Raw genomic sequence first — 55,656 nt, 5'->3', positions numbered from 1 at the left:
GCAGATCTGCGGGCATTCCCCCAGGTCACCACGCGCGTGACGCTGGAATGCGCGGGCAACGGCCGGGCTCTGCTCACACCCCGCCCGGTCAGCCAGCCCTGGCTCGTCGAGGCGGTCGGCACCGCCGAGTGGACGGGCGTACCACTGCGGCTGCTGCTCGCCGAGGCCGGAGTCGGGGCCGACGCCGTCGACGTGGTGTTCACCGGCGCCGACCACGGAGTGGAGCGCGGGGTCGAGCAGGACTACCAACGGTCCCTGCCGCTGGACGTGGCCACGGGCACCGAGCCCGAGGTGCTGTTGGCGTACGCGATGAACGGGGGCCCGCTGCCGCCGCAGCACGGCCGTCCGCTGCGCCTGGTGGTGCCCGGCTGGTACGGCATGGCACAGGTGAAGTGGCTGCGCGAAGTCACCGTCACGGACGCGCCGTTCACGGGATTCCAGCAGACCGTGGCCTACCGGCTTCGGCAGGAGTCCGGTGAGGAGGGCGAGCCGGTCACCCGGATCGTGCCACGCGCCCTGCTGGTCCCGCCCGGATTCCCGGACTTCATGTCGCGGGCCCGCGTGGTGCGGCCGGGACCGGTGCCCGTCGAGGGGCGCGCCTGGTCGGGGCAGGCGCCACTGGCGCGGGTCGAGTTGAGCACCGACGCCGGGCGCAGCTGGCACGAGGCCGAACTGGAGCCCGACGGAGGGCGGCGGTGGGCTTGGCGGCGCTGGCACTTCGGCTGGACGGCGACTCCCGGCGACCATGTGCTGAGCGCGCGGGCGACCGACGCCGAGGGGCACTGCCAGCCGCTGGAGCAGCCCTGGAACCGCGGTGGCTTCGCCGTCAACCTCGTCCAGCGGGTGCCGGTGCTGTGCCTGGAGCCCGACGCGGAATGAACCGGAACCGGGTCTCCAGGCGGTCGTGAGGCGGCGGTTACGGCAGCAGTTTCTCGAGGGCGACGGGGCCCTCCGTCTCCAGCTTGCGCCTGGCCCATTCGAGATTGCGCGGGGTGATGTCCCTGCCCGTGGCAAGGACGAGATCCTCCGGCGACACATCGGTGCCGGTACTGGTGTGGAGCAGGTCGTCCGGGGTCACGCGGTCCCCGGACGACCCGGACGCGTCGGGCTGTGACGTCATGAGTGCTCCTTGGGTCCGAACGCTTCTGCTATCACCATTCAACGCCGGGGCCCGGCGTGCATCCGGAAGAGGCGGAGACAATCCATTCCCGAGATGCCGCAGCGACCGGGCGGGCGTGTAATGAGAGACAACGACCGTCCCGACCGGCAGAGAAGGCCGAGGTCATGTCACCGACCCGCACCGACGCGGGGGGATCGGGCACCGTTGCCAAAGGGGTGCTGCGACGGCTTGGGGAATGGTGTGCCCGCCACTTCGTGATCGTCATCGTCGCCTGGCTCGTCGCCCTGGTGGCGCTGCAGTTCCTCAACCGGTCCTTCGGGGGCGACTACTCCGACAACTTCTCCCTGCCGGGTGTCCAGTCCCAGCAAGGCCTGGACGTGCTGAAGAAGCACGACCCGGCGGCGGGCGGATACGGCAGCCAGATCGTCCTCCACGACGCGCAGAAGTCCGTGACGTCGCTCGGTTCGCAGATGTCCACCACGGTGGGCGACCTGCAGAAGCTGCCGCACGTCCTGTCAGCCCAGAACCCGCTGTCGACCCCCGCCTCGAAGGTCGGGCCGGTGTCGTCCGACGGGAAGACGGCCTACATCACCGTCCGCTTCGACGTCCAGCCCTCGACCCTGGGTGACAGCTACCTGAACGGAGTCGACAAGGCGGTCCAGCCGCTGCGCTCGGCCGGAGCGCAGGTCGAGTACGGCGGACCGCTGGGCGAACTGGCCCGGCCCGCCGGCAACGACCGCCTGAGCGAACTCATCGGCTTCGCCGTCGCCATCGTCGTCCTGATCATCGGCTTCGGAAGCGTGATCGCCGCCGGGCTGCCCCTGCTGACCGCGCTGCTCAGCGCGATCACCGGGCTCGCCTGCCTCGGGCTGCTCGCCGCCGCCTTCACCTTCGCCACCGTCTCGCCGACGCTGGCGACGATGATCGGCCTCGGCGTCGGCATCGACTACGCCCTGTTCCTGATCACCCGGCACCGGCAGAACCTCATGGACGGCGCCGATGCGGTGCACTCGGCCGGGCACGCCACCGCCACCAGCGGGCGGGCGGTCCTGGTCTCCGGCTGCACCGTGATCGTCGCCCTCGCCGGGCTGTACGCCTCCGGTGTGAGCTTCATCGGCAAACTCGGCCTGGCCGCCGCCGTGACGGTCGTCTCGGCGGTCGCGGGCGCGCTGACCATGGTCCCGGCCCTGCTCGGGCTCATCGGCAAACGCATCGACCGCTACCACCTGCGCCGCCCTGTCGCCGAGACCGACGCGGAGCCCGGAGCCGCGCCCCAGGGGGCCTGGCACCGCTACGCCCAGCGCGTGGAGCGCAGGCCCTGGCAGTTCCTGGCGGCAGGCGTAGGCATCGTGGTCGTCCTGGCGATCCCGCTGTTCTCCATCCAGCTGGGCCACATCGGTGACGGAGCCGACCCCACCTCCTTCACCGACCGTCGCGCCTATGACCTGATGACCGACGCGTTCGGCCCCGGCTCCAACGGCCCGCTCACCGTCGTCATCGACCAGACCTCCGTCTCCTCGTCCCAGCGCTCCACCCTCTCCTCCCAGGCGCAGAAGACCCTCAACTCCGTCGCCGGCGCCTCCACGGTCACTCCGCTGACGCCCACCCAGGACGGCGACGTCCTCATCGGCACCGTCTACTCGAAGCAGTCCCCGCAGGACGCCGACACCACCGCGCTGACCAACCGCCTGGTCCACGACACCCTCCCGGACGCGGTCTCCGGCACGCCTGCCAAGGGCTATGTCACCGGCACCACGGCGGCCCAGGTCGACTTCCGCGACATCGTGGCCAGCCGACTGGCCCTGATCATCGGCGTGGTGGTCGCCCTGGCCTTCCTGATCATCCTCGCGGTCTTCCGCGGCCTGCTCGTCGCCGTCAAGGCGGCCGTCCTGAACGTGCTGTCCATCGGGGCCTCGTACGGCGTCGTCGTGGCCGTCTTCCAGTGGGGCTGGGGCGGGCCCGCGCTGGGTGTCCACGGCAAGGTGCCCATCGAGAGCTATGTGCCGATGATGATGTTCGCGATCATCTTCGGCCTGAGCATGGACTACGAGATCTTCCTGCTCTCCCGCGTGCACGAGTCCTGGCTGCGTACCGGAGACGCCAAGGCCTCGGTGGCCCATGCCCTGGAGATCACCGCCCGGGTGATCACCTGCGCGGCACTGATCATGATGAGCGTGTTCGCCGCCTTCATCGTCAGCGACAACATCGTGGTCAAGATGCTCGGACTGGGGCTCGCCGTGAGCGTGCTGATCGACGCGAGCGTGGTGCGGCTGCTCATGGTGCCCGCCGTGATGACCCTGCTGGGCAAGCACGCCTGGTGGACTCCGCGCTGGCTCGACCGGGTCCTGCCGCACATCGACGCGGAGGGCGACCAGGAGCTCGGCGCCGAGCAGGACGTCAGCGAACGTCCCGTGACGCGGGCGTGAGGACGAGCATCGTCACATCGTCGACGACGGCGGGGCAGTGGCGTACGAGATCCGCCCAGACCCGGTCGGCGAGCACGGCCGGGTCGGTGTCGGCAAGCGCGGACAGGCGGTCGGTCAGCGGGTAGAAGGTGCCCGAGGCGTCCCTGGCCTCACTCACGCCGTCCGAGGCCAGAAAGAGGCTCTCGCCGGGCTCCAGCCGGAGCGTGAGCGCGGAGTCCGGGCCGCCGTCGGACAGGCCGAGACCGAGCGGCGTCCAGGCGACGAGGTCGACCTCGGTGACCTTCCCGCCGCTCAGCAGCAGCGGCGCAGGATGCCCGCAGGAGACCATCCGGACCGCCTGGGCGTCGCGGGAGAACTCCAGGAGTACCGCGGTCGCGAACAGCTCGGCGTACCGCGAGGCCGCCGAGTCCACGACCAGCCTGCGGTCGAGACGGGCGGCGACCGACTCCAGGTCGGGCAGATCCAGCACCGCCTCCCGGAAGGCCCCCAGCAACGAGGCGACCGTGGCGACCGCGGACAACCCGTGCCCCTGGACGTCGCCCATCACGGCCCGCACGCCGTTCGGCCCCTCCCGCACGTCGAAGAAGTCGCCCCCCACCAGCGTGCCGCGCTCCGCCGCTCGGTACAGGCCCACACAGCGGACCGGGCCGACCCGCTCGGGCAGCGGGGGCACGACGGCACGCTGCGCGGCCTCGGCGACCGTGCGCTCCAGGTCCAGCTGGGCGTCGCGACGACTGCGCACGTACGACACGAACACACTCAGCACGGAGACGAAGGTGATGGTCAACAGGTCGGTGTCGCCGGGGCGGTTGAGATCGAAGGCCGGGATGTTGAGCACGGCGACCACGAGTGCGCCGAGGACCGCGGTCGCCCAGGGACCGTACGACAGGACGGCCAGCGGGGGGATGGCTCCCAGCAGGAATCCGATGTCGAGGGGATCGGGGCTCAGCAGCGTGGCCGCGCACACGCCGGCGATCAGGACGACCGGAAGGACCTTCACCCAGCGCGGCGGCGGCGCGCCCCGCAGCCAGCCCCGCCGGGCGTGGTCCCGGCGCGGTGACAGGACGGGCACCTTTCCCACACCACCACGCTCCTACGCCGGGGCGCGTCCCGCATGCCGGAGGGGTCCCCGTCGCGTCAGCCCGCAGCGCCGTCCAACAGCCCCTCGGCCTCCGCGAGGATCTCCGTGACCCGCAGGCCGAAGGCCGCGTCGCACGGGTGCGGCAGGCCGGTGCCGGCGGCGGTGACCAGGGCGTCGGCGGCCCGGACGAGGGCGGCGACCGGCCCGTCGCCGCCGTCCGGAAGCACCGCCACCCCTGCCCTGCCGCGCAGCTCGACCGTGGTTCCGGCCGCCGCGGCCGGCGCCGAGAGACTGAGGGTGACGGTGCTCGACGCGCCGCCGACGTGGTCGAGGACCAGATGGACGGTGTCGCCGGGGCCCGGCGCCGCGGCGGTCACACGGCGGGCATCGCCGAGGACCGGCAGCAGCACGGAGAGGGCGTGCGGCCCCACGTCCCACAGTGCGCCCTTCTCCTGCCGCCACGGCGAGTCCGCGAACGGGCTGTCGCTCTCGCCGCCGAACAGTGCCCCCAGCCACTGCGCGCGCCCGGTGAACCAGCCCCCCGCGTCGGCCTGTTCGGTGATCCAGGCCTCGGTGTCCGGCACGAAACGGCTGGTGAAGAAGACGACCGAGGCGACCCCGGCCTCCCGCACGGCGTCGGCCACGGCCCGCCCCTGCTCCACCGTCGTCGCCAGCGGCTTGTCCAGCAGCAGATGACGCCCGGCCCGCGCCGCGCGCACCGCGAGATCCGCCTGCACGGCCGGCGGCAGGGCCACGGCGACCGCGTCCACGTCGGCGAGCAGCGCGTCGACGTCGTCGTAGGCGCGCGTGCCGTGCCGGTCGGCGAGTTCCTTCGCCGCCTCGGAACGGCGGCCCCACACTCCGACGAAGTCCAGTCCGGTGTGCTCGCTCAGGGCGGGGGCATGAGCCATTCCCGCCCAGGGGCCGGTACCGAGCAGACCGATGCGCATGCCGTCGCCTCTCCACCGCGCCGCCCGTCGTGGCGGCTGCTCGGCAGTGAGCCTCGCACACCCAGCGGCAGGCCGTGCAAGCCGGATACCCCGCACCGCGATTCAGTTGCCCGGCTGCTTAATGCGTTCTCTTTCCTCTATTGGACCTCCGGCCCGCAGGAGGGTCAGGCTGGAACCAGGTCCGGCGCCGCCGTACGCCATGTGCGGCGGGTCGAACGCCATTCGGTCCGCGCCATCTTCCGAAGAGGTCACGAGCACATGCACATCCGCCGCATCGGTGACATCGACATCAGCGCGATCGGTCTGGGCGGGATGCCCATGTCGATCGAGGGACGGCCGGACGAGGCACGCTCCCTCGCCACGATCCACGCCGCCCTCGACGCCGGCGTGACGCTGATCGACACCGCGGACGCCTATCACCGCGACGCCCACGAGGTCGGCCACAACGAGACCCTCATCGCCAAGGCGCTCGCCTCCCACGACCGTGGCGGGGACGTCCTGGTCGCCACCAAGGGCGGCCATCTGCGCCCCGGCGACGGCAGCTGGACCCTCGACGGGAGCCCCCGCCACCTCAAGGAGGCCTGCGAGGCGTCCCTGCGCCGGCTCGGCGTGGAGGCCATCGGGCTCTACCAGTTCCACCGCCCCGACCCGAAGGTGCCGTACGCCGAGTCCGTCGGTGCGGTGCGGGACCTGCTGGACGAGGGCAAGATCCGCATGGCGGGCATCTCCAACGCCGACCCCGAGCAGATCATGGAGGCCAACGAGATCCTCGGCGGGCGCCTGGTCTCCGTGCAGAACCAGTTCTCCCCGGCCTTCCGCTCCAGCGAGCCGGAGCTGGACCTGTGCGACGAGCTCGGCATCGCGTTCCTGCCCTGGAGCCCGCTGGGCGGTATCTCCCGGGCCGGCGAACTGGGCTCCACCTACGCGCCGTTCGCCCGGATCGCCGAGGTCCACGGGGTGAGCCCGCAGCGCGTGTGCCTGGCGTGGATGCTCGCCAAGTCGCCGGTGGTGGTGCCCATTCCGGGTTCCAGCCGCCCGGAGACCATCCTGGACTCCCTCGGCGCGACCGACCTCGAACTCAGCCCCGAGGAGATCGCGCAGCTCGACGCCGTCTGACACGACGCACACGGGCACAACGGAGGCCCCCCGCCGATGGCGTCGTCGTCGGAACGACCCCTCGACCACCGCCACCGCGACGAACACCCGATCCGCACCCTCGGGTACCTGTTCCGCGCCGACCGCCGCCACCTGATCGCGGCGGTCGGCGTGTTCACCGTCAAACACAGCCCCATCTGGCCGCTGCCGCTGACCAGCGCGTCCACCATCGACACGGTCGTCCAGCACCCAAGGCCCTGCGCCGCATGGACGGCACGCTGAGCGGCTGCTGACCTCCGGCATGCGCCTCGACCTCCGTCCGGCGCTGATCCGGGACCCCGAGGTGCTGATCCTGGACGAAGCGACCTCGGCCCTGGACACCCGCTCGGAGGCGGTCGTCCAGCAGGCGCCGGCCCGGCTGCTGAACGGACGGACCACGTTCGTGGTGATGGGTAAGGGACGCATCCTGGAGGCCGGCACGCACGAGGAACTGCCGCGTGGCGGCGGGGCGTACCGCAGCTGCGCTGCGGGCAGGTCGCCTGAGGGTCCGGGAGCCTCAGGCGGCGCTGCTGCGTCGCATCCCGTGCGGGCAGCGCACGTCGTGGTCGCGGCCGAGGCTCGTCCACCAGCGTTCGCAGCAGGCGGCGTCCAGCTCTCCGCGGACGATCTCGTCGGCGGCCGTCGGCGCGGGACGGCGCGGCCCGGCGGCGGACTTGCACAGGTCGCGGATCAGGGTCTCGCGCACCACGGCGATGACCGGAACCAGACTGGCCGCGGCGAACAGGAACGCGGCCCACCGTGGGCCGTGGAGGAATTCGAGGACCGTGGTCCAGGCGAGTCCGCCGCAGGTGGCGAGGTAGAGGGCGCAGAGGAGGCGGCCGGAGCGGTTCATTGGCTTCACCGTTCGTGCTCGGAGGGCTACTCTCTGTTCAACGCCTCGGAGCGCGCCGGGAATCGGGTCGAGCGGCGGTATTGCGTCAATTGAGGCCCGGGCGCGGAAGATGTGAATGGTCCGGCCCTGCCCGGGAATACGAGGCGAAAACCAAGAGAGGGGCGCTTCGTGCTCGTTCCGGACCCGAAGGTCGTCAGAACGTTGCTCACCAGATACGCGTCGCTGCGCATCGCGCAGGCGGAGCGGGAGAAGCCACAGGCGGCACGGGAGTTGGCGGACGTCAGCCGCGCGCTGTGCACGACGATGGGAGCCACGAGCGTCGAGGACGCCATCGCGAAGGCGGACGCCCTGCTGATCGCCTCGCGGGGGACGGCAGACGGGGAGGAAGGTCTGTCGCTGGCCGTCTGATGCGGTGACGGCTTCCGTCGCCGGCACGCAGAAGTGCCTTGCATCGGTGCTCAGGAGCGCCCGGCCTGGATGCGCGCCCTTCCATGGAACGCCGAGCGGTACGCCTGCGGAGTGGTCCCGACCACCCTGCGGAAGCGCTCACGGAACGCCGTCGGAGACCCGAACCCCGCCTGCTGCGCGATCCGCGCCGGCGCCGACGAGGGGGGAGCGGACACGGCGGCCGCGGGCACGGTCCGGCTGCTGCACCGCACTCTGCCGTGTCTACTCGGGCGTCGGCATCGCGTCCCCGCGCTGGGCTTCGCCACCTTGGCGCGATGGGCGTCCTGGGCAGTGCGTGGCTCATCGCGTCCATCACCCTCACCGCCGTGGCCGCGGGCATCCTGGTCGCCTTCGTGCTGCCTCGCCAGGGCGAGCTGCTCGAACAGCTGGACGCGCGCCGGCCCGTCGAGCGGGCGAGCACCGCGCAACTGGCCATGCTCACCGGCCTGTTCAACCTGCTCTGGGCGACCGTGACGATCCTGATGATCGTGCGGCCCGGCTCGACGACCGGCGCCTGACGGCCCGGACCGCCCGCCCAGGTCACCCAGACCGCGGTGCCGACGTCAAGTGCTCCTGGGGAATTCACGCCACGGTCTGCCGGGGCGCATACACTCGACAGCCGTGCCCATGCGCATGGGCCACCACACGAAAGGCGCGTTGGTGTTCCAGGATTCCCCGATCTACGACCGACTCGTCGCCGAGCGCGGCGACGTCCCCACTCAGGCTCGCAGGGAGGCCGAGCGCGTGACGCGGGAACTGGAGTACGTCATGCGGCCGCTGCAGTCCTTCGGCGTACCGTCCCCCGAGCGCCAGGCCTCCCCGGGCGCCGGCTGGCAGCGCAGCGCGCTGATGCCCGGCTCGCTTCCCCACTGACCTCCCCTTCCATTGACCTCCTCCCGCCGACCCCGCCGTCAACACACCGTCGTGTTGGAGCCGTTGGCGTGTCTCTGCGGCTCAGGGCCGGGACGGGCGAGCCACTCCGCGACGGTCCGGGCGATCGGCAGCCCCGTCTCCACCTCGACGAAGCCGAACTGCCCCGACTGGTTGCACTCCAGGAACCACCAGGTCCCGTCGGCGTCCTCGGCGAAGTCGAAGGCGCCGTAGGACAGTTCGGCCTCCTCCAGATACGAGCGGACACCGGCGGCGATGCACGGCGGAACCTCGGTGGCCTCCCACGGAATGTCCGGCGAGGCGAAGCGCACGTCCACGGCGCCCGGGTCGTCCGGATCCGTGTCCTCGGCGGCCGTCTTGCGGGCCGCCAGCAGCCGTTCGCCCACCACGGTCAGCCGGATGTCGGCCCGCTTTCCCACCCGCCGCTGCAGCAGTGTGGGCCCGAACGCCACGGCGGAGAAGTCCGTGTCCGGCGCGACCCGGCTCGTCGGCACCGCCCTGGGCGGATCCTGCGGGTGCGCCCCGGAGACCGGCTTGACCACCAGATCCGGATAGCGGTCGGCGAACTCACGGGCCGCCTGCGGGTACGTCGTGATCAGGGTGGCCGGGACGGGCAGCCCACAGCGCTGGGCGAGCCGCAGCTGCCAGGGCTTGTGGCGAGCGCGTCGGGCCGCGTCGGGATGGTTCATCCAGCGGGCCTCCGAGCCACGGAGCATGCCGTAGAGCGCCTGCGAGGACTCCTCGGTCAGCCACGCGGAGGGCTCGGCCGCCCGCGACGCGGCGTCCCCCGGCCTGCGCACCCACACCGACCGCAGCCCGGAGACGCTCACCAGGCGGCCCGCGGACTGGAGGTGGCCGCGGAAGGAGCCGTGCACGAACTCACCGGACAGGGCGACCCCGCCGGGGAGGTCTGCGGGGTCGAGGCGGACCACCGGGACTCCGGACGAGTTGAGGTGCACGACCACCATGTCGGCCGTCACGTCCTCTTCAGAGGTCAGGATCAGCACGGTCATCGTCGACGGTTCCGCGTTCAGTCGTCGAAGTGTGTCTTGGAGCCCGCGGTGGAAGTCGTGGTTCCGAGCTCCCTGAGCAGAGCCGCGTCGCCGGCGGCGACCCGGCCGTCCATGAGCACGTTCAACTGCAGCCCGGAGTCGTAGACGTACGGAGTCGTGGCTTCCAACTCCACCGCCGGACGTGCGTAGTTGAGCGCGAACGGTTGCATCGTCTCTCCCTCGTCAGTGCAGCACCGACCCAGTCGTCCCCGCCCCGCGGCGCCGCCCGGTCCGCCGACTGCATTGCCCTTCCAGTCACTTATACGAATCGAACGGGTGATTGGTTTCCTTACTCTGCGTAGTCACAGGGAGGATTCGTGACGATTCGGCACGTCGAGAGAGCCGCGCATGGTGCGCAGAGCGAGGAGAAGGACGCCGATGTCGTCCAGATAGATCGGGTCGGGGAGCAGGTCGGTCGGCAGTACGAAGTAGAGAACGGCACCCCAGAAAACCCAGCGCGGCCCGGTCGGCAGCCCGGCGCGCCTCAGGTCGCGCCGCGCCCTCACCAGTCGCACCAGCAGGATGACGGCCACGGTGAGGATGAGCGCCGCGAGGGCAATGGTGACGACGATCACCGTTGTGGTCGGTTTCACGGATTCTCCTCCGTCCGGCGTGCCGTCCGGCGCGCCCCTCTTCCCGGATTCCCGCATCCGGCCGTCGTACGTGTCCTTATCGGCCGTCAGAAAGGCGGCAGGGGTTCATACCCGTGGCCCACCCGAGTGGCACGGGGTGGGAGCAGCACCTAGTACTGGCACTGCACAGCAACGTCGTGAAAGGCGTCGGGAGACGCGTGAGCCGGCGAACCGTTCCATCTCTTCCATGGAGGAGATTCATGAGCATCCGCTCTTCGTCACCCCAATCCCACGACCCCTCCATAGCCGCCCTGCACGACGACCCGGTCAGCGACCTGGTGCACGCCGCGGTCGCTGACCGACCCCTGGAGGAGGTCGCCGACCTGATCACCCTGCTGGAGGAGTCCCCGCAGTACGCGCGGGCCACCGTCGACGCGCTGCGCGCGGTCGGCACGGACCGCTCCGTGGAGGACATCACCCGGCTGGTCACCCTGCTCACACGCCCACCGCGCGACGCGGCGAGCGCGGACGAGGCCATCCGCGCGGCGGCCGAGAACCGTCCGGTGGAGGAGGTGACGCGCCTGATGGCGCTGCTGCACCGGACGCAGACGGAACGCCACTTCGGTCAAGAGGCGGCGCGGGCGGCCGCCCAGGCACGGCCCGTCGAGGACCTCGTGGAACTCATCGGCCGGCTCAGTGAAGAACGTGAGGCCCTCGCCGCCCTGCCCGAGACGGAACCGCCGGGACAGCCGCAGGGCGAGACGGAGTGGGGCCCTGGTGGCGTCTTCCCGCCGCCCGTTCCCCTGGCCCCACCCCTCTTCGGTGCCGACCGGCCGACGCAACGCCTCGCCCGTACGCCGGACCGCCCCGGTGAGCGGCTGTCCTGGCCGGGCCTGCTCGTGGCAGGCGCGCTCTTCCTGTGCGCGATGCTCTGGTTCCCGCTGTACGAGGACGGCGAGCCCCTCGCCCTGTACGCCTCGTCCGTCGCGGTGTCGGCGCTCTGCGCGATGCTCGCCGTGCTGGTGACCCTGCGGCCCGTCCCGCCCGCTCTCGCGGTCGCGGTCGTGGTGCCGGCGGTGCTCGCCGCGGCCCAGCTGTACCCGGGCCGGTTCCACTCGGCGTGGCTGTCCCGGGCGCTCGACCTCACGCTCGCGCCGAGCTGGGTCGCGGGACTGGCAGCCGTCACTGCGGCACTCGCGGCTCTGATGGCCCTGGTCGTGCGCATCGCCTCGAATCAGCTGCCGGTGCGCGCCGACGCCCCGCACCTGGCCACGGCGAACCGATCCGACTGACCGCAGGCTGCGCACGGTCCGCGGCCCGTCACGGTCTCGCGCCCGCGGTCCTGAGGACCGCGGGCGCCCTTGCGGGCCTCAGCGACCGGAGCCGTCCGGCCGCTCTCCCGCACCGTCGGCCTCCGCCCCGTCCCCGGAGGAGGTGGGCCGCAAAGCCCTGGCGGTGTCCTTGAGACGTTCCAGCCTTCGGGTCAGCTGCTGGAACGGGGAGCTCTGCGGCGTGGTGGGGGACTGTGGCCGCGCCGGGATCTCGGTGCCGTTCTCGCGGTACACCGCCAGCGCCTCGTGGGCGCGCTCGGCGGCCTCCCGGTACAGGTCCCGGGACTTCGTCATGGCATCGAGGGCCTCGGTGTACATGGCCACGAGCCCGCGCTCGCGCGCGAGTTGCTCCTCCAGGGTCATCAGTTGCCACTCGTCCCTGAGCGCGGTGACGGCCTCCTCGGCGCCGTCCGGCAGCGGCGCCGGCAGCGTGGCGAAACGGGTCAGGGCGTCGACGAGTTCCGTCGGCCGGGAGCCGTCCAGGAAGACCGTGCGTACGGAGAAGTCGTCCGCGTCGAAGCCGTCCGGGGCAGGCGCCGGCGGCAGCAGGACGGCACCGCCGCGCGGGACCTGCACTCCGAACTCGCGCAGGGCCCGGTTCACGATGCGCAGCTGGTCAGGTGCGACCCGATGCTCCACCACGCGGTGGCGCAGGCTCGGCGGCAGCATCCGGGCGAGGGGCAGTCGGCCGCGCTCGTCGGGCGTCATCGCCTCGTGCACCACGAGGTTGACGGTCCAGCCGCCGCGCACCGAGTTCCTGAGCAGGCGCCGGATGTCCTTGTCCTCCTCGGGCAGGTGGTTGACCTGCCGGAAGCGCAGCCCCGTCACGGGCTCGTGGTCCCAGGAGGCGTCCGGTTCGTCGGGCCAGAACACGGTGGCGGGGCAGGGCCACTCCAGGTCCCACGGGCGTTCCGCCTCCGCCGCCAGCAGCCACTCCCGGCCGTGCTCCCCCTCTCGTGCGAGGGTCAGCCGGGCCCGGACGGTCACCGACCCGGCGACCGTCCAGCGCGCCTCGAAGACGGACCCGCTCGACGCGGTCTCCGCATCTGGCACCTCGAGATGGTCGTCGATGGTCTCGTCGGCCTTGAGTCGTTGGAGGGTCCGGCGAACGACGTCGTCGGGGGCGGGCCCGGTGTGGCGGCCGCGGGCCAGCCACAGTGCGGGGGAGGGTGTCGGGCGGACGGAGGGGGAAGAGCGCATGAGTCCAACTGAAGGCGGGGGCATGTGCGTGACCCAGTATCGTCGCCGCGGGTCGGCCCGAATCACCCGGGGGGTGGGCGCACGGGAAGTGCGCGGCGCACTCGGGGTGCGCGCACTCCACCCCACACCGCTCGGGTTCACCCGTGTCCTTCGGTGCACCGGGCCCGCCACAATGGCGCCCGCGAACAGGGCCCGCCCACCATCCGCTTTGGGGCGGGCCCTGTTCGCGCCCGGCCCGCCCGGCCCGCGCCACGCCGAATGCCTCCCCGACGCGAGATATATCGGAATCCGAGATATCATGGCTGCATGGCATCGAGGAACATGACTCAAGCGGCGTTCTTCGTCCTCACCGCTCTGGCCGACCAGCCCCGGCACGGCTACGGGATTCTGCGGGAGGTCGAGGAACTGTCCGACGGCACCGTGCGGTTGCGCGTCGGCACCCTGTACGGCGTGCTGGACCGGCTCACAGCGGACGGGCTGATCGTCCTGGACCGCGAGGAGGTGCACGAGGGCCGGCTGCGGCGCTACTACCGCCTCACCGACGAGGGGATGCGGGCCCTCGGCGCGGAGGCGGAGCGCATGGCGGCCGGTGCCAGCGCCGCCAAGGAGCGGATCGCCGAGGGGCGCAAGGCGCCCGGAGCGGCCGCGAACCCGGTCACCAAGCCGTCCGTCAACCCGTCCGCCGGTCCCGGACTCGCAGGAGGCATGGCATGACGACGCTGCTCGAGACGCGCTACCGCACGGTGCTGCGACTGCTCCCCGCCTACTACCGACGGGACCGGGAGGAGGAGATGGTCGAGGTGTACCTGTGGGACGTCGACCAGGAGATGCAGGACCAGAGCAGGCCCACGCTGGGTGAGGTGGCGAGCGTCGCCGCCCTGGCCGTGCGCAGCAGGCTGGCCGCCACCGGAGCGCCACGTCCGTACGCTCTGCTCGGGTCGGCCGTTCGCCACTTCGCCGTGTTCGCGGTGCTCCTGCAGGCGGCCGCCGCCGTCGTCGACAGGGTCCTCGGCCTGACCTGGTCGTCGACCCACGGCGCCGGCGACTGGGAGATGTTCCTGTCGGGATTCACCGGCCGCGGGCCGCTGATCGGCGTCGCCGAGGCCGCCGAATGGACGCTTCCGCTGCTGTGGACGGTCGGCTTCTTCGCCCTTCTGCGTGACCGCCGGCGCCTCGCCCAGGCGTCCGTGCTGCTCGCCGCACTGCCCACGTTGTGGCCGTTCGTCGCACCGTTGGTGACTGAACTGGCGCCGCCGGAACCGTGGTTCGCCACCACCACCGCACTCTTCGCCTGGCTGCCCGCGCTGGCCCTCTGCGCCGCCTACCACCGCGACGCCCCCGCCGCGGTGCTGCCGGCCGGCTCCCCCGGCCTCGTCTTCGCGGCCTGCGGTGTGGTCATGGGGGCGTCCGTCGTGGTGGTGCCCGCCATGGGCGACACGGTCTGGGCGCCGGCCACCTGCTTCGTCGTGGGAGCGCTCGGCTGGCTGCTGTTGCGCAGGCGCCGCACGGACCGGAGTCCCGCCTGCGGTGCCGTGGCCCTGGCCGCACTCGGTCTGCTGCTCCTGTCGGTGCGGGTCGCCGCGCTGTATCCGTGGTTCGGTGTGGGGGTCCCCTTCGTGTTCATCGGCGGCGCCCTGGGTCAGGCGGGCGCGCTCACGCTGCTGAGCGTCGTGCTGGCGGTGGTGGCGAGGCGTGACCTCGCGGCACGCTGATGCTCGCGGGCGCGGGCGGGTCGTGCTCGCCCGCGCCATCGCCGTCACCCGTGGAACGAGATGTACCCGTTGCCGTCCCTGTCGTTGTTGCTCTTGGTGTACGCGTGTGAGTCCGCGCCGGCGCCGGACGGCTTGTACAGGTAGATCGTGTCCTTGTCGTTGTTCCAGATGAAGTTGCAGTTGTTGCGGTAGACGACGTTGTTGCTGTCGGAGTCGGTGCCGTGGCCGCCACGGAGCTTCACGTAGTCACCGGGCTCCAGGTAGTGGTTCTTGGTGAACGTGAACTTGTTGCCGGTCTTGTCCTTCACCACGTAGCCCTTGAGGTTCACGGTGGTGCCCGACGAGTAGTTCTTGATCGTCAGGTACTCGTTCTTCGTGTTCCCGGTGGTGCAGCTGTTGGAGTCTCTGCCCGGCGCGTCGTACTGGACGCCCTTGAGCTTCAGTGCCGACGAGTATTCGGTGGCATGGGCCGGCACGGCGGCCAGCACGGCGAGAGTGCCCGCGCCGGCGGCGGCGACAAGACGTATACGCATGGAGATAGTCCCCCCTGTGTGGACATTCGGTGAAGGATCTGGAGCGTATACAACAGGGCGGATTCGGGAGCCGATTTCACCGAAATGTGGCCGACCTCGCCGGGTCGTGCTCAGTGGGGATAGGCGCGCGGCGGTCGCTGGCGGGGCAGTTCTGCGCGGAACTCCTCGATGACGGTGCTGATCTGCCGCATCAGCACGGTGTTCTCCAGCCGGTCGAGGTAGAGGTTGCGGCGGGCCAGAGCGGGTGCGTCCACGCAGAAGTACAGGGCCATCAGCGGGTTGATGAACAGTTCGCTGTCCCTGGTGCGTTCCGTGAACCGGACGTCACCGAACTCGCCGCGCACGGCCGCCGCGACCGAGCCGTTGACGATGCTCGGGTACTCGGGCGTGTTCCGCCGGGCGTGCTCCACCGCGTCGAGGTAGAGGGCGCCCTCCCGGCTCGCGGGCGGGAGGGAGAAAGCGCCCAGGTAGGCGCCGGCCCGGTCCAGGGCGGCCAGGTTCTCCAGCACCAGGCAGTGGTTGACCCCGTGATGGGCGTCCACCCCGAACCCCAGGCAGGCCACGAGCCGTTCGGGTATCTCGTCCAGTCCGTGCACGGCGGCCAGGCTGGCCATGTCCTCCTCCGGAGTGCCGAGCCCGTGCTCGTCGCCCCGCATGAGGATGTCGGTGCCGCCGTCCACGAGTACCACCGCGTCCACCCCGCCGAGATGTCCGATGAGCGCGCGGTAGGCGGCGCGCAGCGGCTGGACTCCCGTGCACGGGAAGGCGTGGACCGTGGACGGCAGACCCTGCCCTTCGAGCCACCGGGCGAGCGTGCGCTCGGGGAAGTAGTCCCCACGCGCCACGGTGTCCGGGCGGATCGCCGCGACGTCCTCCTCCAGCCACACATCCAGGGAGAGCCCGTTCAGGTCGGCGAAGGAGAGGTTCGCCAGATGGACCTCCTTGCCCGCCGAACGCAGCGCGAGGGCCAGCGGGAGACCGGCGTACACGTCGAAGCCACCGCCGGCTCCGGCGACGAGCACCCGCCTCGCGTCACGCAGGCGGGTGAAGAAGGGAGGCTCGGTGAGGGAGAACATCGGGGGACGGTAACAGGGTGAGGGTGTGTCAGGCCTGTGCGACGTCCCGCAGGTCCGACTCCCACTCCAGGAGCCGTGCCAGTTCGTCGTCCCCGGGCCGGGACGCGGCCGGGCTCCGGGTGGCGGGCGGCGTCGAGGCGCCACCGCGGGAGATGTTGCCGCTGACGGCGATGTTGTGCTCCACGCGCGGACGGCGCAGGTTCTCGTAGAGGGAGAGCGCGGCATCGGTGTCCGGCGCGTCGCGCAGCGCCTTCCCGAGGACCACGGCATCCTCCAGCGCCATGGACGCGCCCTGCCCGGTCGCGGGGGAGGCGGCGTGGGCCGCGTCGCCGACGAGCAGGGCCCGTCCGGAGCGCCAGGGGGTGCCGGCGGGCAGCTCGGTGGCGTTGGTGACGAGAAGGTCGTCACCGGTGGCGGCGACGATGTCCGCGGCGGGCGTGGCGTCCTCGCGCAGCGACGGCACCAGCAGCTCGCGCCATCCGGCCGGTGATCCGTGCGTGAGTTCGTCGGCGGACAGCGGGTCGCCGGACACGCGCGCGAACCAGTACGTCTCCCCGTCGGGGGATACGGCGAAGCCGAAGGCGGCCGTGCTGCCGCGCACCATGGTGATGTGCGCGGCCGGTTCGGACAGGGGCGCGGCGCCGGTGTAGCCGTAGAAGACGCGCTGGCCGGCGTAGAGCGGCCGCGTGTAGGGGCTGATCAGCTGTCGGACCGTGGAGTTCAGGCCGTCGGCGCCGATCAGCAGGTCGCCGGTGGCGGTGCTGCCGTCGCTGAAGTGCGCGGTGACGCCGGCCGGTCCGTCCTGGACACAGGCGAGGCGGGCGCCGTGCCGGACGGCGATGCCGCGGCGTGCGGCCTCCTCCTGCAGAGCGGAGTTGAGGTCGCCGCGGCGCAGGCAGCGGAACTGGAGGAGGGTGTCGGCGGCCTCGCCCAGGGGCACCTGGGCCAGCTCGGCGCCCGCGTCGTCCAGGACCCGCATCGACGTCAGCGGGAAGCCGAGTGCCGTGACCGCGGCGGAGGCGTCGATCTGGGCGAGCGCCCGCATTCCGTTGCTCGCGAGGGTGAGAAACGCGCCCAGGTCCTCGGCGGAGTCGGGATGCGCCTCGTACACGGCGACGTCGAGGCCCGCCTTGCTCAGGGCCAGCGCCGTCGCGGTACCGGCGATTCCGCCGCCGATGACAAGTACTCGTGCCACGCCCCACCCCGCTCGAATCCGTCCCGTCACGCGGACGACTCACAAAGACGCACGCGCACTTGGAGGAACGCCTGAGACACGGCAGGGGTTCCGTGGAGAGGCGGCGATCTCCGCCGGCGTGATGAGGTGTCGGTGAGTGAGACCACCACCCCGCTCCCGCTGGAGACGTCATGACGGACAAGATCGCCCTGTCGACCTGGCCCACACCGCTGGAGCCCATGCCCCGCCTCGCCGCGCGCCTGGGCCTGCGCGAGCACGATCTGTGGATCAAGCGGGACGACCTGATCGGCCTGGGAGGAGGCGGCAACAAGGTCCGCAAACTGGAGTGGTTCGCCGGCGCCGCCCACGCGGCGGGCGCGGACACGCTGGTCACCACCGGCGCCGCGCAGAGCAACCACGCCCGGCTCACCGCGGCCGCCGGTGCCCGCCTCGGTCTGGACGTGGTCCTCGTCTTCGCCGGCACACCCGACGGCGCGGCGAACGGCTCCGGCAATCTCGTTCTGGACAGCCTCTTCGGGGCGCGGATCCGCTGGGCGGGCGACGGCGATCCGAGTGCCCTGGGAGCCGTCGCGGAGGACGTCTGCGAGCAGTTGCGCCGCGACGGAGCGCGCCCTTCCTGATCCCGTTCGGAGGGTCGAGTCCGCTCGGGGCGCGCGGATACGCCGAAGGCGGTGAGGAACTGCGGGCCCAACTGCCGGACGTGGCACACGTGGTGGTCGCTCTCGGGTCCGGCGGCACCATGGCGGGCCTGGTCGGTGCCCTCGGCGAGGAGCGGGTGCTGGGCATCCACGTCGGTGCGGTTCCGGAACCGGCCGCCACCGTGGCCGCTCTCGCAGGCGCGCTCACCCACCGCACCCTCGACCCGGGCTCACTGCGGGTGCGCACCGACCAGGTCGGCGCGGGATACGCGGTGCTGCACGAACCCGTCCTGGAAGCGATCAGGACGGCCGCGGCGAGCGAAGGGATCGTCCTGGACCCCGTCTACACCGGCCGGGCCATGGCGGGCCTCGTCGCGGCCGTCTGCGACGGGGACATCCGGCCCGGCGAGCCCACCGTGTTCCTGCACACCGGCGGGCTTCCGGGACTGTTCGGCCATACGGAGACGGTGCGCCGCTCCGTCACCGCACTGCGGTCCTGCAAGCCCGTATGAGGAAGCCGGTCGTGCCGCGCCGCCAGGGGGCGCGGCACGACCGGCGCCGGGCCGGCGTCAGGCTCCGCTCGCCCCGAGCATGTCCTCGCGCTCGACGATCTTCACGCGCTCACGGCCCTGCGGCTCGCCCAGCGCCTTCTCCGCCGCGTCCAGCCTGTACCAGCCCTCCCAGGTGGTGAAGCGGACGTCGCGCTCGGCGAGGAACGCGTCCACCGCCTCGGGCTCGGGCGAACCCGGCGTCTGCAGACGGCCGTTCGCATGGTCGGCGAGCAGGTTGGACACCGTCTCGTTGGCGTCGCCCTTGGTGTGGCCGATCAGACCCACCGGACCGCGCCGGATCCAGCCCGTGACGTATGTCGACTGCAGGTGCTCGCCGGACTCCTGGATCACCCGGCCGCCCTCGTCCGGGACCGTGCCCGAGTCGACGTCCCAGGGGAGCTTGGGGAGTTTGTCGGACAGGTAGCCGACCGCGCGGTAGATGGCGGTGACGTCCCAGTCCTTGAACTCGCCGGTGCCCTTGACGTTGCCGGTGCCGTCGAGGACGGTGCGCTCGGTGCGCAGACCGACGACGCTGCCGTCCTCGCCGAGGATCTCGGTGGGCGACTCGAAGAAGTGCAGGAACAGCTTGTGCGGGCGGTCGCCGACATCGCGGATCGCCCAGTTCTCCAGGGTCTTGGCGACCATGTCGGCCTGCTTGTTGCCGCGCCGGGTCTCGATGGAGCCCTCGTCGTAGTCGATGTCCTCGGGGTCGACGATGACCTCGATGTTGGGGGAGTGGTCCAGCTCCCGCAGCTCCATCGGCGAGAACTTCGCCTGCGCCGGGCCACGGCGGCCGAACACGTGGACCTCCAGCGCCTTGTTGGCCTTCAGGCCGTCGTGGACGTTCGCCGGGATCTCCGTCGGCAGCAGCTCGTCAGCGGTCTTGGCGAGGATGCGCGCCACGTCGAGGGCGACGTTGCCGACGCCGAGCACGGCGACCTTCTCGGCCTCCAGCGGCCAGGTGCGCGGCACGTCCGGGTGGCCGTCGTACCAGGAGACGAAGTCGGCGGCGCCGTAGGATCCGTCGAGGTCGATGCCGGGTATGCGCAGCTCGCGGTCGGCCGTCGCGCCCGTTGAGAAGATCACGGCGTCGTAGAACGCCCGCAGGTCGTCCAGGCTGATGTCGTTCGGGTAGTCGACGTTGCCGAAGAGACGGATCTGCGGCTTGTCGAGCACCTGGTGCAGGGCCGTGATGATGCCCTTGATGCGAGGGTGGTCGGGGGCGACGCCGTAACGGATCAGGCCGAACGGGGCGGGCATCCGCTCGAAGAGGTCGATGGACACGCCGGGTTCGGCGGCCACGTCGGACTTGAGCAGGGCGTCGGCGGCGTAGATCCCGGCGGGGCCGGCTCCGACGATGGCTACCCGCAGGGGGCGCGGCATGATCAGGTTCCCTTCGAGTGATGACAGGCGACTCGAACGGGAAGCCTAAGCTAAGGCAAGCCTAAGTCGGTACGCGGGTCCGGTCTATGGACTCATAAGTCAAATTTATGAGCCAGGGACGGAACTCGAACGCGGGTATCGGCCAACAGCAGTCGACCATGCCCGCGACCTCGAGGGAAACCCATGAACCTGAATGGCGATCAGTGACCGCCTTGCCGACCATCGGAACCCGGCCTCACCCCGCGGCGCGCGATCCGGGCGGAGAGCCGGCCGGGCCGGCTGTCCCGAAGGCTGGTGTTCAGGATCGCCGTGGCCGGAACAGCCGCAGCCGCGGTCGCGGGAGGTGCAGTGGTCGTGGCCGGGCGCGAGGAGGACGCGGACGCGGACGCCCCCCGGATGACCCTCCTGAGCGCGGCGCAGTTGCTGCGCAAGGCCGCGGGCCGCTCCCGGTCAGCCGCCGGCGGTCTGCCGATTCCGCGCAACGACCAGTACCTGTACACGAAGACCTACATCACACGGACGTATGTGAAGGGTGCGAGGACCAGGACCTGGACGGACGAGAGCTGGCTCTCCGTGGACGGCTCCAAGCCCTCCCGGCGCGAGGAGCACGGCAAGATCCACCATGACCCCCCGCTGGGCAGGCACGAGGTCAGGTGGCCGCCGACGGAATACGCCAAGCTGGCGAAGTGGCCCACGGATCCGGACACGCTGCTCAAGCGGCTCATGATGACGGGGGACGACTCCCCGGAGGCCAACGGCATGGCGTTCATGAACACGTGCATGCTGATGATGGGACCGCGTGTCATGCCGCCCGGCCTGGAGGCCGCCACCTTCGAAGCCGTCGCGAAGATCCCCGGCATCAGGCTCGACCACCACGACGTGGACGCTCTCGGCCGGCACGGGATCGGGGTCTCGTACCCGAGGGTCACCTTCTCGTTCGTCTTCGACCCCGGAACCTATGCCTATCTGGGCCTGCGGTTGAAGGGAAGCAGCGCGAAGAAGCTCAACGGCAAGTGGCAGCAGGTCGGCTGGTACTACGAGATGCGGGGCCTGGAGGAGGCGGGCGTCGTGGACCGTATCGGCCTGCGCCCGTAGACCTGGGGGCCGCCGTACCTCGCGGGGGCGGTACGGCGGCCCGGCCGGAGCTCAGCCGATGTGGTAACTGTCGCCGTACACCTTCCAGTTGAGCGGAGTGTTCAGGCACAGGTTCCCGTTGCGCAGGAACACCCGCTGCTCCGTGTCGACCCTGCCCGTGTCGCTGTGGGCCTCCTCCTGCTTCATGGCCCACACGCGCGCGTCGAGGAAGGCTCCCAGGTAGGTGACCTCGTTGCCGCCCTGGGCCGGCGGCTTCGCCGAACGCAGGGCGCGCTTGCGTATGTTGCGGAAGCTGGTCGAGTCGTCGCCGTCGCCGTGCATGACGATGGCGTCGTAGTAGGCGAACTGCCCCAGTGTTCCCAGGCCGTCCGTCCGGCCCTGCTGCAGGGCCGGGTTGAAGTACACGCGGTCGCGCTCGTCGTTCTGTGCCTGCTGGAAGGCGCTGTCCTGGGCCGCTGTGCGCCAGTCCCTGGGGAAGTTCGGGTCCAGGCCGTCGTGCGAGTCGGATCCGTTCACCCGGCGCAGCGCCGGGAGGTACCTGGCGAGCACATTGCCGGGCTTGCGGTCGGTGTAGAGCTGGACGAGGTCGAGCATGTCGCCCGTGCCCGAGCAGAAGCCGATGATCCCGGCGGTGTAGCCGCGGCCGTCACCGATGTCCTCGATGTACTTGTACTGCGCCTTCCAGTCGAGCGAGGAGTTCTCCGCGCTCGACACCAGCTTCATGGCGATCTCCTTCTTCGCCGGGTCGTCGAGCCCGGCGCAGCCCGCGGCCGCCGACGCGTGCGAGGGCTTCAGGAGGGGGGCCGCGGCCAGGGTTGCGCCGACCGCGGCGAGGACGGTCCGGCGCGAAAGCCGGACGGGACGTGCGGGCTCGCTGGAGGGGTGCCTCACGGGGGCTCCAAGTCGTGGTGGGGGGTGGGGAGTTGGCCGTGCGTCATACTGATAGGAAGGTTTACTATCAGAGCGCGCGGAGGGAGCGCACCCGTCGCGGGAGAAGTTCGTAGGGACGTACGAAAAAGGTACGGACCAAATCGGGGTGAGTCAGGGCAGAGACGTCAGGCGGAGATGTCAGGCACGGGCTGCTCGGCCCAGATGACCTTGCCCTCCGGTGTGTAGCGGGTCCCCCAGCGGTCGGAGAGCTGGGCCACGAGGAAGAGGCCGCGTCCGCCCTCGTCCGTCATCGCCGCGTACCGCAGATGCGGTGAGGTACTGCTGCTGTCGTAGACCTCGCAGATCAGGGTGCGGTCGAACAGCACGCGGACGCGGATGGGGTCGGCGCCGTAGCGGAGCGCGTTGGTGACCAGCTCGCTCAGGACGAGTTCGGTGGTGAAGGCCAGCTCGTCGAGCCCCCACACGGTGAGCCGGCGGCTGACCGAGGCGCGGACCTCCGAGACGGCCGCCGGGTCGTTCGGCACCTGCCACTCGGCGATCCTGTCGGCGGCGAGCGCCTGGGTGCGGGCGACGATCAGAGCGACGTCGTCGCTCGGCCGGGCCGGCAACTGCGATTCGAGCACCACCCGGCAGGTGTCCTCGGGCGACTCACCGGCGCGCTCCAGGGCGCCCCGCAGCAGTTCGAGCCCCTCGTCGATGTCCCGCTCGCGGTCCTCGACGAGCCCGTCCGTGTACAGGACGAGGCGGCTGCCCTCCTCCAGTTCGAGGTCGGCCGTCTCGTACGGCAGTCCACCGAGGCCCAGCGGGGGACCGGCGGGCACATCGGGGAACTCGACGGTGCCGTCGGGCCGGATGAGGGCCGGCGGCGGGTGGCCGGCCCGGGCGACGGTGCATCTGCGGGACACCGGGTCGTAGATCGCGTACAGGCAGGTGGCGCCGGTGATCGCGGCGCTGCCGCCCTCGGTGGCCTCGGTGGTCTCGTCCTGGTCGATGCGGCCCACCAACTCGTCGAGCAGCGCGAGGAGTTCGTCGGGCGGCAGGTCGAGGGCGGAGAAGTTGTGCACCGCGGTCCGCAGCCGCCCCATGGTGGCCGCCGCGTGCAGCCCGTGGCCGACGACATCGCCGACGACCAGCGCGACGCGAGCGCCCGACAGCGGCAGTACGTCGAACCAGTCGCCGCCGACTCCGGCCTGCGCGGGCAGGTAGCGGTACGCGATGTCCAGCGCGGACTGCTCGGGCAGCCGCCGGGGCAGCAGGCTGCGTTGCAGAGTCACCGCCATGCTGTGCTCGCGCGTGTAGCGGCGGGCGTTGTCGATGGAGACCGCGGCGCGGGTCACCAGCTCCTCGGCGAGGGCCAGTTCCTCCGTGTCGAAGGGCTCGGCCTTCTGTGAACGCCAGAAGCTGACCACGCCCAGGACCAGGGATCCGGCGCGCAGCGGCACGGTGATCAGCGAGTGGATGCCGTACTCCACGACCTGCGCCGTGCGTTCCAGGTCCTGGGCGCGCCAGCCGGGAGCCGAGGCGAGATGCGGTTCCAGCGTGGCCTGCCCGGAGCGCAGGCTTCGGCCCTGCGGCGAGGAGTCGACGAACCTGATCTGCCGGCCCACCTTGTACAGCGGGGCGTCCTCGCGGATGCCGCACGAGGCGGTGCGGCGCAAGGGCGTCGTCGCCTCCGGCTGGCCCCCGGCCAGCACGGTGTCGAACAGGTCGACCGTCGCGAAGTCCGTGAACCTGGGCACGGCGAGCTCCGCCAGCTCCTCCGCGGTGCGGGTGACGTCCAGGCTCGTGCCGATGCCCACCCCGGCGTCATACAGCATGTTGAGGCGTTCGCGTGCCGTCTCGGCGCGGCCGGACAGAGCGCGCAGCTCGGTCGAGTCGCGGAGCGTGGCGACGGTGCCCGGCGGGCCGCCCTGGACGTCGGTGGGCCGCTGGTTGACGGCGAGGAGACGGTCCTTGACCAGGTGCACCTCGTCGGTGGCGACGCGCCCCGAGGCCAGCAGGTCGGCGGTGTCGGCGGCGAGGCCGAGGTCGAGTGCGTGCCGGCCCTCGGCGTCCTCGGGCAGGTCGAGCAGACGGTGCGCCTCGTCGTTGGCGAGCAGCAGACGGCCCTCGCCGCTGACGATGAGCACGCCCTCGCGGACGGCGTGCAGCACCGCGTCGTGATGCTCGTACATGCGGGTCATCTCGTCCGGGCCCAGGCCGTGTGTCTGGCGCAGCAGCCGTCTGCTGACGAGCGCGGTGCCCGCCGTCGCCAGGGCGAGTCCCGCGGCCGCGGCGAGCAGGACGAGTGGCAGCTGCCGGTTGGCGGCTCCGCCCACGTTCGCGGTGGTGATGCCCGCCGACACCAGGCCCACGACCCTGCCGTCGGGCGCCTTCACCGGCACGACGGCCTGTACCAGCCGCCCGATCGTGCCGTTGACCTCCTCGACCACCGTCCGCCCGGCCAGCGCGGGCCCGATCGTCCCCACGAACTTCTTGCCGATGCGGTCCGGCTTGGGGTGGGTGTAGCGGATGCCGTCGGTGTTCATGACGACGATGAAGTCCACGCCCGTGGCCTTGCGGGCGGCCTCCGCGCGCGGCTGGAGCACAGCCGTGGGATCGGGGCTGCTCAGTGCCTCGCGGGTGCCCGGCGCGTTGGCGAACGCCTCGGCGACCGCGACCGACCGGTTGCGGGCCTCCTGCCTGCTGTCGTGCCGGACCTGCAGGTACAGCGCCACCACCGCGGCGACCACCAGCAGCAGCACGATCACCACCTGCAGAACGAACATCTGCCGGGCGATGCTGCGTCCGGTCAGCGCCGACCTCAGCGCCGTGAAACGCCCCGGATCCGGTTCGCCGGGGTGGGTTCCGTGGTGCGTCAGCGAACGGCCCGTCGTCCGCGCCGATCGATGCCCGTGCGCTCCGTGGGCGCGGTCGTGCGCGCGGCGGGCACGGGGACCGCCGGGGCGGCGGTGCGACCGGGCCCCGGAGCGGTCCGGAAGTCGGACCATGTGCCCATGTCTACACTGCCGGGCCGCATGAGGCGAGAGGCGTCTCAGAGAGTGACAGGGGTCGTGCCGGTTCGTGTGGCCGGCGGCGCGTGCAGGAGTCGCCGCGCCGCCGGCGTACGACAGGCCTCAGCGCTGGTTGCCGTGCTCCGCACGGCGCGTGGCGAGGAGCAGGGCGATGTCGTCGGGGCGGTCCGCCGAGTGCCGGGCGGTCGCGGTCAGGCGGTCGGCGACCCCGGACAACGCTCGGTGGCCCGGACGGGCGGCGGGGGCGCCCGCCTTCGACAGGGCGATCCGCAGGGCCGTGATGCCGTCGTCGATGTCGCTGCCGGGCCGCTCGACGAGGCCGTCCGTGTACAGCGCGAGGACGGCGCCGGGCTCGATCCGCAGCTCCGTCACGGGGTAGTGGGCCTGCGGATCCACCCCGAGCACGACGCCGCCGGGCAGATCCAGGACGTCGGTGTGTCCGTCCGGGTGACGCAGCAGTGGCGGCGGGTGCCCGGCGTGGGCCACCCGTGCCAGGCCGGACGCCGGATCCAGGCGGATGTAGCAGCAGCTCGCGAACTGGCCGGGATCGAGGTCGATGAGCAGATGGTTGGTACCGCTCATCACCTCGTCGGGTGGACGGTCACTGAGCGCGAACGCCCGTACGGCGCTTCGTAGTTGGCCCATGGTGGCGGCCGCCTGCACGCCGTGCCCCTGCACGTCGCCGATGACCAGGGCAAGGCCGTCCCCCGCCTCCACGACGTCGTACCAGTCGCCGCCCACCTCCATGCCCTGGGTGCCGGGCAGATAGCGCCCGGTGGTCTCCACCTGCGGGTGGGCCGACAGCCTGCGGGGGAGGAGGGCCTGTTGCAGTCCCCGGGCGAGCGCCGCCTCGCTTTCGTAGCGCTGCGCCTTCTCCATGGCGTTGGCGATCAGGCCGGCGAGCGCGGTGAGCACCGTGCGTTCCTCGGTGCTGAAACTGCGGGGGCGGTCGAAGCCCAGAATGCAGGAGCCGACCGGGCGCCCGGACGCGATCAGCGGCAGGAAGGCCCGCGCTCCCTCGTCCGCGTCCAGCGGGATGCCGGGATAGGCGGCCGCCAGCTGCTCCATCGAGTCGAAGAAGAGCGGCCTGCCTGCGGTGAGCGTCTCGACGCCGGGCAGCCGGGCGTCGAGGCCCACACCCTCGAACGGGGTGAGGAACCCTTTGGGGAAGCCGCTCTCCAGGGCCAGGTGGAGGTGGCGGTCCTGCAGCAGGTAGATGGCCAGGTGGCGGCCGCCGAACGCGGGCAGCACCTCCCGCATGACCACGGCCGCCACCTGGCGGGCAGTGACCGCCTCGGTCAGTGCGATGGCGAGGACGATGGGACGGTACAGCGGAGCCATCGACGGGGCCGTGGGCACGGAGGCCCTGACCGGTTCCGGCCCCTCCTCGGGCCCCGGCGTGAGGTCCGCGGCGGCCTCCGCCAGCCGGTTCGCCGGACGGAACGTACACGTCAGCACGTCCGGGCCCGGATAGACGCATACGTCGAGCCAGGCGCCGTCGTACGACGCGGCGTCGCTCTCCCCGCCCTCCGGGCCGGGCCGCCACAGATGGAAGCGCACCGGGTCCGGGGACAGCAGCGCGCTGCGCAGATGGTCCTCGAAGGCGGGCTGGTTCAGCCAGGGCACGCTCTCCCACAGAGGACGGCTCAGGAGCTGTGTCCGTGAGCGGCGCAGCAGCCGTCCTGCCCGCGGGTTGGCGTACAGGATCAGCCCCAGCCGGTCCAGGCAGAGCACGCCCTCGGGCAGCAGGTCGGCCGCGGCGTCGGCTGCCGCGCCGGGACCCGGGTCGACGACGAAGCCCCGTACCGGATGGGCGCCGGACGGTGTGCCGGGCGGGGCCGGGGCGGCGTACGGGCTCCACAACTCCACCAGCCGCAACGCGCCGTCCTCGGAACGGACATACAACGGCAGGGGCGGCGGCCGGCCCGCGGCCGTCTCGCGCAGCGCGCCCAGGACCCGCTGCCGCTCGGCCGGGGCGACGGCGTCCACGAGGGCCTCGACGGACGTAGCGAACTCGTCGGCGGGCACCCCCAGCAGCGCGGGCAGGCGTTCGTCCGCGGTCACGACATCCGTCACCGGGTCCCAGGCGAAACCTCCCGCGCGGCCCGCGGGCGGGCGGACGCCCGGCGGCCGCACACACATGGGCTCGCCGTCCCAGGCGACCGACGTCCTGCCGCCGTCGTCCAGGCGCCGCAGGGCCGCGCCCAGGTCCTCCGCCAGCCGCACCATGCGATCGAGGTGATGGAGCAGCTCGGTCGCGTCCGGCGCGGAGGGACACAACACGGTCAGCACACCGTAGGTCGTCGTCCCGCCCACGATCGGTACGTACAGCGAACCGAACTGGAACGGCAGCCCGGCCGCGAACTGGGGGTAGCGGCGCATCGTCTCCGTGGCGTTCGGCAGGACCACCTGAACGCCGAGCCGGTAGGAGTCGGCCACCGGGAAGGGGCGGTCCACATGCATCCGCCACCAGGGCCTGAACAGCGGGCCCGGCAGCCCTGCGAGCACCGCGAGCCGCAGCAGCCCGGGTGTGCCGGAGCGCAGGTAGACCCCTCCCGAGTGCCCGCCGGCCGCACCGATCGCCCTTGTCGAGGCGTCGATCAGCAGCGAGGCCAGCTGTCCGGGCGTCCGGTGTGCGTCCTCCACGCTCCCAGTCATCGGCCCTACCTTGTCCCTGCGCCGTCCAGCGGGCGACACAGTAAGAATGCGCCACCACGGGCCGGTGTCGCACCTGGGCGGACGCAGTTCGCACGGGAATCACCATTCCCGGGCGTCGCGGGGGTGTCCCGCCGGTCGTGGGTGAAGCGAGATCGGCGGCGCCGGGCGTCGCGAGAGCGGTGTGACCTGCGTCGCAGTGTGTGACGGCGGCCTCGGCCCCTTGGGCACGCACGGCGGGAGCTCACCGCGCCTACGCCTCCGACCGTGGTGCGAATCCGCGATCCATGCGGTGGCCACCTCTTCTCAACGACCAGCAACAGCCGTGCGAGGCCCCGGTGTTGACGGTCATTCCAGTGCGCGCTCGCCGAGACCCTCACCATCTGCGACACCTACTTCTGCTCGCTCTTCTGCCCCATCCGGCCCCACCGGCCGGCGACCTTGTGGGAGCGCTCCCAGAACGGCAGGATGCTGCGATGACCTCGACTCCCGCCGTCCGCCCGTACCGCTCCGAGGACAGCGAAGCCCTCGACGACATCTGCATTCGCACCGCCCACAACGGCCAGGACAGCCGGCCGGTCTACGCCGACCCCGGCATCTTCCCGGCGATCTTCGCGGCCCCCTACGTCCATCTGGAACCGGAGCTGGCCTTCGTCCTGGACGACGGGCAGGGCAGGGCGGTCGGCTACATCCTCGGCACCGCGGACACGCCTTGCTTCGTCGAGGCCTTCCGGACGACATGGCTGCCCCTGGTCGCGGACCGTCACCCGGAGCCCGCCGGCCCGCCGGGCACCCCCGACGAGGCGATGGTCCCGCTGCTGCACCACCCCGAGCGGATGATCGTCCCCGAGACCGCCTCCTATCCGGCCCATCTGCACATCGACCTGCTCCCCGCATGGCAGGGCCGCGGGTACGGCCGAGCGCTGATGCGGACCTTCCTGCGGGCGCTGCACGACCGGGGCGTCGCCGCCGTCCACCTGTCCATGGTCACGGCCAACACCCCGGCCAGGGCCTTCTACGACCGCCTGGGCTTCCACGAGATCGACGTGCCGGATCCCGGCCCGGTCACCTATCTGGGGCGCACCACAGGGGAGTTGGAGAAGCTGTGACGTCCGGTCACGCGATCTCCGGCCTCAGATCCAGGTGTCCAGCCACATCCGGGCGTGCCACTCGGAGTACGGGATCGTCTGGCCCGTGTAGAGAGGGAAGAAGTAGATGAAGTTCCATGCGATGAGCAGCACCAGCACACCCGCGCCCACCGTGCCGATCAGCCGGCGCCGCTCGTTCGCCCCCGGCGGCCCCAGCATGGCGCCCACCATCATGGCCACGGCCAGACACAGGTACGGCACGAACGCGACGGCGTAGAACGAGAAGATCGTGCGGCCCTGGTAGTTGAACCACGGCAGATAGCCTGCGCCCACCGCGCACAGCACGGCGCCCGCGCGCCAGTCGCGGCGCAGCGCCCATCGGAACAGGAGGTAGACGAGCGCGCCGCAGGCCGCCCACCACAGCAGCGGAGTGCCGAGCCCCAGAATCTCCTGCGAGCAGCCGGCCGCGGCGTGACAGCCGTCCTGCCCGGCCTTCGGCCCCCGGTAGTGGAACGCGACAGGCCGCCCCTGGACCAGCCAGCTCCACGGGTTCGACTTGTAGCGGTGCCAGGCGTGCAGGTTGATGTTGAACTCGTAGACGGCGTGCTCGTAGTGCCACAGGCCGCGCAGGGGCGCCGGGATCCACGACCAGGTGCCGCCGCGACCATCCGCCCAGTGCCGGTCGTAGCCCTTGTCGGACAGGAACCAGCCGCTCCACGTCGCCAGATACGTCACCACGGCCACCGGCACCAGCGACAGCACCGACCAGCCGAGGTCCTTGCGCAGGACGGACCGGTACGGATGGAAGGCCCCGGCGACCCGTCGCGCACCGACGTCCCAGAGGACGGTCAGGGCCACGAAGAAGACCAGGAAGTACAGGCCGTTCCACTTGCTGGCGGCCGCGAGGCCCAGGAAGACACCGGCTGCCAGGCGCCATGGACGCAGGCCCGTGCCCGTACCCTCGGCGGCGTCGGCATCGGGACGCGCGAAGCCGTCCCCGGTCGTGGGCAGGGCGGCCGCGAGACGGGCCCGGGCCCTGTCGCGGTCGACGAGCAGACAGCCGAACGCCGCCAGGGCGAAGAACATGACGATGAGGTCGAGCAGGGCGGCGCGGCTCATCACGAAATGCAGGCCGTCGACCGCCAGGAGCGCTCCGGCCAGACAGCCCAGCAGCGTCGAACGGAACAGCCGGCGCCCTATTCGGCACAGCATGAGCACCGACAGGGTGCCCAGCAGCGCCGTCATGAACCGCCAGCCGAAGGGCCCCAGGCCGAACAGCCCCTCCCCGAGGGCGATCACCCACTTGCCCATGGGCGGATGCGCGACGAAGCTGCCGGGGTCCGAGAGCGGGATCACCTGAGGGTGCGCCAGGACCTGCGGGTCGGCGATCTTGCGGTCCGGCCACGTGCCCTCGTAGCCGAGCCGGAGCATCGCCCAGGCGTCCTTGGCGTAGTACGTCTCGTCGAACACGAGCGCCCGTGGCTGTCCGAGCCGCCAGAACCGGAGCGCGCCCGCGAGCACGGCGACGAGAATCGGCCCCACCCAGCCCATGGAGTTCGCGACCCGGCGGGCGAGCCGCGGACCGAGACCCATCGACTCCCAGATCCACGTGCCCGGTCGGGGGAACGGCGGGACCAGGCGGGCCCGGGTGTCGGGCGATGGGCCGGCCGTGTGTCCGAACCGGCGCGGCCGCCGCGCCCAGGGGGCCGGCTCGTGCTGCGCGGTCGTTCGGGCGTCTTCGTCGACGTCGGCCCGGGTGGGGGTGTCACTCGTCACCGGTTCATCGTAGGGAACGCCCGTGCGGGTCGTATGCCGCTCCCGGGGTGTGCGGCGCGACCCCGGTCACGTGAGGGAGGGACCTGGAGTGCTTCCGGGCCGGGGCAGGGCCCCGGCCGCACCCGCGCGGCGGTCGGGGCCCTTCGCGCACCGGCTCAGGGGTGCGCGGTCAACTGGAGCCTCTGTGCGGCCGATCCGTCTCAAGGCCCGAGGTGACAGGGAACTGCTCGAACTGTGGCTCACGCGCACCGGGTTCTGGCTGGAGGCGTAGAAGGCGCGGAATCCTGACGGCGGTTGCGGTCGGACGATCATGGGACGCCGGGACTGGGCCTCCGCCCGGCGGCTCATTCCGGTCCCCACGTCGAAGTCCCGTTCGGCCACGATTCCACTGTGCCGCGCCGCCCGAGACCGCGCCACGCGTGGGCGCTCGGGGGGCACGCGCTTTCTGAGATGTTCCTATGAATCTGTGGGGCGGCTGAACACACCGGTGCCGCCGTCCGTATGTGGCGAGGGATTTGTATGCCCGACCGCCGTGATCCGTAGGAGAACTCTCGTGGGACGCAACACGCGCAGACGCCCGACAGGCCCACGCCGCGCAACCTTTGCGGCATTCGCGCTGATGCTGGGCGGAGGCGGGTTGGTGGCGGCCAACGTCTATGCCTCGGCGACGGAAGGCGGTTCGGGCACGGAGGGAGCGCAGACGCGCAGCGCCGCCGGCACCATCGACTGCCCTGACGTCGGCAGCAGGTTGACGCAGATCCCAGACCAGGCGCGGGGGGACGTCGACAACGAACTCGCCTCGATGGACCAGCAGATAGCGGAGGCCTATCAGCGGCTGCAGGTGGCGACGCCGGAGCAGCGCCAGGACGGTGACTACACCGACGAAACGGTCATGAAGCCGCTGAAGGAGAAGCGGGGCGAGAGCCTCGACCGCATCGGCGACGCGATGGACCAGGCCGGCCGGCGTCCCGACGGGCTCGACTCCATGGCGGACTGCTCGATGCGGACCTGGAACAACCAGAACGGCCAGAACGGCGGCCAGGAAGCGGGTCGTTCCCAGAGCGGCCAGCAGCAGGGGCAGGGCGGCCAGCAGAACGGGGACGGCCGGCAGAACGGCGGCGGCCAGCAGGGTGGCAACGGCGGCCAGGCCGGCAACGGGCCGGTCGCCGCGGACTACCAGGACATCAACACCGTCCAGCCCAACTCCCCGGCGCCGGACCTGAATTCGTTCGCCTCCAAGGGCATTTTCACCACCAGCTGCGGCGTGAACGCGGGCGGCCTGTTCAACTCCGACAACGTGATCGTCGCCCCGGGTGTCACCAACGGCGCGCACCACTTCCACGACTACGTCGGCAACCAGTCCAACAACGCCTTCGCCAGCGACGACGACCTGGCCAAGGCCGACACGAGCTGCGAGAACCCCGGCGACAAGTCCACGTACTACTGGCCGGTGGTGCGACTGCAGAACGGCAGCCAGGAGCGGGACGCCGACAAGCCCGGCGGCGGGATCGAGGGCAACGCCGGTGAGATCGTCACGCCCCAGCAGGTCACGCTGACGTTCATCGGGAACCAGCGCAGCCAGGTCACCGAGATGCCCCGACTGCTGCGCATCATCACCGGCGACGCCAAGGCGTTCGTCAACGGCCCGGGCAACGCCAACGCCTCCTGGAGCTGCACCGGGTTCGAGGACCGGCAGCTGAAGGACAAGTACCCGCTGTGCCCGCAGGGCAGTGACGTGGTCCGCACCTTCAAGTTCCAGAGCTGCTGGGACGGCCGCAACATCGACAGCGCCAACCACCGCACCCACGTGGCCTTCGAGGACGCCGCCGGCAATTGCCCGAACGGCTTCAGGGCCATCCCGCAGCTGGTCCAGCGCATCGTCTACGACGTCAAGGCGCCGAGTCTGCAGGACGGCGGCCGTACGGCCCCGTTGTTCGCGGTGGACTCGTTCCCGGAGCAGCTGCACAAGCCGGTCACCGATCACGGCGACTTCATCAACGTGTTCGACGAGAACCTCATGAAGGAGGTCGTGTCCTGCATCAACGGCGGCCGTGCGTGCGGGGCCGGCACGAACGAGGACCCGGGCTCGGACGACGGAGCGACCCAGCCGCCGACCGAGAAGCCGACTGACAAGCCGACCGAGACGCCGACCGGCCAGCCCACCGCTCAGCCCACCGAGGACCCCACCACCCCGCCCGCCGGTGACGACAACTCGGGGAACGGAAACTCGGGCAACGGCAATTCGGACGACGGGTCGGGCAAGGACAACTCAGGCAACGGATCGGGCGACCAGACCGCGCAGCCCACGACCGCCGCGCCGGAGACCACACAGCCTGCCGGCGACGACGGGCCCACGCTGTCCAGCACGACGGAACCCCGCGTCTACGCGTCGTCCAAGGCCTCCCGGAGTGCCGCGGCCGCGCCGCAACAGGGCGCCACGTCCGACGACAGCTCCGCCCAGGCCCAGGCCGCAGGCGGGAACGACGACGCCTCCGCCGCCGGCCAGGCCGAACCGCAGGCGGTCCAGGGCGGGCTGGCGGAGACCGGCGCGAACCTGTGGCCCGCCGTGGCCGGCACGGTCCTGCTGATCGCAGGTCTGTTCCTGCTCACCCGCACACGGCGCCGTTACGTGCGCTGACGCGAAGGGGCGCTCGGACCGACCTCCCGGTCCGGGCGCCCCGTGCGTGTCCGGGGCCGCCCGTGCGAGGCCCTACCGCTCGGACCGGCCGCTCCTGTGCTCGGAGCGTCTGACCGTCTCGCTGACGTCGGCCTCGACCTCGTTGCGAGGCGTCCCCGCCTCCTTGGCGTACTCGGTGACCGAGGTCTGTGCCTCACGGGCCAGGTCCCGCCAGGCACGCAAGGCGGTCTCGTACGTGTCGGTCTGCTGTCCGGTCCAGCCGCCCTGCTGGGTCGGGGGGCCGTACGAGCGGCGCAGTTCCTCGACCCTGTGGTGTGCCTGGTCGGCTGCGCGCTGTTTCTCCACCAGCTCGTCAAAATGATGTGTCACGCAAATGGAGCATAAGGGGGCATTCGTGATTTCGCGCGCCGAGCCGGTGTCGCCGCCTCAGCGGCCGGGCCTCCCTGTGGGTCCTCAGAGTCCTGCCGGTCTTCAGTCCCGCCGTCCTCGGTCCTGCCGGTCCAGGACTTCGCCGAGCAGCTCCCGCGCGGTATCCAGTGCCGCGGCGCGGTCCGCCGGTACCAGGCCGATCCGGGTGCGGCGGTCGAGCACGTCGGCCTCGTCGAGCGCGCCTTCGTGGCGCACTGCCCACAGCAGCTCGGCCGCCGTCACCGGGTGTCCCGGCAGGACCCGCTCGCCGAGCCGGGGGTCGTGCTCGCCGAGCGCGAGGACGGCCGACGCCTCGGTGCCGTAGCGCCGCACCAGGTGGCGCGGTGCCCGCAGCGCGTCGAGGGTGCGGGGCGGCGCGGCGCCGACGAGCGGCAGCGACGCGGTGGGGGAGGGGCCCGCGGTGAGGCGACGGCTCGCGACGGCGGCGTCCACCGCGTCCTCGGCCATGCGCCGGTATGTGGTGAGCTTGCCGCCGACCACCGTGATCACGCCCTCGGACGAGGTGAGTACCGCGTGCCGGCGGGAGATGTCGGCTGTCCTGGCCGTGGCGCCGGAGCCGGCCTCCGGTGTCGTGTCCAGCAGCGGGCGCAGCCCCGCGAAGGTGCCGACGACGTCCTGGCGCCGGACCGGCGCGTTCAGGACGGAGCCGAGGACGTCGAGCAGGAAGCCGATGTCCGTCTCGGGCACCTCCGGCACGTCGGGGATGTCGCCCTCGACGGGTTCGTCGGTGAGGCCGGCGTAGACACGGCCGTCGCCCTGCGGCAGGACGAGGACGAAGCGGTTGGTCTCCCCGGGGATGGGGATGTGCAGGCCCGCCGGGACGGGGCCGAGGTCCTCCGAACGCAGGATGATGTGGGTGCCGCGCGAGGGCCGTATGCGGATGCCGTCGACCAGTCCGCCCGCCCAGACGCCCGAGGCGTTGATCACCGCGCGGGCCCGGATCTCGCCCTCCTCGCCGGTGAGTTCGTCTCGGACGCGGGCGCCTGAGCCGGTGAGTTCCAGCGCTCTGACGCGGGTCAGGATCCGTGCGCCGTGGGCGGCCGCGGTGCGCGCGGCGGCGGTCACCAGACGGGCGTCGTCGACGAGCCGACCGTCCCAGGACAGCAGGCCGCCGCGGAGGCCGTCGGTGCGCAGGGCCGGGGCGAGATGGCGGGTCTCCACCGCGGACAGCCGGCGCGGCGCCGGAAGCGTGGCCCGCGCCGTACGGGCCGCCACGCGCAGCGCGTCGCCGGCCCGGAACCCCGCCCAGGCCAGCGCCGCCTGGCCCCGGCCGACCAGCGGCGTCAGGGGCAGGACGAACGGCTGCGCGCGCACCAGGTGGGGTGCCGTGCGCTCCATCAGCACTCCCCGCTCGACCGCGCTCTCGTGGGCGACGTCGAACTGGGCGGAGGCGAGGTAGCGCAGCCCGCCGTGGATCAGCTTGCTGCTCCAGCGGGAGGTGCCGAAAGCCAGGTCGTGGGCGTCGACGGCGACGACACTCAGGCCGCGGGCGGCCGCGTCCAGCGCGGCCCCCGCTCCGGTGGCGCCGAGCCCGACGACGAGGACGTCCACGGCAGGGCCGCCGACGGTCTCGGTCAGCTCGCGCGAACGCCTGGCGGCGGACAGGGACGATCCGGCGGCGGGGCTGTGGCTCATGGGGTGAGGGTCCTCTCCAGGATGGAGCGCAGCTCCGTGCGGAAGGCCGCGGAGTCCAGTTCCGCGTCGTCCTCGTCGGTCATGGTCCGCAGGGACAGGGTGAAGGACTGCACGATCAGCAGCAGGGCGCGGGCCTGGCGCTCGGGGTGGCCGGCTCGGACCGATCCGTCGGCGTGTCCCTCCTCCAGACCGTCCGTCAGCAGCTTCAGGAGCGCGATCTGGCTCGCGCCGCGGCGGTCCAGCACATAGGGCAGGAGCAGCTCGGGATCGACGTCGACGATCTTCCGGAAGAGGGGATGGGCGCGGAACGAGTCCACCCCCGCCACGAGCCCGGCCACGAGCACGCCGCGCGCGTCCCCCCCCGGTCGGCGCTCGGGTATCGCCCGGGTGGCCACCTCGACCCACTCCCGGGTCATCAGGTCGCCGACCAGGGTGCGCACATCGGGCCAGCGCCGGTACAGCGTCATCCGGGAGACGCCCGCGCGGCGGGCCACGTCGGTGAGCGTCGTACGACGGACCCCGACGGCCAGGACGCAGTCCCGCACCGCGTCGAGCACCGCATCACTGTCCGAGCCGTTGTGACGAATAGGCGTCATGTGTCACAGTGTAACGCCTCGGCGCCCCGCGGCGCCGCCAGGGGCGGAATCGCTCGAATCGACCGGTGAGGACGACAGTCATGGACATGCTGTGGAGTGGCTGGGGCGATCCGGCCAAGGCGGCGCCGCTGCCCGACACGGTGAGCGGGCTGTTGCGCGATCTGCTCGGCGTCAAGCCGCGCAGCGCCGAGCCGGTCGGCCTCGTGGACATCGCTGTTCCGCAGGGGCAGTTGGAGCCCGCCGCGCACCGGGCCCTCGCGGCCGCCGTGGGCGGCGAGGAGTACGTGCGCACCGACGCCGAGACCCGGATCCGGCACACACGCGGTAAGTCCACCCCGGACCTGCTGCGCATCCGGGAGGGCGACACCGCGGACACCCCGGCGGCCGTGCTGCTCCCGGCCGGCCACGAAGAGGTCGTCGCCGTGCTGCGCGCGTGCGCCGAACACGGCCTGGCGCTCGTCCCGTTCGGCGGCGGCACCTCCGTCGTCGGCGGCCTCGCCCCCGGGCGGGGCACGTTCGTCGCCCTGGACCTGCGGCGTATGGACGGTCTGCTCGCCCTCGACCCGGTCTCCCGCACCGCCACCCTGCAACCGGGCCTGCGCGCCCCGCGGGCCGAGGCGCTGCTCGCCGAACACGGCTTCACCCTCGGCCACTTCCCCCAGTCCTACGAGTGGGCCACCATCGGCGGATTCGCCGCCACCCGCTCCAGCGGCCAGGCGAGCGCCGGTTACGGCCGCTTCGACGAGATGGTCCTCGGTCTCACCCTCGCCACCCCCGAGGGCACCATCGACACCGGCCGCGCCCCGCGCTCGGCGGCCGGCCCCGACCTGCGCCAGCTCGTCCTCGGCTCCGAGGGGGCCTTCGGCGTCATCACCGCCGTGACGGTCCGCGTCCGCCCCGTACCGCAGACCCGGGTCCACGAAGGCTGGCGCTTCGCCTCCTTCGAGGAAGGGGCCGCGGCCCTGCGCAGGCTCGCCCAGGACGGGCCACGCCCGACCGTGCTGCGCCTGTCCGACGAGACGGAGACCCTGATCGGCCTCGCCCGGCCCGACGCCATCGGAGCGGCCGACGCCCCAACTGCCGTCGGCTGCACGGCGATCGCCGGCTACGAAGGCACGGAGGAGGACACCTCGTACCGCCGGGAACGCGCCGCGGCCGTCCTGCGCGAGTGCGGCGGCACACCCCTGGGCGAGGAGCCGGGCGACCACTGGGCCCAGGGGCGCTACTCGGCCCCCTATCTGCGCGACGCCCTGCTCGACGCGGGCGCCTTCGCCGAGACGCTGGAGACCGCGGCCTTCTGGTCCCGGGTCCCCGAGCTGTACGCCGCCGTGCGCGACGCACTCACCACGACCCTCACCGAGGCCGGCACCCCGCCCCTGGTGATGTGCCACATCTCCCACGTCTACGAGAACGGCGCATCGCTGTACTTCACCGTCGTCTCGGCGCAGGGCGACGACCCCGTCGCGCACTGGACGCCGGCCAAGCACGCGGCCAACGAAGCGATCCTCGCCGCGGGCGGCACCATCACCCACCACCACGGGGTCGGCACCGACCACCGCGACTGGTACGTCCGCGAAGCCGGCCCGCTGGCCGTCGACGCGCTCCGCGCCGTCAAGCGGCGACTGGATCCGGCCGGACTGCTGAACCCCGGCGTGCTCCTGCCCCTCGACGACTGACCCGGCACCTCGTCATCCCCTGCCCGGCACCATCGACCCGTCCGCCCCGGAGGCACACCGATGCGACAGTTCACCGCCGTCGTCAACCCCACCGCGGGCGGATCCACGTCAGCCGCCGCGCTGCTCGCCGTGGCCCGGCTGCTGCGCGAGGCGGGCGCCGAGCTGCAGACGGAGTACAGCCGCAGCCTGGCCCACGCCCAGGAACTCGCCCGGCACGCCGGACAGCAGGGCCGGGTCGTGCTCGCCGTCGGCGGGGACGGCATCGCGGGCGGCATCGGCGGCGCCCTCAGCGGCACCGGCTCCGTACTCGGCCTGGTCCCCGCCGGTCGCGGCAACGACTTCGCCCGAGCCCTCGAACTCCCCACTGAACCCCCGGCGTTGGCCAAGGTGCTGCTCCACCACGAGCCGCGCCCGGTCGACACCATCGAGGTGGAGTCGGCCACCCATGACCGCACCGTCGTGCTCGGCAGCGTGTACGCCGGCGTCGACGCCCTCGCCAACCGCCACGCCAACCACGCGAAACTCCTGCGCGGCGCGGCCTCGTACTACGCCGGCGGCCTGCGGGCCGTCACCACCTGGCGGCCGGCCCGCTACCGGGTCACCGTCGACGGCGTGACACACCGGCACACCGGCTACACCGTGGTGGCCGCCAACTCCGGTTACTACGGCTCCGGACGCCTGATCGCCCCCGCCGCGCGCGTGGACGACGGCCTGCTGGACGTGGTGATGATCAGCGAGGCGCCCCGGCGGCTCTTCTTCACCCTGATGAACGAACTCAAGACGGGCACCCACGTCGACCGGCCACAGGTGCGCATCCTGCGCGGCAGGGAGATCAGCATCTCCGCAGACCGCGACGTGCCCTACGGCGCCGACGGAGAGGTCGAGGCCGTCCTGCCCGTCACGGTCAGAGTCCTGCCCGGAGCGCTGCGCGTGCTGTGCTGACCGCCCGGCTCAGCCGAGGTTCCCGGTCCGGGCCTCACGCCACAGGTCGACGCCCCCGTCGGTGATGTACTGGTCGATCTCGGCCAGCTCCTCGGAGCTGAAGTCGAGGTTGTCCAGCGCGGCGACGTTCTGCTCCAACTGCTCCGTGCGCGAGGCGCCGATGACCAGCGACGTGACCCGCCGGTCCCGCAGCGCCCAGGCGAGCGCCATCTGCGCCAGGGTCTGCCCGCGCCGCGCCGCGATGTCGTTGAGCGCCCGCAGCCGGCCGAGCATGTCCTCCGACAGCCACGCCGTGTCGAACGAGGTGCCCGCCGCGGCCCGCGAACCCTCGGGCACGCCGTCGAGATAACGCCCGGTCAGCAGCCCCTGGGCGAGCGCGGTGAACCCGATGACCCCGAAACCCTCCTCCTGGGCGGCATCCAGCAGACCGTCGGTCTCGATCCAGCGGTTGAGCATGCTGTACGACGGCTGGTGGATGAGCAGCGGCGTGCCCAGGTCGCGCAGGATCGCGGCGGCCTCACGGGTGCGCTCGGCGTCGTACGAGGAGATGCCGACGTACAGGGCCTTGCCCTGGCGAACCGCCGTATCGAGCGCGCCCATCGTCTCCTCCAGCGGGGTGCCGGCGTCGAGACGGTGGGAGTAGAAGATGTCGACGTACTCCAGGCCCGTGCGCCGCAACGACTGGTCGAGCGAGGCGAGCACGTACTTGCGGGATCCGCCGCCCTGACCGTACGGGCCGGGCCACATGTCCCAGCCGGCCTTCGTGGAGATCACCAGCTCGTCGCGGTACGGGGCGAGGTCCTGCTTCATCAGCCGCCCGAAGTTGATCTCCGCGGAGCCGTACGGCGGACCGTAGTTGTTCGCCAGGTCGTGATGGGTGATCCCGAGGTCGAACGCGCGCAGGGCGATCTCGCGCTGGGTCCCGAAGGGCCGGTCGTCCCCGAAGTTGTGCCAGTAGCCCAGGGAGAGGAGGGGGAGGTCGAGGCCCGAACGTCCGGTGCGCCGGTAGCGCATGGTGCCGTTGTAGCGGTCGGGATCTGCGAGGTGGTTCATGGGGCACACTGTGCTCGCGCACGATTCTGAAGTCCAACAACTCCCTTTCATCGGATTCAGCGGCTTCTTCTCTGCATCGGTTCGGCCTCGGGTCTGAGTAGGGTGCGGGGTGTGCCCACCCTGCTGATCGTGCATCACACGCCCTCGCCCAACTGCCAGGCCCTGCTGGAGGCCGTCGTCTCCGGCGCGACCGCGCCCGGGATCGAAGGTGTCGACGTCGTGCGGCGGGCGGCGCTGGCGGCCACGGCGTCCGACGTACTGGCCGCCGACGCGTATCTGCTCGGCACCCCGGCCAACATCGGCTACATGTCCGGAGCCCTCAAGCATTTCTTCGACCAGATCTACTACCCGTGCCTGGACACCACGCAGGGCCGCCCCTTCGGCTACTACGTGCACGGTGGCAGCGACGTCGCGGGCGCGGTGCGGGGGATCGAGACGATCACCACCGGTCTCGGCTGGCGGGCCGCCGCCAAGCCCGTCACCGTGACCGGGGAACCGGCCCGCTCCGACATCGAGGCCTGCTGGGAACTGGGCGCGACCCTCGCCGCCGGACTGCTGGACTGACCGAGCCGGAGGCCTCGTCGAAGGCGGGGACCCGACGAGACGCAGGTCATATTCGTGTGTGTCACATCCCGCCGAACCGTGCCGTCAGAGAGGTGTAGGCAACGACGACGACACTGGAGCACACCATGGAAGCTCGCCTGAACCTCTTCGAGAACGCGGTCGCGACCAAGGTCTTCCGGCACATCAACTCGGCGGGCAAGGCCGTCTCGGATTCGACGCTGCCGCACGCCACGCAGGAACTCGTGAAGCTCCGTGCCAGCCAGATCAACGGCTGCGGCATGTGCACCGACATGCACACCAAGGACGCGCTGGCCGCCGGGGAGGACCCGCAGCGACTGCACCTGGTCGCGGTCTGGCGCGAGGCGAAGGTGTTCACCGAGGCCGAGCGCGCCGCCCTGGAACTGGCGGAGCAGGGCACCCGCATCGCCGACGCGGCGGGCGGCGTCACCGACGAGGCCTGGGCGAACGCCGCCAAGCACTACGACGAGGAGCAGCTCGCCGCTCTCGTGACCACCATTGCCCTGATCAACATGTACAACCGCTTCAACGTGATCGTTCAGCAGCCCGCCGGCGACTACCAGCCGGGCATGTTCGGCTGACGCGCGGCACCCGACGACACACGGCCCGGGCAGCCTCGCCGCCCGGGCCGTTCAGCCGTGCCGCAGACGGCCGCCGACCTCATGCCCGGAGCCACGTACGCATGTCGTGCCCCTTATGCTCCTCGCCATGAACGAGGGGGACACCGACAGACGGGTCGTCGACGGCCGTTTCGAGCTTCAGGCACGGCTCGGTGGCGGCGGAATGGGCACGGTGTGGCGCGCCCGCGACCTGCTGCTTCACCGCAGCGTGGCCGTCAAGGAGGTCCGGCCCGCCGACCCGGACCTCGCCGAGTACGACCCGGGCTCGGCACGGATGCTGCGGGAGCGGGTGCTGCGCGAGGCCCGTGCCCTGGCCCGGGTCCAGCATCCGAACGTCGTGACGATCCATCACATCGTCGACGGCGGCGAGGGCACCTACCCGTGGATCGTCATGGAACTCGTCGAGGGCGGTTCCCTCGCCGACCGGCTGGCCCGCGGCCCCCTGAAGCCCGCCGAGGCAGCCCGCACGGGGCGCGGAGTCCTCGATGCCCTGCGCGCCGCGCACGACGCGGGCGTCCAGCACCGTGACGTGAAACCCGCCAACGTGCTGCTGCGCACCGACGGCCGGCCGGTCCTCACCGACTTCGGCATCGCCGCGATCCGTGATGCCACCGCGCTGACGGCCACCGGATCGATCATCGGCACCGCCGACTTCATGGCCCCTGAGCGCGTCACGGGCGGCGACGGCGGACCCGCGTCGGACCTGTGGTCGCTGGCGATGATGCTGTACGTGGCCGTCGAGGGGCGGCATCCGCTGCGGCGCGGAACGACCCTGGCCACCCTGGCCGCCGTACTCCACGAGGACGTACCCCCGCCCGTGCAGGCCGGGCCGCTGACTCCCGTTCTGGCCCGTGTGCTCGTCCGTGATCCCGCGGCGCGTCCGGACGCGGAGACCGTCGACAGGATGCTGGCGGCCACGGCGGAGGCCGACGACGACGCCACGGCCACCTCGTATCCCCTGGCGCCCCCGCGGAACGCCGCCTCGGCCCCGGTTCCTGGTCCCTCCGACACCGTCGTGCCCCGCCCTGACGCCCGACGACCGCTGCGGGCGGCGCTCGCTGCCGTGGCGGTCGGTGCCGTGCTGGCGGGCGGAGTTGTGTGGCTGGCCCTGTCGGGTGGCGACGACGGCCATGCCGCGGCGCCGACGGGCAAGGACCGCCGCACGCACCAGGCAGGTCCGAGTCCCACCGCCTCGACTCCGTACCCTTCGGCCGCCGTGACCGGCTCGGCCGCCAAGACCGGCAACCTGCTCACCCCGAACGGCATTCGGACGGTGATCAAGGCTCTGGAGGACGCGTCGGGAAGCGAGAGCTTCGGTGACTTCTACATCTATCCGGACCATGCGTCGGCCGCGATGATGGTGGACGGCAGCCGGACCCACTACGTCGACTACGACTACCGTGCCGGCAGCGGGGCGGAGCAGGGCATCATCAAGGGCACCCTGTCCAGCAACACGGAGCCGGTGAGCCTGAAGAACTTCCGGTGGGACGCCGTGCCCGGCCTGTTCGCCCGGGCGGAGAAGGACTTGAAGGTCGACAAGCCGACATCCCGGTACCTGGTGGTGAGGCAGCCGGACAATGTCTTCGGCACGCCGGCCGGAATGGCGGTCTATCTGAGCAACGATTTCCAGGACGGCGGCTACGTGGAGGCGGACACCCAGGGCAAGGTGACGAGGGTGATGCCGGCCGACGGTTGAGCCGTTGGGCCGGATGCAGCAGCCGGCAGAGCTTCACCCCGCGCACCGGGCAAGGCTTGGCCTGCACGATCGGCCTGCCACAGGAGACCTGATGCCCCTTCGCTCCGCCCCGGCCCGTTCCTTCCGCTTCCGTTCCCGGCTGCGCGCGACCTGCGTCGTCGCCCTCTGCGTGACAGCGCTCGGCCAGGCACCCGCGAGTACCGCCGCCGCTCCCGCACCGCGCGACGCCGACCTGCGCGACCAGCTGGAGCAACTCGTGCACGCCCCGGGCGGACCGCCCGGCGTGATCGCCGTGCTGCGGCGGGACGGTAGGAGCGAGGTCGTGAGCGCGGGCGTCGCCGACCTTGCCACGGGCCGTCGCCCGAGCCCCGACGACCACATGCGCATCGCCAGCACGGCGAAGGCCTTCAGCGGAGCGGTGGCACTGAGCCTGGTCGACCGGCACGCCCTGCGCCTGGACGAGACCCTGGGCGAGCGGCTGCCACAACTGCCCGGCGCCTGGCACCAGGTCACCCTGAGACAACTCCTCAACCACACCAGCGGCCTGCCGGACTTCACGGAGTCCGCCGAGTTCCTGAGCATCCTCGCGGCCGACCCGCACCACCACTTCGACTCCCGCCACCTGCTCGACTTCGTCGCCGACCGGCCCCTCAACTTCCCCCCGGGCACCGAGTACCGCTACTCCAACTCCGACAACATCGCCGTCGCCCTGATGGCGGAGGCGGCCACCGGCACCCCGTACGAGCAACTGCTGCGCACGCTGGTCTACCGGCCGTTGAAGCTGCGGAACACCAGCCTTCCCCAGGACTGGCGGATCCCCGCGCCCTATCTGCACGGCTATGACGTGACCCCGCCCGAGCCCCCGGAGGATGTCAGCGAGGCCCTCAGCGCCTCCGGTTCCTGGGCGTCGGGCGGCATCATCTCCACGCCCGCCGACATGACCCGCTTCATCCGCGGCTACGCCGGCGGTGCCCTCTACGGCAGAAACGTCGTCCGCGAGCAACGACGCTGGATCGAGGGCGCGTCCGAACCCGCGGGCCCCGGTGCCAACATGGCGGGCCTCGCCATCTTCCGCTACACGACCCGGTGCGGCGTGGTGCTCGGGCACACCGGCAACTTCCCCGGCTACACCCAGCTGATCGCCGCCACCCCGGACGGCCGCCGGTCCCTGACGTTCTCCCTCACCACCCAGATCAACCAGGAGATGAAGCCGGACCTGGTGAGCCGGATGCGCTCGGTCCAGGAGAACTTCGTCTGCGCGCTGCTGAACCGGTCCGGCCACTGACGCGGCCTCGCATGCCGCCGCCATGACGAGGGAAGATGGGGCGGCAGGCGTTTTGGTCAACCGATGTGGAGGAGCGGGCACATGCAGCACGAGCGAGCGGGTCAGCAGGCCGGCCCCGAGGACCTCGTCGACGTCGCCCGGCTGGTCACCGCGTACTACGCGCTGCACCCGGATCCGGCCGACCCGGGGCAGCGGGTGGCGTTCGGCACGTCAGGACACCGCGGATCGTCCCTGGCGACCGCGTTCAACGAGGACCACATCGCCGCGACGAGTCAGGCGATCTGCGAGTACCGCGCCGACCAGGGCACCGACGGTCCGCTCTTCCTCGGCGCCGACACCCACGCCCTCTCCGAGCCCGCACGGGTCACCGCCCTGGAGGTGTTCGCGGCCAACGGCGTCACCGTGCTCATCGACGGCGCGGACGGCTACACACCCACCCCCGCGGTGTCGCACGCCATCCTCACCCACAACCGCGACCGCACCTCCGGCCTCGCCGACGGTGTGGTGGTCACCCCCTCGCACAACCCGCCCGCCGACGGAGGCTTCAAGTACAACCCGCCGAGCGGCGGACCGGCGGGCTCCGAGGCGACCTCCTGGATCCAGGACCGGGCCAACGACATCATCACGGCCGGCCTCAAGGACGTACGGCGGATCCCGTACACCCGGGCCCTCGCCGCCGAGACCACCCGCCGCCACGACTTCCTCGGGGCCTACGTCGCCGACCTGCCGCACGTGCTCGACCTGGACGCGGTCCGCGCCGCGGGTGTGCGCATCGGCGCCGACCCGCTCGGCGGCGCGTCGGTCGGCTACTGGGGCCGTATCGCCGAACAGCACCGGCTCGACCTGACCGTGGTCAACCCCCTCGCGGACCCCACCTGGCGCTTCATGACGCTCGACTGGGACGGCAAGATCCGCATGGACTGCTCGTCGCCGTACGCTATGGCCTCGCTCATCGAACAGCGCGACCGCTTCCAGGTCGCCACGGGCAACGACGCCGACGCCGACCGGCACGGCATCGTCACGCCGGACGCGGGGCTCATGAACCCCAACCACTACCTGGCCACGGCCATCTCCTACCTGTACGCCCACCGCAAGGAGTGGCCGGCCGAAGCGGGCATCGGCAAGACCCTGGTGTCGTCCGGGATGATCGACCGGGTCGCCGCGGACCTGGGGCGCCGGCTGGTCGAGGTGCCGGTGGGATTCAAGTGGTTCGTGGACGGGCTGGTGGGCGGCTCGATCGGCTTCGGAGGGGAGGAGTCGGCCGGGGCGTCCTTCCTGCGCCGTGACGGCTCGGTGTGGACCACCGACAAGGACGGCATCATCCTGGCGCTGCTAGCCTCCGAGATCATCGCGGTCACCGGGAAGACGCCGTCGGAGCACTACGCCGCCCTGACAGCCCGCTTCGGCGAGCCGGCCTACGCCCGCATCGACGCCCCCGCGACCCGCGAGGAGAAGGCGCTGCTCGCCAAGCTGTCGCCCGCACAGGTCACCGCGGACACCCTGGCCGGAGAGGCGGTCACCGGGGTGCTCACCGAGGCCCCCGGCAACGGCGCGGCCATCGGCGGCATCAAGGTGACCACCGAGAACGCCTGGTTCGCGGCCCGTCCCTCGGGCACCGAGGACGTGTACAAGATCTACGCCGAGTCGTTCCGCGGCCCCGACCACCTGCGCCAGGTGCAGGACGAGGCGAAGGACGTGGTGGCGGCGGCCCTCGGCGGATGACACGGCGGATGAAGCGGTGAGCGACACGGTGGGTGGCAGGCGGCTGCACGACTGTGACAGGCCGTGACGAGGCGAACCGGTGCAGCCTCGAAGCTGTCCGCCCACCCGCCATGTCGCTATCATCCTCTGAAACGCATAATCTGAGGTTTTGCCCCGATGGGGCCACGGCCCACGGCCCCGCCGGAGTGATCATGTCCCTCGAGCGCCCGACAGACGACGGCGACGAGCTGCTCGCCAGACTCGGGTCGCTCACTGCCCAGGCACGCGAGCTGGCGGAGCTGCAGCGTTCCCAGGTCGAGCTGGCCGTCGCCCTCCAGCGCGGCATGCTGCCCCGGGGCCTGCCCGCCGCCCCGGGCCTTCACCTGGCCGTCCGCTACGCACCCGCCTTCCACGGCCTCAACGTGGGCGGTGACTGGTACGACGCCTTCACCATGCCCGACGGCCGCATCGGCCTGTCCATCGGCGACGTGCAGGGCCACAACATCGAGGCGGCCGCCTTCATGGGCCAGGTCAGGGTCGGCCTGCGCGCGCTCGCCGCCGTCACCGGCGATCCCGGTGAGCTGCTCTCCCGGACCAACGACCTCCTCCTCTCCCTCGGCACGGACCTCTTCGCCACCTGCACCTTCATGCGGCTCGACCCGTCCACCGGGCTACTGGAGAGCGCCCGGGCCGGACACATCCCCCACATCTGGGCCACCGCGGACGGACAGTCCGGCGTCGCCGAGGACGAGGGCGGGCCGCCCCTCGGCATCGAGGAAGGACTGCAGTACCCGGTCTCCCGCTACCGCCTGACCACGGGCGGCGTGTTCGTCCTGCTCACGGACGGCGTGGTGGAAGGGCCGTCGCTGCATGTCGACGAGGGACTCGAACAGGTGGTGCGGCTCGCCGGTGTCGCCGCGGTCGCCGGCATGGAGGCCGACGCACTCGCCGCCGGTGTGATGAAGGTGGCCGAGCGCGTCGGCCACGAGGACGACGCGGCCGTACTGGTTGTCGGACACGACGGGCCCGAACGCCGGCCGTAGCGCCGGGCAGCCCTTTTCCCGCCTCGCCGACCGGCTGACATCGGTGTCTGATGGCAGCTGTGGTGGCTATCCAGGACCTGCGGCGGCCGGCCGTCTTCGCCCTCCAGGCGCTGACCGTCGCCGCCTGCTACTACGCCGCCGGGCGGCTGGGGCTTCTGCGCCGACTCGTCGTCGAGGACGCGGTGGTCACACCCATCTGGCCGCCCATGGGCGTCGCGGTCGCCTGTCTGCTTCTGTTCGGCCTGCGCGCCTGGCCCGGCATCGCCCTCGGCGCACTCCTCGTCGTCATGTCCATCACGTCGCTCCAGCCCGCCGTCGTCGGCACCCTCGTCGGCAACACCGCCGCCCCCGTCTGCGCGTACTACCTGCTGTGCAAGGTGGGCTTCCGCACCGACCTCGCCCGGTTACGGGACGGCGTCGCGCTGGTGTTCCTGGGAGCCCTCGCCGCCACGCTCGTCAGCGCGACCGTCGGCGCCGGCCTCCTGGTCCTCACGGGCAAACTCGACACGCAGAGCTTCTGGCTCGTCTGGTCGGCCTGGTGGGCCGGTGACGCGATGGGCGTCCTGATCGTCACCCCGGTCCTGCTGGTGCTGTACGGGGCGCGCCGGCAGCCGCTCACCCCCCGCTGGAAGGAGGCCGTGGGCCTGACCCTGGTCGCCTGCGTCCTCGTGCCCTTCGCCACCCACAGTGCCGTGAGCCTGTTGTTCCTCGTCTACCCGCTCCTGATCTGGGCGGCCCTGCGCTTCAGGCTCGCGGGCAGCATGCTGTGCGCCCTCTTCGCCTCCGTCATGGCCACGATGGCGGCGACCGACCAGGTCGGGCCGTTCGCGGGATTGTCCCGGATCCAAGTGATGATCAAACTCCAGGCGTTCAACGGCGCGATGGCGCTGACCGCTCTGCTCCTGTCAGCGGTGATCACCGAGCAGCTCAACACCAGACGTTCGGTGGAGCAGGCCTGCCAGGAACTCGTCGAGGTCCTGGAACACCTCACCGCGGGGGAGGCCCCGCCGAGCCGGTCGCCCGTGGAGGCCGATGACCGGCCATGACGTCACCCGAGAGGGTGCATTGCGTGGGCAACGCCGCGATGCGGGGTACTGGACGATGTGCATCGCGACGGAAGGATCGCGACGGAAGGACGGAAGGACTGCCATGACGACATTCGTGATCACGGTGCCCGGCACCTTCACCACGGACGCGGGAGCACAAACGCGAGCGGAGCTGACGCGCGCCCTGCGCCCGGCCGATCCGCACCGCACACTGATGGGGAGTGCCGAGGACCTCGACGTCCTCAACGTGAACGAGGACAACACCTTCACCATCCGCCTCACCGTCGAGGCGGACAGCGGTCCCCGCGCCGAACTCGACGCCCGGCGACTCGCGGAATCGGCGCTGGAGGCCGCGGGCCTGGACACCGGCACGGCGCCGCTCGGGCCGGCCGTGATCACCGGCATCGACTCCGGGGCGTGAGCGCGCAGCTGAACGGGCCGCTGAGCGGCGAGTTCAGTTCCACAGCGGATAGGTCACCGTCCGCGGGAACGTGTCCGGCCTGGCGCCCTGGTACACGAGGGTCATCCGGGTGTAGTGCTGCAGCCTGGGGTGCTTCTTCCAGGGCTTCGGGTGATCCAGCCGTACGAAGACGCGGTACGCGTGGAACCTGCCCGCCGCGCAGTAGGGCTTGCAGTCGTTGACGAAGTTGACGCCCTGGGCCCTCGCCGCGGTCCGGCCCCACTGCGACCAATGCAGCCTGGCCAGGCGGCTGTTGCCGTCACCGCAGGCCAGCACGAAGGCGGTGGGGCGCACGTCCGCGTGCCAGAAGCAGTCGACGAGCACGGGGACGCGGGCCTGCTGCCGCACCGTGTGCGAGGCCGCCGGCGCCGCCGGCCGGGCCTGGGACGGTGCGCTCGCCGCTGCCGCCAGCGAGGCGGCGAAACAGAGCGTGACCGCCGTACTCCATGTGTGCCTGCGCATGTCAGCTCCCCGCTGCCGTCGCCCACCGACCGTACGACGCTACGACCGCTGATTCGACGCTACGACCGAGTGGGGGGATCCACCACTCGGACGGAGCAGTGCGACGGCTCTTCGGCGACGGCTTTTCGGCGGTGGGTCGTCAGGGGTGGTTCAACGCGAACGTGGTGAGGACCGCCGCGTGGTCCGACGGCCAGTCGTTGTCGGCGACATCCGGCCAGGCGCGCGGGACACCGGTGACGACGGTGCGGGAGTCGACGACCTCCAGGCCGCGGCCGTTGTGCAGGACGTAGTCGATGCGGTCCTGCGGCTCCGGGCGCGTCACGTCGTTCTCGTGCCGGATGTGGACCGGCGACCAGGTGTGGCCCGGTTCGCGGACCGGGTCGGGATGCGCCTCGCGATAGGAGTCGCGCAGACCGGCGGTCTCGGCGGCCCTCGTCACGGGCCAGGCAACGCCGGGCCGGTCGAGATGGGAGGGGCAGTTGAAGTCCCCGGTGAGGATCACGGGCGTCGCGGCGTCGGCCGACTCGGCGATCCACCGCAGGGTCTCCCGCATCTGGGCCAGCCGTACGTCCTCGTGGGCGATCAGCTCGGCCCCTCCGAGCCCGTCGAAGGCCGCCTCGTACGGTCCGTACGGCGTGTAGTGGAGATGGGCCGTCCACACGTCCACCTCGTACGATCGGCCGATGCGGACGCGGGCACCGGCCGCCCCGTAGAAGCCGACGTCGGGGTCCCCGAGGCGGGCCGTGACGGGGTGGCGGCTGATGATGCCGAGGTTCTCGCCGGCCTGGTGGTGGTGCCAGCCCAGCGCCTCGGCGAGTTCCCGGGCCGCCGTGCCGGCCGTCTCCTGCAGGCCCACGACGTCGGCCTCGCTGTCCAGGATCACCTTCAGCTGTTTGGCGCGGTGGTCCTCGACCTTCGTGCCGCCGTGCCAGAGGTTCCAGCTCATGACGCGCAGCCGGGGGCCGACCAGGCCCCGCAGCCGGCTCGGGGACACGTCCTCCAGGCTGGCCACCACCGTCCGTCCGGGTGCCGCGTCGATCGGGGCGAGCGACGGCACCGCCAGCACGGCGCACCCGGCGGCCTCGGCGGAGCTGACCCCGGTGGAGGTGTCCTCCACCGCCACGCAGCGGGCCGGATCGACGTCGAGGGCGCGGCACGCGGCGAGGTAGGGGTCGGGGGCGGGCTTGGTGTTGACGGTGTCGTCGGCGGTCACGGAGACCGCGAAGCGGTGGGCGCCGAGCGACATCAGCACGGTGTCGGCGACGGCCCGGGGCGAGGCGGTGACCAGGGCGGTGGGCACGTCCTCCGCGGCCAGCGCGTCGAGCAGGTCCAGCGCCCCGGGGCGGGGGACGACGCCCGCGCGGATCCGGTCGGCGAACTCGCGGTGCAACGCGCCGGCGACCTCGGCGACGGGCCGTCCGGTGGCCGCGCTCAGCCAGGCTGCGGTGTACTCGACCGGCCGGCCGAGCACGTCCGGGCGGTCGGCCTCGGTCAGGGCCCGTGCGGCGACCTGCTCCACCGCCTCCCACCAGAGCCGCTCGGTGTCGACGAGCGTGCCGTCCATGTCGAACAGCACGGCCGCCAACGAGGGGTCAGGAATACGACCCGCAACGCTTTCCACGGAAACCTTCTCTTTCTTCTTTCCCGAGTCGGGAATGGGCACTCGGCGTCCTGGAGGCCCCGGACGCCGGGGCGACGACCGTCTGACCCCTGCGGCAGCTTCGAGCAGCCGTCTACGGCCGCTCCGCCACCAGGACCTCCTGGTCCTGGAGCCCGACGGCCACCGGTGTGCCGACGGGCAGTTCGCCGGCGCGCCGGGTGGGCACGTCGGACTTGACCTCGACGCCGTCCGGGAGCCGTACCGTCACGCGGGTCGTCGCGCCCAGGAAGGCGGTGGCCACCACCCGTGCCCCGGCGTCCGGATCGGGCGTGACGTCCACCCCTTCCGGGCGCAGCAGCACGTCGACGTCCGCGCCGGCGGTGACGCCCTCGCCGGTCGCGGGGACCCGGCGCCCCAGCACCTCGACGGTGTCCGGTGCGGTCATGACCCCAGGGATCCGGCTCGTCGTCCCGACGAACTCGGCGACGAAGGCGGTGGCCGGGCGGGAGTACAGGTCGGTGGGCGTGGAGCACTGCTCGACCCGGCCGGCCCGCATCACGGCGACCCGATCCGCCGTCGACAGGGCCTCTTCCTGGTCGTGCGTGACGAACAGGGTGGTGATGCCGAGTTCCTGCTGAAGGCGGCGGATCTCCTCGCGCAGAGTGGTGCGCACCTTGGCGTCCAGCGCCGACAGCGGTTCGTCGAGCAGCAGGACCCGCGGGCGCAGGGCGAGCGCCCGGGCGAGCGCGACGCGCTGCTGCTGACCGCCGGAGAGCTGGTGCGGAAACCGCTCGCCCTTGTCGGCGAGCCCGACCAGGTCCAGCAACTCGGCTGCCCGCGAGCGCCGTTCGGCCGAGGCCACCTTCCGCATGCGCAGCCCGAAGGCCACGTTGTCCAGCGCGTTCAGGTGCGGGAAAAGACTGTACGACTGGAAGACCATCCCGGCGTCACGCCGGTGCGCCGGAACACCGGTGACGTCCTCCCCGTCGACCAGCAACGCGCCGGAGTCGGGCGCCTCGAAACCGGCGAGCATGCGCAGCGCGGTGGTCTTGCCACAGCCGGACGGGCCCAGCAGGGCGAGCAGTTCGCCGGGCTGCACGGTCAGGTCGAGGCCGTCGAGCGCGACCGTCGCCCCGAACCGGCGGTGCAGGCCGCGGAACTCGATGGTGGCGGCACCGTCCCGGACGGTCCTGTCGTTCTCGGGGACTGTGAGAGTCATGATGTTGTCTTCCCTTGGGAGACGGTACGGGAGGAGGCACGCCGGCCGCCGAGCGCGGCGAGGGCCAGCAGCAGGGCCCAGGTCACCAGCAGGCTGAGCACGGAGACGGCGACGGACATCTGGGCCTGGGAGCCGGAGACGTCGACGATCCACACCGCGAAGGGCTCGAAGCCCAGGAGGTGGGCGACGGTGTACTCGCCGAGCACCAGGGCGAGGGTGAGGAAGGACGCGTTGAGCAGGGCACCGCGCAGGTTCGGCAGTACGGCCCGCAGCAGAGCCTGGGTCTGGTTCGCGCCACAGCTGCGGGCGGCTTCGACGAGGGTGGGCACGTCGATCGCGCGCAGTCCGGCGTCCAGGGCCCGGTAGACGAACGGCAGCGCCATCACGACGTAGGCCAGGACGAGGACGAAGGGGAAGCCCGGGTTCTGGATCGCCACGATCGTCTCGAAGAAGGGCGTGCGTGAGAGATGGTCGGGGCCCCACTTCAGGACCGTGACGATCCCGGCGACGAACGCGATGGGCGGCACGACCAGCGGCAGCGAGCAGACCACCTCGACGACCGGCCGCAGCCGGGGCGCGCCGAGCCGCAGGGCCACCATCGCGGGCACCATGAGCAGCAGCACCAGGGCGATGGTGGCGGCGGCCAGTTCGAGGGCCAGCACCAGGCTGGAGACGAAGCCGCCGGTGGAGACGATCTGGCTGTAGGCGTCGAAGGTGATCGTGTCGTTGACGTCGACGGAGAAGATCACGGAGGCGCCCAGCGGGACGAGGAAGTACAGCGCGGCGAGGCCGAACACGACCCACCGCCACGGGTTCAGGCGAGCCATCGCGCGCTCCGTCGTTGCAGGGGCAGGTAGACCGCCATCACCAGGCCCGCGACCAGCACCATGTCGAGGCTGAGGGCGAGCGCCACGTTCTCCTGTCCGACCAGGACGTTGCCGGAGATCGCGTCGGCGATCTGGAGGGTGACCAGCGGGACGGAGCTGCCCACCATGGCGGCGGCGGTCGCGTAGGCGGCGAACGCGCTGCCGAAGAGCAGCACGAAACCGCCGAGCAGGGACGGCGTGAGCACCGGCAGGGCCACGTGCCGCCAGTACTGGGCGTGGGTGGCGCCGTTGTTCTCGGCTGCCTCGCGCCACTGGGTGCGCAGCCCCTCCAGGGCCGGGGTGATGGTGAGCACCATCAGCGGGACGAGGAAGTACAGATAGACCAGCGTCAGGCCCCAGAAGCTGTAGAGGTCCCAGCCCGCGTCCTTGAGGCCGAGGTGCTGGGTGAGGACGCCGGAGTTGCCGAGGGTGGCGACGAAGGCGAACGCGAGCGGTACGCCACCGAAGTTGGCCAGTACCCCGGAGGCGGTCAGCACGGCGTCGCGCAGCGCGCGGAATCGCGAGGTGACCACGGCCTGCGCCAGGAACAGGCCGAGCACGGTGGCGAGGGCGGCGGAGAGGGCGGACAGCTTGACACTGCCGACCAGGGCCGTCAGGTAGGCGCCCCGCAAGGAGTCCGTCAGGTTCGCCGTGGTGTACGAAGTCGCGCCCGTCGCCTGGTCCTTGACCGTGAACGCGCCGTTCAGCATGGCCAGCGCCGGGATTCCGAAGGCGATCGTGGTGACGACGAGCAGCGGGACGACGGCGAGCCAGCCGGGCGCACGGCGCCGCCGCTGCGGTGCAGCGGCGGACACCGTGTCGACCCTCGGGAGGGTGGAGGTCATCCGGAGATCGCCTTCGCCCAGCCCTCGGCGATGACCGTCTTGGCCTTGCTCTGCTGGGTCTCGGTCGGGAAGGACGGCGTCCCGGAGACCTTCGGGAGCTTGGCGGCGGCCGTCTTGTCCAGGGTGCCGGCCTTCTCCATGGCCGTCATCAGCGCCGGACGGGCGTACCCCTTGAGCCACAGGTTCTGGCCCTCGGTGCTGTACAGGTACTCCTGCCACAGGCGGGCGGCCGCCGGGTGCGGGGCGTCCTTGTTGATGGCCTGGGAGTAGTACTGGGCGTACTGGCCGTCGCTCGGCACCGACACCTTCCAGTCGACGCCCTTGGACTTGAACTCGTCGGCGTAACCGGCGTTCAGGTAGTCCCAGTCGATGCTGATCGGCGTCTCGCCCTTCTCGACGGTCGCCGGAGTCGACTCGACGGGCGTGTAGTTGCCGTTCTTCTTCAGCTTCGCGAAGAAGTCCAGGCCGGGCTGGATGTCGTCGAAGGAGCCACCGTTCGCGAGCGCGGCCGCGTACACACCGCCGAAGGCCGAACCCGACTTGGTGGGGTTGCCGTTGAGCGCGACCTGGCCCTTGTACTGCGGCTTGAGCAGATCGGCGAACGTGGTCGGGCAGGCCTTGATCCGCTTGGCGTCGCAACCGATGGAGACGTAGCCGCCGTAGTCGTTGAACCAGCGCGCCTGCGGGTCCTTCTGCCCGCTCGGGATGTCGGCGAAGGAGGCCACCTTGTAGGGCGCGACGAGTCCCTGCTGGGCGGCGCTGAGCGCGAAGGAACTGCCGAGGTCGAGGACGTCGGGGGCGCGGTCCTGGCCCTTGCGTGAGGTGACGGCGTTGATCTCGTCCTGGCTGGAGCCGTCGGGGTTCTCAACCGTGATCTTGATGCCGTACTTCTTGGTGAAGCCGTCGATGAGAGCGCCGTAGTTGGCCCAGTCACGGGGCAGCGCGATGGCGTGCAGCGTGCCCTCCTTCTTGGCGGCCTTCACCAGGGCGTCGAGTCCGCCGAAGCCCGCGGCGGAGGTGGCGGTGGCGGCGTTCTTGCCGTCGGCGGTCGTCGACGCGTTGTCGGGAGCGGCGCCGCAGGCGCTCAGGGCGAGTGCGGCGACGACGGCGAGGGAGCCGGTCAGGACGACTGTTCTCGGCTGGGACACGGTGACTCCAGAAAGGGGGTGCAGTGGATGCACGAGACTGAGAACTTGTCTGAACAAGTTGGCCTCAGTAATGCTGCCTGTGGTGACGCGCTCGTAAACACCGTAGAAATTCCGACCCCCGACTCCCTGCACAATCGAGGGTAGGCACGATCACTCCACGATCTCGATTACGCTGGTCACGCTGTGCACAGTTACTGACTCGGAGGGGAACGGTGTCGACGCGACACGAGGAGATCGCCGGCGAACTGCGGAGGGCGATCGACCGCGAGGAGTACGCGGTCGGCAGCAGGCTGCCCGCCGAGACCGAACTCGCCGCGCACTACGGCGTCTCGCGTGGCACCGTCCGCCAGGCCGTCGCGGCCCTGACGGCCGAGGGCCTCATCGGCTCCCGGCAGGGCGCCCGCCGTGTCGTCCTCGCGAGTCGCCGCAGCCAGAGCTTCGCCGAGCTGCGCAGCTTCGCCCAGTGGGCCCGCGCCATGGGCCGGCAGGCGACGGGGCACGTGGTGTCGCAGGAGTATCTGCCGGCCACCGCACAGGACGCCGCCCGCCTTCAATTACGCGAGGGAGCACCGGTGTTGCACGTCCTGCGGGTGCGTGGCCTGGACGGCGAGCCGGTCCTGGTCGAGCGCACGGTCTACGCCGACTGGATCTCGCCGGCCGTCGAGGCGATCGACCCGGACACCGCCTCCGTCACCCAGCAGCTCTTCGAGGACACGGGTCTCGTCTTCGCCTACGGCGAGCACGTCATCGACGCGGTCGCGGCCGGCGCGCAGGACGCCGGCCTTCTCGGCATCCGCCGCACCAGCCCGTTGCTCCGCGTCCGGCGCGTCACGACCACCCGCGAAGGACGCCCCGTGGAGCGGTCGGACGACCGCTACCGCTCGGACGCCGTGAGCTTCAGCGTGCACAACTCGCTGGACAACAACGCGCTGGCGCGCAAGACGGCGGAGTGAGGCGACTCCTGCAGGTCCTGCAACTCCTGTACGACTGTGGAGAGTTGGTTGTCGGCCGCCCCCCGGAGGCGGCCTGGGTACTGGACGTGAAGGGCCTCACCGACCGACAGGGCGGGCCAGGAGCTGGACGACGTGTTCACGTACGGCGTCCCACTCCGCGGGACGGAGCGTGCCGAGGGACGTGTCGCCCAGAGCGCTGATCGCCTGGTCGCCGCCGGCGCCCGAGCGGCAGGGGACGTCGTCCGTGAGTACGTCGTAGCCGTCCCGAACGGCGACGTGGAGGCGGTCGAGTCCGTCGTCGCGGGCGTGCACCGCGGCGGCGACGACGAGCGGCGGCGCTCCGCCCGCCTCGACGGACAGCTTGCGATAGCTGCTGACGAGCGGTTCACGCCAGTGGAGGCCGAGCAGGAGGTGGTGCTTGGCCACCACCTCGGCCAGGTCGGTCTCGAAGACCCGGTCCCGGTCGAGCACGGTCCCCCGGGCGTCCAGCACCAGCG

Annotated in this window: 51 protein-coding genes and 4 pseudogenes (2 of these 55 only partly in view); 27 read left to right on the top strand and 28 right to left on the bottom strand. The window is 71.6% G+C overall.

Annotated features, from left to right (window positions below; genetic code table 11):
* Window positions 1-879: the 3' portion of a sulfite oxidase gene (locus ACYUED_RS01130; RefSeq protein ID WP_491290448.1), read on the top strand. 249 nt of this gene lie to the left of the window's left edge; 879 of the gene's 1,128 nt are visible here — the last part of the coding sequence; the start codon falls outside the window, past its left edge; it ends in the stop codon at window positions 877-879.
* A 37-nt stretch (window positions 880-916) separates the two neighbouring features.
* Here the strand turns inward: ACYUED_RS01130 and ACYUED_RS01125 are convergent, their stop codons facing one another.
* Entirely contained in the window at window positions 917-1,120 is a 204-nt protein-coding gene (locus tag ACYUED_RS01125; RefSeq protein WP_491290447.1) for a hypothetical protein, read from the bottom strand.
* Window positions 1,121-1,284: 164 nt separating this feature from the next.
* Between ACYUED_RS01125 and ACYUED_RS01120 the strand changes: the two genes are divergently transcribed.
* A complete protein-coding gene (locus ACYUED_RS01120; RefSeq protein WP_491290446.1) occupies window positions 1,285-3,546 on the top strand; it encodes an MMPL family transporter in 2,262 nt (753 codons plus the stop codon).
* Here ACYUED_RS01120 and ACYUED_RS01115 read toward each other — a convergent pair.
* Window positions 3,518-4,627, bottom strand: coding sequence for a PP2C family protein-serine/threonine phosphatase (locus tag ACYUED_RS01115; RefSeq protein ID WP_491290445.1), 1,110 nt, complete (start codon window positions 4,625-4,627; stop codon window positions 3,518-3,520). The genes ACYUED_RS01120 and ACYUED_RS01115 overlap by 29 nt on opposite strands.
* Before the next feature lie 56 nt (window positions 4,628-4,683).
* Window positions 4,684-5,577 (bottom strand): Gfo/Idh/MocA family protein, encoded by an 894-nt coding sequence (locus ACYUED_RS01110; RefSeq protein WP_491290444.1) that lies wholly within the window; start codon window positions 5,575-5,577, stop codon window positions 4,684-4,686.
* A gap of 258 nt (window positions 5,578-5,835) precedes the next feature.
* Between ACYUED_RS01110 and ACYUED_RS01105 the strand changes: the two genes are divergently transcribed.
* From ACYUED_RS01105 to ACYUED_RS01095, 3 genes and pseudogenes are all read left to right on the top strand, one after another.
* Entirely contained in the window at window positions 5,836-6,693 is an 858-nt protein-coding gene (locus ACYUED_RS01105; protein WP_491290443.1) for an aldo/keto reductase, read from the top strand.
* Window positions 6,694-6,729: 36 nt separating this feature from the next.
* Window positions 6,730-6,948 (top strand): annotated as a pseudogene (locus tag ACYUED_RS01100) (ABC transporter ATP-binding protein); the annotation flags it as partial.
* A gap of 28 nt (window positions 6,949-6,976) precedes the next feature.
* Window positions 6,977-7,213: pseudogene (locus ACYUED_RS01095) on the top strand (ABC transporter ATP-binding protein); the annotation flags it as partial.
* 15 nt (window positions 7,214-7,228) lie between these two features.
* Here ACYUED_RS01095 and ACYUED_RS01090 read toward each other — a convergent pair.
* On the bottom strand, window positions 7,229-7,564 hold the full coding sequence (locus ACYUED_RS01090; protein WP_491290442.1) for a hypothetical protein: 336 nt from the start codon (window positions 7,562-7,564) through the stop codon (window positions 7,229-7,231).
* Window positions 7,565-7,732: 168 nt separating this feature from the next.
* On the opposite strand from ACYUED_RS01090, the gene ACYUED_RS01085 reads away from it, so the two are divergent.
* Entirely contained in the window at window positions 7,733-7,972 is a 240-nt protein-coding gene (locus ACYUED_RS01085) for a DUF5133 domain-containing protein (RefSeq protein WP_491290441.1), read from the top strand.
* Between the two features lie 50 nt (window positions 7,973-8,022).
* On the opposite strand, the pseudogene ACYUED_RS01080 reads toward ACYUED_RS01085, so the two are convergent.
* Window positions 8,023-8,157: pseudogene (locus tag ACYUED_RS01080) on the bottom strand (AraC family transcriptional regulator); the annotation flags it as partial.
* Here ACYUED_RS01080 and ACYUED_RS01075 point away from each other — a divergent pair.
* Window positions 8,099-8,529, top strand: a pseudogene (locus ACYUED_RS01075) (hypothetical protein). The pseudogenes ACYUED_RS01080 and ACYUED_RS01075 overlap by 59 nt on opposite strands.
* Before the next feature lie 142 nt (window positions 8,530-8,671).
* Window positions 8,672-8,884, top strand: coding sequence for a hypothetical protein (locus ACYUED_RS01070; RefSeq protein WP_266528645.1), 213 nt, complete (start codon window positions 8,672-8,674; stop codon window positions 8,882-8,884).
* 38 nt (window positions 8,885-8,922) lie between these two features.
* Here ACYUED_RS01070 and tgmB read toward each other — a convergent pair whose 3' ends face one another.
* From tgmB to ACYUED_RS01055, 3 genes are all read right to left on the bottom strand, one after another.
* A complete protein-coding gene (gene tgmB / locus ACYUED_RS01065) occupies window positions 8,923-9,915 on the bottom strand; it encodes an ATP-grasp ribosomal peptide maturase (protein WP_491290440.1) in 993 nt (330 codons plus the stop codon).
* Between the two features lie 17 nt (window positions 9,916-9,932).
* Window positions 9,933-10,124 carry a putative ATP-grasp-modified RiPP gene (gene tgmA, locus ACYUED_RS01060; protein ID WP_266528085.1) on the bottom strand — a complete coding sequence of 64 codons (192 nt, stop codon included), beginning with the start codon at window positions 10,122-10,124 and terminating at the stop codon, window positions 9,933-9,935.
* A gap of 132 nt (window positions 10,125-10,256) precedes the next feature.
* Window positions 10,257-10,547: a YkvA family protein gene (locus ACYUED_RS01055; RefSeq protein ID WP_266528088.1), complete on the bottom strand. Its 291-nt coding sequence runs from the start codon at window positions 10,545-10,547 to the stop codon at window positions 10,257-10,259.
* A gap of 239 nt (window positions 10,548-10,786) precedes the next feature.
* Between ACYUED_RS01055 and ACYUED_RS01050 the strand changes: the two genes are divergently transcribed.
* Window positions 10,787-11,818, top strand: coding sequence for a hypothetical protein (locus tag ACYUED_RS01050; RefSeq protein WP_491290439.1), 1,032 nt, complete (start codon window positions 10,787-10,789; stop codon window positions 11,816-11,818).
* Between the two features lie 78 nt (window positions 11,819-11,896).
* Here ACYUED_RS01050 and ACYUED_RS01045 read toward each other — a convergent pair whose 3' ends face one another.
* Window positions 11,897-13,057 (bottom strand): hypothetical protein, encoded by a 1,161-nt coding sequence (locus ACYUED_RS01045; protein WP_491290438.1) that lies wholly within the window; start codon window positions 13,055-13,057, stop codon window positions 11,897-11,899.
* Window positions 13,058-13,378: 321 nt separating this feature from the next.
* On the opposite strand from ACYUED_RS01045, the gene ACYUED_RS01040 reads away from it, so the two are divergent.
* On the top strand, window positions 13,379-13,771 hold the full coding sequence (locus ACYUED_RS01040; RefSeq protein WP_491294776.1) for a PadR family transcriptional regulator: 393 nt from the start codon (window positions 13,379-13,381) through the stop codon (window positions 13,769-13,771).
* Window positions 13,768-14,769 (top strand): hypothetical protein, encoded by a 1,002-nt coding sequence (locus tag ACYUED_RS01035; RefSeq protein ID WP_491290437.1) that lies wholly within the window; start codon window positions 13,768-13,770, stop codon window positions 14,767-14,769. The genes ACYUED_RS01040 and ACYUED_RS01035 overlap by 4 nt, the downstream gene beginning before the upstream one ends.
* A 44-nt stretch (window positions 14,770-14,813) precedes the next feature.
* Here the strand turns inward: ACYUED_RS01035 and ACYUED_RS01030 are convergent, their stop codons facing one another.
* The 3 genes from ACYUED_RS01030 to ACYUED_RS01020 form a co-directional block, all read right to left on the bottom strand.
* On the bottom strand, window positions 14,814-15,302 hold the full coding sequence (locus tag ACYUED_RS01030) for a lamin tail domain-containing protein (RefSeq protein ID WP_491290436.1): 489 nt from the start codon (window positions 15,300-15,302) through the stop codon (window positions 14,814-14,816).
* Between the two features lie 110 nt (window positions 15,303-15,412).
* Complete coding sequence (locus ACYUED_RS01025; RefSeq protein WP_491290435.1) at window positions 15,413-16,378, bottom strand: DUF1152 domain-containing protein; 966 nt, start codon at window positions 16,376-16,378, stop codon at window positions 15,413-15,415.
* A gap of 28 nt (window positions 16,379-16,406) precedes the next feature.
* Window positions 16,407-17,573: an FAD-dependent oxidoreductase gene (locus tag ACYUED_RS01020; RefSeq protein ID WP_491290434.1), complete on the bottom strand. Its 1,167-nt coding sequence runs from the start codon at window positions 17,571-17,573 to the stop codon at window positions 16,407-16,409.
* A gap of 170 nt (window positions 17,574-17,743) precedes the next feature.
* On the opposite strand from ACYUED_RS01020, the gene ACYUED_RS01015 reads away from it, so the two are divergent.
* Both ACYUED_RS01015 and ACYUED_RS01010 read left to right on the top strand, forming a co-directional pair.
* The gene (locus ACYUED_RS01015) at window positions 17,744-18,193 is read left to right on the top strand and encodes a pyridoxal-phosphate dependent enzyme (protein WP_491290433.1); all 450 of its coding nucleotides are present in this window, start codon (window positions 17,744-17,746) and stop codon (window positions 18,191-18,193) included.
* Entirely contained in the window at window positions 18,103-18,723 is a 621-nt protein-coding gene (locus ACYUED_RS01010; protein ID WP_491294773.1) for a pyridoxal-phosphate dependent enzyme, read from the top strand. The genes ACYUED_RS01015 and ACYUED_RS01010 overlap by 91 nt, the downstream gene beginning before the upstream one ends.
* Before the next feature lie 57 nt (window positions 18,724-18,780).
* Here the strand turns inward: ACYUED_RS01010 and ACYUED_RS01005 are convergent, their stop codons facing one another.
* Window positions 18,781-20,145 (bottom strand): FAD-dependent oxidoreductase, encoded by a 1,365-nt coding sequence (locus ACYUED_RS01005; protein WP_491290432.1) that lies wholly within the window; start codon window positions 20,143-20,145, stop codon window positions 18,781-18,783.
* Window positions 20,146-20,397: 252 nt separating this feature from the next.
* On the opposite strand from ACYUED_RS01005, the gene ACYUED_RS01000 reads away from it, so the two are divergent.
* Window positions 20,398-21,240 carry a CU044_5270 family protein gene (locus tag ACYUED_RS01000; RefSeq protein ID WP_491294769.1) on the top strand — a complete coding sequence of 281 codons (843 nt, stop codon included), beginning with the start codon at window positions 20,398-20,400 and terminating at the stop codon, window positions 21,238-21,240.
* Between the two features lie 51 nt (window positions 21,241-21,291).
* On the opposite strand, the gene ACYUED_RS00995 is transcribed toward ACYUED_RS01000, so the two are convergent.
* The 3 genes from ACYUED_RS00995 to ACYUED_RS00985 all read right to left on the bottom strand — a co-directional run bounded on the left by ACYUED_RS00995 (window position 21,292) and on the right by ACYUED_RS00985 (window position 27,803).
* Entirely contained in the window at window positions 21,292-22,131 is an 840-nt protein-coding gene (locus ACYUED_RS00995; protein WP_491290431.1) for a chitosanase, read from the bottom strand.
* A 164-nt stretch (window positions 22,132-22,295) separates the two neighbouring features.
* A complete protein-coding gene (locus ACYUED_RS00990; protein ID WP_491294767.1) occupies window positions 22,296-24,899 on the bottom strand; it encodes a SpoIIE family protein phosphatase in 2,604 nt (867 codons plus the stop codon).
* 348 nt (window positions 24,900-25,247) lie between these two features.
* Window positions 25,248-27,803, bottom strand: a complete 2,556-nt coding sequence (locus ACYUED_RS00985) for a SpoIIE family protein phosphatase (RefSeq protein WP_491290430.1) — start codon at window positions 27,801-27,803, stop codon at window positions 25,248-25,250.
* A 473-nt stretch (window positions 27,804-28,276) separates the two neighbouring features.
* Here ACYUED_RS00985 and ACYUED_RS00980 point away from each other — a divergent pair, with 473 nt between their 5' ends.
* Entirely contained in the window at window positions 28,277-28,909 is a 633-nt protein-coding gene (locus ACYUED_RS00980; protein WP_491290429.1) for a GNAT family N-acetyltransferase, read from the top strand.
* Between the two features lie 24 nt (window positions 28,910-28,933).
* On the opposite strand, the gene ACYUED_RS00975 is transcribed toward ACYUED_RS00980, so the two are convergent.
* Window positions 28,934-30,664, bottom strand: coding sequence for a dolichyl-phosphate-mannose--protein mannosyltransferase (locus tag ACYUED_RS00975; RefSeq protein ID WP_491290428.1), 1,731 nt, complete (start codon window positions 30,662-30,664; stop codon window positions 28,934-28,936).
* 553 nt (window positions 30,665-31,217) lie between these two features.
* Here ACYUED_RS00975 and ACYUED_RS00970 point away from each other — a divergent pair.
* Window positions 31,218-33,302 (top strand): DUF1996 domain-containing protein, encoded by a 2,085-nt coding sequence (locus tag ACYUED_RS00970; RefSeq protein WP_491290427.1) that lies wholly within the window; start codon window positions 31,218-31,220, stop codon window positions 33,300-33,302.
* A gap of 72 nt (window positions 33,303-33,374) precedes the next feature.
* Here the strand turns inward: ACYUED_RS00970 and ACYUED_RS00965 are convergent, their stop codons facing one another.
* From ACYUED_RS00965 to ACYUED_RS00955, 3 genes are all read right to left on the bottom strand, one after another.
* A complete protein-coding gene (locus ACYUED_RS00965) occupies window positions 33,375-33,671 on the bottom strand; it encodes a hypothetical protein (protein ID WP_491290426.1) in 297 nt (98 codons plus the stop codon).
* 102 nt (window positions 33,672-33,773) lie between these two features.
* Window positions 33,774-35,366 carry a glycerol-3-phosphate dehydrogenase/oxidase gene (locus ACYUED_RS00960; RefSeq protein WP_491290425.1) on the bottom strand — a complete coding sequence of 531 codons (1,593 nt, stop codon included), beginning with the start codon at window positions 35,364-35,366 and terminating at the stop codon, window positions 33,774-33,776.
* Window positions 35,363-35,962: a TetR/AcrR family transcriptional regulator gene (locus ACYUED_RS00955; RefSeq protein WP_491290424.1), complete on the bottom strand. Its 600-nt coding sequence runs from the start codon at window positions 35,960-35,962 to the stop codon at window positions 35,363-35,365. Before ACYUED_RS00955 ends, ACYUED_RS00960 begins: the two co-directional genes overlap by 4 nt.
* 80 nt (window positions 35,963-36,042) lie before the next feature.
* On the opposite strand from ACYUED_RS00955, the gene ACYUED_RS00950 reads away from it, so the two are divergent.
* Both ACYUED_RS00950 and ACYUED_RS00945 read left to right on the top strand, forming a co-directional pair.
* Window positions 36,043-37,638: an FAD-binding oxidoreductase gene (locus ACYUED_RS00950; RefSeq protein WP_491294765.1), complete on the top strand. Its 1,596-nt coding sequence runs from the start codon at window positions 36,043-36,045 to the stop codon at window positions 37,636-37,638.
* A gap of 60 nt (window positions 37,639-37,698) precedes the next feature.
* Window positions 37,699-38,580, top strand: coding sequence for a YegS/Rv2252/BmrU family lipid kinase (locus ACYUED_RS00945; RefSeq protein ID WP_491290423.1), 882 nt, complete (start codon window positions 37,699-37,701; stop codon window positions 38,578-38,580).
* Window positions 38,581-38,589: 9 nt separating this feature from the next.
* Here ACYUED_RS00945 and mgrA read toward each other — a convergent pair whose 3' ends face one another.
* Window positions 38,590-39,633: an L-glyceraldehyde 3-phosphate reductase gene (gene mgrA, locus ACYUED_RS00940; protein ID WP_491290422.1), complete on the bottom strand. Its 1,044-nt coding sequence runs from the start codon at window positions 39,631-39,633 to the stop codon at window positions 38,590-38,592.
* A gap of 111 nt (window positions 39,634-39,744) precedes the next feature.
* Here mgrA and ACYUED_RS00935 point away from each other — a divergent pair, with 111 nt between their 5' ends.
* From ACYUED_RS00935 to ACYUED_RS00900, 8 genes are all read left to right on the top strand, one after another.
* Complete coding sequence (locus ACYUED_RS00935; RefSeq protein WP_491290421.1) at window positions 39,745-40,197, top strand: flavodoxin family protein; 453 nt, start codon at window positions 39,745-39,747, stop codon at window positions 40,195-40,197.
* Between the two features lie 125 nt (window positions 40,198-40,322).
* On the top strand, window positions 40,323-40,796 hold the full coding sequence (locus ACYUED_RS00930; RefSeq protein ID WP_491290420.1) for a carboxymuconolactone decarboxylase family protein: 474 nt from the start codon (window positions 40,323-40,325) through the stop codon (window positions 40,794-40,796).
* Between the two features lie 127 nt (window positions 40,797-40,923).
* Entirely contained in the window at window positions 40,924-42,531 is a 1,608-nt protein-coding gene (locus tag ACYUED_RS00925) for a serine/threonine-protein kinase (protein ID WP_491290419.1), read from the top strand.
* 91 nt (window positions 42,532-42,622) lie between these two features.
* Entirely contained in the window at window positions 42,623-43,816 is a 1,194-nt protein-coding gene (locus tag ACYUED_RS00920) for a serine hydrolase domain-containing protein (RefSeq protein ID WP_491290418.1), read from the top strand.
* Window positions 43,817-43,897: 81 nt separating this feature from the next.
* Complete coding sequence (pgm, locus tag ACYUED_RS00915; protein ID WP_491290417.1) at window positions 43,898-45,538, top strand: phosphoglucomutase (alpha-D-glucose-1,6-bisphosphate-dependent); 1,641 nt, start codon at window positions 43,898-43,900, stop codon at window positions 45,536-45,538.
* Between the two features lie 191 nt (window positions 45,539-45,729).
* Window positions 45,730-46,560, top strand: a complete 831-nt coding sequence (locus tag ACYUED_RS00910; RefSeq protein WP_491290416.1) for a PP2C family protein-serine/threonine phosphatase — start codon at window positions 45,730-45,732, stop codon at window positions 46,558-46,560.
* Between the two features lie 50 nt (window positions 46,561-46,610).
* Window positions 46,611-47,606, top strand: a complete 996-nt coding sequence (locus ACYUED_RS00905; protein ID WP_491290415.1) for an MASE1 domain-containing protein — start codon at window positions 46,611-46,613, stop codon at window positions 47,604-47,606.
* Window positions 47,607-47,709: 103 nt separating this feature from the next.
* The gene (locus ACYUED_RS00900) at window positions 47,710-48,027 is read left to right on the top strand and encodes a hypothetical protein (protein WP_491290414.1); all 318 of its coding nucleotides are present in this window, start codon (window positions 47,710-47,712) and stop codon (window positions 48,025-48,027) included.
* 33 nt (window positions 48,028-48,060) lie between these two features.
* Here the strand turns inward: ACYUED_RS00900 and ACYUED_RS00895 are convergent, their stop codons facing one another.
* The 6 genes from ACYUED_RS00895 to ACYUED_RS00870 all read right to left on the bottom strand — a co-directional run bounded on the left by ACYUED_RS00895 (window position 48,061) and on the right by ACYUED_RS00870 (window position 54,206).
* Window positions 48,061-48,528, bottom strand: coding sequence for a hypothetical protein (locus tag ACYUED_RS00895; RefSeq protein WP_491290413.1), 468 nt, complete (start codon window positions 48,526-48,528; stop codon window positions 48,061-48,063).
* Between the two features lie 139 nt (window positions 48,529-48,667).
* Window positions 48,668-50,149: an HAD-IA family hydrolase gene (locus ACYUED_RS00890; protein WP_491290412.1), complete on the bottom strand. Its 1,482-nt coding sequence runs from the start codon at window positions 50,147-50,149 to the stop codon at window positions 48,668-48,670.
* 112 nt (window positions 50,150-50,261) lie between these two features.
* Complete coding sequence (locus tag ACYUED_RS00885; RefSeq protein ID WP_491290411.1) at window positions 50,262-51,347, bottom strand: ABC transporter ATP-binding protein; 1,086 nt, start codon at window positions 51,345-51,347, stop codon at window positions 50,262-50,264.
* Window positions 51,344-52,174 carry an ABC transporter permease gene (locus ACYUED_RS00880; protein WP_491290410.1) on the bottom strand — a complete coding sequence of 277 codons (831 nt, stop codon included), beginning with the start codon at window positions 52,172-52,174 and terminating at the stop codon, window positions 51,344-51,346. The genes ACYUED_RS00885 and ACYUED_RS00880 overlap by 4 nt, the downstream gene beginning before the upstream one ends.
* Window positions 52,162-53,058 (bottom strand): ABC transporter permease, encoded by an 897-nt coding sequence (locus tag ACYUED_RS00875; protein ID WP_491290409.1) that lies wholly within the window; start codon window positions 53,056-53,058, stop codon window positions 52,162-52,164. The genes ACYUED_RS00880 and ACYUED_RS00875 overlap by 13 nt, the downstream gene beginning before the upstream one ends.
* Complete coding sequence (locus ACYUED_RS00870) at window positions 53,055-54,206, bottom strand: ABC transporter substrate-binding protein (protein WP_491290408.1); 1,152 nt, start codon at window positions 54,204-54,206, stop codon at window positions 53,055-53,057. The genes ACYUED_RS00875 and ACYUED_RS00870 overlap by 4 nt, the downstream gene beginning before the upstream one ends.
* Before the next feature lie 212 nt (window positions 54,207-54,418).
* Between ACYUED_RS00870 and ACYUED_RS00865 the strand changes: the two genes are divergently transcribed.
* A complete protein-coding gene (locus ACYUED_RS00865; RefSeq protein ID WP_491290407.1) occupies window positions 54,419-55,159 on the top strand; it encodes a GntR family transcriptional regulator in 741 nt (246 codons plus the stop codon).
* 96 nt (window positions 55,160-55,255) lie between these two features.
* Here ACYUED_RS00865 and ACYUED_RS00860 read toward each other — a convergent pair whose 3' ends face one another.
* Window positions 55,256-55,656 carry the 3' portion of an FAD binding domain-containing protein gene (locus ACYUED_RS00860; protein WP_491290406.1) on the bottom strand. It continues 328 nt past the right edge of the window, so only the last 401 of its 729 coding nucleotides appear in the window; its start codon lies beyond the right edge, outside the window; it ends in the stop codon at window positions 55,256-55,258.

Source organism: Streptomyces sp. DF42, from assembly GCF_058267695.1.
The sequence above is the reverse complement of the archived record's forward strand: the minus strand, read 5'-3'. Positions and strand labels throughout refer to the sequence as shown.

Coding starts and splice junctions, on each gene's coding strand:
- ACYUED_RS01050 (WP_491290439.1), top strand. CDS start 10,787: ATGAGCATCCGCTCTTCGTCACCCCAATCCCACGACCCCTCCATAGCC.
- ACYUED_RS00930 (WP_491290420.1), top strand. CDS start 40,323: ATGGAAGCTCGCCTGAACCTCTTCGAGAACGCGGTCGCGACCAAGGTC.
- tgmB (WP_491290440.1), bottom strand. CDS start 9,915: ATGACCGTGCTGATCCTGACCTCTGAAGAGGACGTGACGGCCGACATG.
- ACYUED_RS00920 (WP_491290418.1), top strand. CDS start 42,623: ATGCCCCTTCGCTCCGCCCCGGCCCGTTCCTTCCGCTTCCGTTCCCGG.
- ACYUED_RS00980 (WP_491290429.1), top strand. CDS start 28,277: ATGACCTCGACTCCCGCCGTCCGCCCGTACCGCTCCGAGGACAGCGAA.
- ACYUED_RS00985 (WP_491290430.1), bottom strand. CDS start 27,803: ATGACTGGGAGCGTGGAGGACGCACACCGGACGCCCGGACAGCTGGCC.
- mgrA (WP_491290422.1), bottom strand. CDS start 39,633: ATGAACCACCTCGCAGATCCCGACCGCTACAACGGCACCATGCGCTAC.
- ACYUED_RS00885 (WP_491290411.1), bottom strand. CDS start 51,347: ATGACTCTCACAGTCCCCGAGAACGACAGGACCGTCCGGGACGGTGCC.
- pgm (WP_491290417.1), top strand. CDS start 43,898: ATGCAGCACGAGCGAGCGGGTCAGCAGGCCGGCCCCGAGGACCTCGTC.
- ACYUED_RS00880 (WP_491290410.1), bottom strand. CDS start 52,174: ATGGCTCGCCTGAACCCGTGGCGGTGGGTCGTGTTCGGCCTCGCCGCG.
- ACYUED_RS01110 (WP_491290444.1), bottom strand. CDS start 5,577: ATGCGCATCGGTCTGCTCGGTACCGGCCCCTGGGCGGGAATGGCTCAT.
- ACYUED_RS01125 (WP_491290447.1), bottom strand. CDS start 1,120: ATGACGTCACAGCCCGACGCGTCCGGGTCGTCCGGGGACCGCGTGACC.
- ACYUED_RS01030 (WP_491290436.1), bottom strand. CDS start 15,302: ATGCGTATACGTCTTGTCGCCGCCGCCGGCGCGGGCACTCTCGCCGTG.
- ACYUED_RS00900 (WP_491290414.1), top strand. CDS start 47,710: ATGACGACATTCGTGATCACGGTGCCCGGCACCTTCACCACGGACGCG.
- ACYUED_RS00960 (WP_491290425.1), bottom strand. CDS start 35,366: ATGAGCCACAGCCCCGCCGCCGGATCGTCCCTGTCCGCCGCCAGGCGT.
- ACYUED_RS01025 (WP_491290435.1), bottom strand. CDS start 16,378: ATGTTCTCCCTCACCGAGCCTCCCTTCTTCACCCGCCTGCGTGACGCG.
- ACYUED_RS01040 (WP_491294776.1), top strand. CDS start 13,379: ATGACTCAAGCGGCGTTCTTCGTCCTCACCGCTCTGGCCGACCAGCCC.
- ACYUED_RS01035 (WP_491290437.1), top strand. CDS start 13,768: ATGACGACGCTGCTCGAGACGCGCTACCGCACGGTGCTGCGACTGCTC.
- tgmA (WP_266528085.1), bottom strand. CDS start 10,124: ATGCAACCGTTCGCGCTCAACTACGCACGTCCGGCGGTGGAGTTGGAA.
- ACYUED_RS00875 (WP_491290409.1), bottom strand. CDS start 53,058: ATGACCTCCACCCTCCCGAGGGTCGACACGGTGTCCGCCGCTGCACCG.
- ACYUED_RS01090 (WP_491290442.1), bottom strand. CDS start 7,564: ATGAACCGCTCCGGCCGCCTCCTCTGCGCCCTCTACCTCGCCACCTGC.
- ACYUED_RS01005 (WP_491290432.1), bottom strand. CDS start 20,145: ATGCCGCGCCCCCTGCGGGTAGCCATCGTCGGAGCCGGCCCCGCCGGG.
- ACYUED_RS00945 (WP_491290423.1), top strand. CDS start 37,699: ATGCGACAGTTCACCGCCGTCGTCAACCCCACCGCGGGCGGATCCACG.
- ACYUED_RS00990 (WP_491294767.1), bottom strand. CDS start 24,899: ATGTTCGTTCTGCAGGTGGTGATCGTGCTGCTGCTGGTGGTCGCCGCG.
- ACYUED_RS01015 (WP_491290433.1), top strand. CDS start 17,744: ATGACGGACAAGATCGCCCTGTCGACCTGGCCCACACCGCTGGAGCCC.
- ACYUED_RS00905 (WP_491290415.1), top strand. CDS start 46,611: ATGGCAGCTGTGGTGGCTATCCAGGACCTGCGGCGGCCGGCCGTCTTC.
- ACYUED_RS01105 (WP_491290443.1), top strand. CDS start 5,836: ATGCACATCCGCCGCATCGGTGACATCGACATCAGCGCGATCGGTCTG.
- ACYUED_RS01045 (WP_491290438.1), bottom strand. CDS start 13,057: ATGCGCTCTTCCCCCTCCGTCCGCCCGACACCCTCCCCCGCACTGTGG.
- ACYUED_RS00910 (WP_491290416.1), top strand. CDS start 45,730: ATGTCCCTCGAGCGCCCGACAGACGACGGCGACGAGCTGCTCGCCAGA.
- ACYUED_RS00955 (WP_491290424.1), bottom strand. CDS start 35,962: ATGACGCCTATTCGTCACAACGGCTCGGACAGTGATGCGGTGCTCGAC.
- ACYUED_RS00950 (WP_491294765.1), top strand. CDS start 36,043: ATGGACATGCTGTGGAGTGGCTGGGGCGATCCGGCCAAGGCGGCGCCG.
- ACYUED_RS00895 (WP_491290413.1), bottom strand. CDS start 48,528: ATGCGCAGGCACACATGGAGTACGGCGGTCACGCTCTGTTTCGCCGCC.
- ACYUED_RS01120 (WP_491290446.1), top strand. CDS start 1,285: ATGTCACCGACCCGCACCGACGCGGGGGGATCGGGCACCGTTGCCAAA.
- ACYUED_RS00925 (WP_491290419.1), top strand. CDS start 40,924: ATGAACGAGGGGGACACCGACAGACGGGTCGTCGACGGCCGTTTCGAG.